The sequence below is a fragment of the Paenibacillus sp. J22R98 genome, from assembly GCF_059383835.1.
Window position 1 is genome coordinate 115,343 of the sequence record NZ_JBXENW010000001.1, and the last position, 57,671, is coordinate 173,013.

46 protein-coding genes (2 of these 46 running past the window's edge) are annotated in these 57,671 nt (G+C 50.2%); 34 read left to right on the forward strand and 12 right to left on the reverse strand.

Going from position 1 to position 57,671, the window contains the following annotated elements; translation table 11 throughout:
- The 11 genes from AC50Y3_RS00560 to AC50Y3_RS00610 all read left to right on the forward strand — a co-directional run.
- Window positions 1-132 carry the 3' end of an NAD-dependent epimerase/dehydratase family protein gene (locus tag AC50Y3_RS00560; RefSeq protein ID WP_494816836.1) on the forward strand. 885 nt of this gene lie to the left of the window's left edge, so only the last 132 of its 1,017 coding nucleotides appear in the window; its start codon lies beyond the left edge, outside the window; the stop codon is at window positions 130-132.
- Between the two features lie 3 nt (window positions 133-135).
- Window positions 136-1,206, forward strand: coding sequence for a dihydrodipicolinate synthase family protein (locus tag AC50Y3_RS00565; RefSeq protein WP_494816837.1), 1,071 nt, complete (start codon window positions 136-138; stop codon window positions 1,204-1,206).
- Window positions 1,207-1,254: 48 nt separating this feature from the next.
- Window positions 1,255-2,433, forward strand: coding sequence for an N-acetylglucosamine-6-phosphate deacetylase (locus tag AC50Y3_RS00570; RefSeq protein ID WP_494816838.1), 1,179 nt, complete (start codon window positions 1,255-1,257; stop codon window positions 2,431-2,433).
- A gap of 287 nt (window positions 2,434-2,720) precedes the next feature.
- Window positions 2,721-3,749 (forward strand): ATP-binding cassette domain-containing protein, encoded by a 1,029-nt coding sequence (locus tag AC50Y3_RS00575; protein WP_494816839.1) that lies wholly within the window; start codon window positions 2,721-2,723, stop codon window positions 3,747-3,749.
- On the forward strand, window positions 3,746-4,561 hold the full coding sequence (locus AC50Y3_RS00580; RefSeq protein ID WP_494816840.1) for an ABC transporter permease: 816 nt from the start codon (window positions 3,746-3,748) through the stop codon (window positions 4,559-4,561). Before AC50Y3_RS00575 ends, AC50Y3_RS00580 begins: the two co-directional genes overlap by 4 nt.
- Before the next feature lie 42 nt (window positions 4,562-4,603).
- Complete coding sequence (locus AC50Y3_RS00585; RefSeq protein ID WP_494816841.1) at window positions 4,604-5,062, forward strand: DinB family protein; 459 nt, start codon at window positions 4,604-4,606, stop codon at window positions 5,060-5,062.
- A 296-nt stretch (window positions 5,063-5,358) separates the two neighbouring features.
- Complete coding sequence (locus AC50Y3_RS00590) at window positions 5,359-7,224, forward strand: bifunctional diguanylate cyclase/phosphodiesterase (protein WP_494816842.1); 1,866 nt, start codon at window positions 5,359-5,361, stop codon at window positions 7,222-7,224.
- A gap of 116 nt (window positions 7,225-7,340) precedes the next feature.
- The gene (locus AC50Y3_RS00595; protein WP_494816843.1) at window positions 7,341-9,188 is read left to right on the forward strand and encodes a UbiD family decarboxylase; all 1,848 of its coding nucleotides are present in this window, start codon (window positions 7,341-7,343) and stop codon (window positions 9,186-9,188) included.
- A gap of 257 nt (window positions 9,189-9,445) precedes the next feature.
- On the forward strand, window positions 9,446-9,829 hold the full coding sequence (locus AC50Y3_RS00600) for a hypothetical protein (RefSeq protein ID WP_494816844.1): 384 nt from the start codon (window positions 9,446-9,448) through the stop codon (window positions 9,827-9,829).
- Between the two features lie 80 nt (window positions 9,830-9,909).
- Window positions 9,910-10,224, forward strand: a complete 315-nt coding sequence (locus AC50Y3_RS00605) for a hypothetical protein (protein ID WP_494816845.1) — start codon at window positions 9,910-9,912, stop codon at window positions 10,222-10,224.
- Window positions 10,225-10,399: 175 nt separating this feature from the next.
- A complete protein-coding gene (locus AC50Y3_RS00610; protein ID WP_494816846.1) occupies window positions 10,400-11,386 on the forward strand; it encodes a cell wall hydrolase in 987 nt (328 codons plus the stop codon).
- Between the two features lie 60 nt (window positions 11,387-11,446).
- Here AC50Y3_RS00610 and AC50Y3_RS00615 read toward each other — a convergent pair whose 3' ends face one another.
- Genes AC50Y3_RS00615 through AC50Y3_RS00625 form a run of 3 tightly spaced genes read right to left on the reverse strand, consistent with a single transcriptional unit; the run spans window position 11,447 to window position 15,236 of the window.
- The gene (locus AC50Y3_RS00615) at window positions 11,447-12,601 is read right to left on the reverse strand and encodes a Ger(x)C family spore germination protein (protein WP_494816847.1); all 1,155 of its coding nucleotides are present in this window, start codon (window positions 12,599-12,601) and stop codon (window positions 11,447-11,449) included.
- Window positions 12,598-13,692 carry a GerAB/ArcD/ProY family transporter gene (locus AC50Y3_RS00620; RefSeq protein ID WP_494816848.1) on the reverse strand — a complete coding sequence of 365 codons (1,095 nt, stop codon included), beginning with the start codon at window positions 13,690-13,692 and terminating at the stop codon, window positions 12,598-12,600. Before AC50Y3_RS00620 ends, AC50Y3_RS00615 begins: the two co-directional genes overlap by 4 nt.
- A complete protein-coding gene (locus AC50Y3_RS00625; protein WP_494816849.1) occupies window positions 13,689-15,236 on the reverse strand; it encodes a spore germination protein in 1,548 nt (515 codons plus the stop codon). Before AC50Y3_RS00625 ends, AC50Y3_RS00620 begins: the two co-directional genes overlap by 4 nt.
- A gap of 215 nt (window positions 15,237-15,451) precedes the next feature.
- Between AC50Y3_RS00625 and AC50Y3_RS00630 the strand changes: the two genes are divergently transcribed.
- On the forward strand, window positions 15,452-15,703 hold the full coding sequence (locus AC50Y3_RS00630; protein WP_494816850.1) for a YolD-like family protein: 252 nt from the start codon (window positions 15,452-15,454) through the stop codon (window positions 15,701-15,703).
- Window positions 15,704-15,770: 67 nt separating this feature from the next.
- On the opposite strand, the gene AC50Y3_RS00635 is transcribed toward AC50Y3_RS00630, so the two are convergent.
- Complete coding sequence (locus AC50Y3_RS00635; protein WP_494816851.1) at window positions 15,771-16,205, reverse strand: hypothetical protein; 435 nt, start codon at window positions 16,203-16,205, stop codon at window positions 15,771-15,773.
- 243 nt (window positions 16,206-16,448) lie between these two features.
- Here AC50Y3_RS00635 and AC50Y3_RS00640 point away from each other — a divergent pair, with 243 nt between their 5' ends.
- The 5 genes from AC50Y3_RS00640 to AC50Y3_RS00660 all read left to right on the forward strand — a co-directional run bounded on the left by AC50Y3_RS00640 (window position 16,449) and on the right by AC50Y3_RS00660 (window position 24,644).
- Window positions 16,449-17,387, forward strand: coding sequence for a phytanoyl-CoA dioxygenase family protein (locus AC50Y3_RS00640; protein ID WP_494816852.1), 939 nt, complete (start codon window positions 16,449-16,451; stop codon window positions 17,385-17,387).
- A 409-nt stretch (window positions 17,388-17,796) separates the two neighbouring features.
- The gene (locus AC50Y3_RS00645) at window positions 17,797-20,430 is read left to right on the forward strand and encodes an SLC13 family permease (RefSeq protein WP_494816853.1); all 2,634 of its coding nucleotides are present in this window, start codon (window positions 17,797-17,799) and stop codon (window positions 20,428-20,430) included.
- A gap of 309 nt (window positions 20,431-20,739) precedes the next feature.
- Window positions 20,740-22,152: an allantoinase AllB gene (allB, locus tag AC50Y3_RS00650; protein ID WP_494816854.1), complete on the forward strand. Its 1,413-nt coding sequence runs from the start codon at window positions 20,740-20,742 to the stop codon at window positions 22,150-22,152.
- A gap of 22 nt (window positions 22,153-22,174) precedes the next feature.
- On the forward strand, window positions 22,175-23,422 hold the full coding sequence (locus AC50Y3_RS00655) for a Zn-dependent hydrolase (RefSeq protein WP_494816855.1): 1,248 nt from the start codon (window positions 22,175-22,177) through the stop codon (window positions 23,420-23,422).
- On the forward strand, window positions 23,409-24,644 hold the full coding sequence (locus AC50Y3_RS00660) for a pyridoxal-phosphate-dependent aminotransferase family protein (protein ID WP_494816856.1): 1,236 nt from the start codon (window positions 23,409-23,411) through the stop codon (window positions 24,642-24,644). The genes AC50Y3_RS00655 and AC50Y3_RS00660 overlap by 14 nt, the downstream gene beginning before the upstream one ends.
- Before the next feature lie 128 nt (window positions 24,645-24,772).
- Here AC50Y3_RS00660 and AC50Y3_RS00665 read toward each other — a convergent pair whose 3' ends face one another.
- Window positions 24,773-25,159 carry a VOC family protein gene (locus AC50Y3_RS00665; RefSeq protein ID WP_494816857.1) on the reverse strand — a complete coding sequence of 129 codons (387 nt, stop codon included), beginning with the start codon at window positions 25,157-25,159 and terminating at the stop codon, window positions 24,773-24,775.
- Window positions 25,160-25,444: 285 nt separating this feature from the next.
- On the opposite strand from AC50Y3_RS00665, the gene AC50Y3_RS00670 reads away from it, so the two are divergent.
- The 7 genes from AC50Y3_RS00670 to AC50Y3_RS00700 all read left to right on the forward strand — a co-directional run bounded on the left by AC50Y3_RS00670 (window position 25,445) and on the right by AC50Y3_RS00700 (window position 33,638).
- On the forward strand, window positions 25,445-26,011 hold the full coding sequence (locus AC50Y3_RS00670) for a DUF1697 domain-containing protein (RefSeq protein WP_494816858.1): 567 nt from the start codon (window positions 25,445-25,447) through the stop codon (window positions 26,009-26,011).
- Window positions 26,012-26,062: 51 nt separating this feature from the next.
- Complete coding sequence (locus AC50Y3_RS00675; protein WP_494816859.1) at window positions 26,063-27,673, forward strand: gamma-glutamyltransferase family protein; 1,611 nt, start codon at window positions 26,063-26,065, stop codon at window positions 27,671-27,673.
- Window positions 27,674-27,726: 53 nt separating this feature from the next.
- The gene (locus AC50Y3_RS00680; protein WP_494816860.1) at window positions 27,727-28,596 is read left to right on the forward strand and encodes a phosphotransferase; all 870 of its coding nucleotides are present in this window, start codon (window positions 27,727-27,729) and stop codon (window positions 28,594-28,596) included.
- Between the two features lie 61 nt (window positions 28,597-28,657).
- Window positions 28,658-29,050, forward strand: coding sequence for a VOC family protein (locus tag AC50Y3_RS00685; RefSeq protein ID WP_494816861.1), 393 nt, complete (start codon window positions 28,658-28,660; stop codon window positions 29,048-29,050).
- Between the two features lie 601 nt (window positions 29,051-29,651).
- Window positions 29,652-32,105 carry a glucosidase family protein gene (locus AC50Y3_RS00690; protein WP_494816862.1) on the forward strand — a complete coding sequence of 818 codons (2,454 nt, stop codon included), beginning with the start codon at window positions 29,652-29,654 and terminating at the stop codon, window positions 32,103-32,105.
- A 466-nt stretch (window positions 32,106-32,571) separates the two neighbouring features.
- Window positions 32,572-33,168 (forward strand): TetR/AcrR family transcriptional regulator, encoded by a 597-nt coding sequence (locus AC50Y3_RS00695; RefSeq protein ID WP_494816863.1) that lies wholly within the window; start codon window positions 32,572-32,574, stop codon window positions 33,166-33,168.
- A gap of 20 nt (window positions 33,169-33,188) precedes the next feature.
- Entirely contained in the window at window positions 33,189-33,638 is a 450-nt protein-coding gene (locus AC50Y3_RS00700; RefSeq protein ID WP_494816864.1) for a DoxX family protein, read from the forward strand.
- Between the two features lies 1 nt (window position 33,639).
- On the opposite strand, the gene AC50Y3_RS00705 is transcribed toward AC50Y3_RS00700, so the two are convergent.
- Complete coding sequence (locus AC50Y3_RS00705; RefSeq protein WP_494816865.1) at window positions 33,640-34,293, reverse strand: cupin domain-containing protein; 654 nt, start codon at window positions 34,291-34,293, stop codon at window positions 33,640-33,642.
- Between the two features lie 199 nt (window positions 34,294-34,492).
- On the opposite strand from AC50Y3_RS00705, the gene AC50Y3_RS00710 reads away from it, so the two are divergent.
- Window positions 34,493-35,578 carry an AbrB family transcriptional regulator gene (locus AC50Y3_RS00710; protein WP_494816866.1) on the forward strand — a complete coding sequence of 362 codons (1,086 nt, stop codon included), beginning with the start codon at window positions 34,493-34,495 and terminating at the stop codon, window positions 35,576-35,578.
- 26 nt (window positions 35,579-35,604) lie between these two features.
- Here AC50Y3_RS00710 and AC50Y3_RS00715 read toward each other — a convergent pair whose 3' ends face one another.
- Together AC50Y3_RS00715 and AC50Y3_RS00720 are read right to left on the reverse strand one after the other, a co-directional pair.
- Window positions 35,605-36,807, reverse strand: a complete 1,203-nt coding sequence (locus AC50Y3_RS00715; protein ID WP_494816867.1) for an oxalate decarboxylase family bicupin — start codon at window positions 36,805-36,807, stop codon at window positions 35,605-35,607.
- Between the two features lie 151 nt (window positions 36,808-36,958).
- Window positions 36,959-37,945, reverse strand: a complete 987-nt coding sequence (locus AC50Y3_RS00720; protein ID WP_494816868.1) for a LacI family DNA-binding transcriptional regulator — start codon at window positions 37,943-37,945, stop codon at window positions 36,959-36,961.
- A 269-nt stretch (window positions 37,946-38,214) separates the two neighbouring features.
- Between AC50Y3_RS00720 and AC50Y3_RS00725 the strand changes: the two genes are divergently transcribed.
- From AC50Y3_RS00725 to AC50Y3_RS00750, 6 genes are all read left to right on the forward strand, one after another.
- Window positions 38,215-40,665 (forward strand): GH116 family glycosyl-hydrolase, encoded by a 2,451-nt coding sequence (locus AC50Y3_RS00725; protein ID WP_494816869.1) that lies wholly within the window; start codon window positions 38,215-38,217, stop codon window positions 40,663-40,665.
- Between the two features lie 153 nt (window positions 40,666-40,818).
- On the forward strand, window positions 40,819-42,078 hold the full coding sequence (locus AC50Y3_RS00730) for a DUF5050 domain-containing protein (protein ID WP_494816870.1): 1,260 nt from the start codon (window positions 40,819-40,821) through the stop codon (window positions 42,076-42,078).
- A gap of 13 nt (window positions 42,079-42,091) precedes the next feature.
- Window positions 42,092-42,976: a nucleotidyltransferase domain-containing protein gene (locus AC50Y3_RS00735; RefSeq protein ID WP_494816871.1), complete on the forward strand. Its 885-nt coding sequence runs from the start codon at window positions 42,092-42,094 to the stop codon at window positions 42,974-42,976.
- A gap of 151 nt (window positions 42,977-43,127) precedes the next feature.
- Entirely contained in the window at window positions 43,128-43,805 is a 678-nt protein-coding gene (locus AC50Y3_RS00740) for an NAD-dependent epimerase/dehydratase family protein (protein ID WP_494816872.1), read from the forward strand.
- A 16-nt stretch (window positions 43,806-43,821) separates the two neighbouring features.
- A complete protein-coding gene (locus tag AC50Y3_RS00745) occupies window positions 43,822-44,583 on the forward strand; it encodes a hypothetical protein (protein ID WP_494816873.1) in 762 nt (253 codons plus the stop codon).
- A gap of 253 nt (window positions 44,584-44,836) precedes the next feature.
- On the forward strand, window positions 44,837-47,401 hold the full coding sequence (locus AC50Y3_RS00750; RefSeq protein WP_494816874.1) for a glycoside hydrolase family 2 protein: 2,565 nt from the start codon (window positions 44,837-44,839) through the stop codon (window positions 47,399-47,401).
- On the opposite strand, the gene AC50Y3_RS00755 is transcribed toward AC50Y3_RS00750, so the two are convergent.
- Genes AC50Y3_RS00755 through AC50Y3_RS00765 form a run of 3 tightly spaced genes read right to left on the reverse strand, consistent with a single transcriptional unit; the run spans window position 47,398 to window position 51,025 of the window.
- The gene (locus AC50Y3_RS00755) at window positions 47,398-48,516 is read right to left on the reverse strand and encodes a Ger(x)C family spore germination protein (RefSeq protein WP_494816875.1); all 1,119 of its coding nucleotides are present in this window, start codon (window positions 48,514-48,516) and stop codon (window positions 47,398-47,400) included. The two genes, AC50Y3_RS00750 and AC50Y3_RS00755, sit on opposite strands and share 4 nt — an antisense overlap.
- On the reverse strand, window positions 48,509-49,603 hold the full coding sequence (locus AC50Y3_RS00760; protein ID WP_494816876.1) for a GerAB/ArcD/ProY family transporter: 1,095 nt from the start codon (window positions 49,601-49,603) through the stop codon (window positions 48,509-48,511). The genes AC50Y3_RS00755 and AC50Y3_RS00760 overlap by 8 nt, the downstream gene beginning before the upstream one ends.
- Before the next feature lie 9 nt (window positions 49,604-49,612).
- On the reverse strand, window positions 49,613-51,025 hold the full coding sequence (locus AC50Y3_RS00765) for a spore germination protein (protein ID WP_494816877.1): 1,413 nt from the start codon (window positions 51,023-51,025) through the stop codon (window positions 49,613-49,615).
- Between the two features lie 176 nt (window positions 51,026-51,201).
- Between AC50Y3_RS00765 and AC50Y3_RS00770 the strand changes: the two genes are divergently transcribed.
- From AC50Y3_RS00770 to AC50Y3_RS00780, 3 genes are all read left to right on the forward strand, one after another.
- Window positions 51,202-51,987, forward strand: a complete 786-nt coding sequence (locus AC50Y3_RS00770) for a phospholipase D-like domain-containing protein (protein ID WP_494816878.1) — start codon at window positions 51,202-51,204, stop codon at window positions 51,985-51,987.
- 164 nt (window positions 51,988-52,151) lie between these two features.
- A complete protein-coding gene (locus AC50Y3_RS00775) occupies window positions 52,152-55,289 on the forward strand; it encodes a diguanylate cyclase domain-containing protein (protein ID WP_494816879.1) in 3,138 nt (1,045 codons plus the stop codon).
- A gap of 563 nt (window positions 55,290-55,852) precedes the next feature.
- Window positions 55,853-56,971: a slipin family protein gene (locus tag AC50Y3_RS00780; protein ID WP_494816880.1), complete on the forward strand. Its 1,119-nt coding sequence runs from the start codon at window positions 55,853-55,855 to the stop codon at window positions 56,969-56,971.
- Window positions 56,972-57,035: 64 nt separating this feature from the next.
- Here AC50Y3_RS00780 and AC50Y3_RS00785 read toward each other — a convergent pair whose 3' ends face one another.
- Window positions 57,036-57,671, reverse strand: the 3' portion of a protein-coding gene (locus AC50Y3_RS00785; RefSeq protein ID WP_494816881.1) for a helix-turn-helix domain-containing protein. Its footprint extends 180 nt past the window's final position; only the last 636 of its 816 coding nucleotides appear in the window; its start codon lies beyond the right edge, outside the window — the gene reads right to left on this strand; its stop codon occupies window positions 57,036-57,038.

A 57,671-nucleotide genomic window follows, 5' to 3' on the forward strand; every position in this document is an offset into this window, starting at 1 on the left:
TGCCATCAGCTGTTCGGTTATCCTCGTGTTTCGCTTCTCCAAATGATCGACTGGGTTACGGAATGGGTGAAGGCAGATGGGATGACATTGAACAAACAGACCCATTTCCAAGAGCGAAAGGGGAAGTTTTGATTGATGAGCAGCCTTCGGCAATTGACCCCTGAGCAATTTCGCGCCTTACACGATGGGCTTGTCATTCCGGCCCATCCGCTCGCATTGGATGAGCACCGCCGGCTGGATGTCACGCATCAACGGGCATTGACCCGCTATTATTTGGCTGCCGGAGCGGGAGGAATCGCAGTAGGGGTCCATTCCACGCAGTTCGAAATTCGCGATCCGAAATTCGGTTTATATGAGCAGGTGCTTCGACTAGCTGCCGAAGAGGTGGACCGAGCAGAGCTAACGCGTCCATTTATCCAAGTTGCAGGCATCTGCGGCCCAGTGGAACAGGCTATGAATGAAGCGGTAATTGCAAGAGGATATGGGTATGATGCCGGGCTGCTCAGCATGGGCGGACTTGCCGGCTTATCGGAAGCGGAGCTGTTGAAGCGTACGGAGAAAGTAGCTGCAATCATCCCGGTCATTGGCTTTTATCTTCAGCCTTCTGTCGGAGGCAAGGTGTTCAGTTACGAATTCTGGCGGGCATTCGCTGACATTCCCGGTGTGATAGCGATTAAACTGGCGCCTTTCAATCGCTATCAAACGATCGATGTGGTGCGCGCCGTTTGCTGCTCCGATCGACGGGATGACATTGCGCTATACACGGGCAACGATGATAATATCGTGAACGACCTGCTGACGACTTATCGCTTTACCGTGGATGGACAGCAGATTGAGAAAAGAATCGTTGGCGGCTTGCTGGGCCATTGGGCGGTATGGACGGCTAAAGCGGTAGAGCTTCTGGAGGAGATCAAGCAGGCCCGAGCGCAAGCAGCTATTCCGATCGATTGGCTGACGCGAAATGTGGAAGTGACGGATACGAATGCTGCTTTCTTCGATCCCGCTCACGGTTTTGCCGGCTGTATTCCGGGCATTCATGAAGTACTCAGACGTCAAGGTCTGTTGAAAGGGATTTGGTGCTTGAACCCGCATGAGGATCTGTCTGCTGGTCAGAACGAAGAAATTGACCGCATGTATAGAGATTATCCCCATCTGAACGATGATGAGTTTGTAAGGCAGCATCTGTCTGAATGGCTTGCAGGATAGAGGCGGGGGATCGTTGATGCTCTACCTGCTTAAAGGAGACGATGGAGGATGACAGAACAAGCTTGTCCCGACCATATCGAAGGCATTCATTATCACAGCCGAAGGCCCATTCGTATTCACACGGTGAACGGGTTCATTTCGAACATCGAGCAGCTTGATGAGCACCAGACGAGCCATTCAAGCTTACCCTATATAGCTCCCGGTCTCGTCGATCTACAAGTAAACGGCTATATGGGACATGATTTAAACCTCAGCCCATATACGGAAGGTCTGGTTAGCCGAATCTCGGGCCATCTTTGGCGGGGGGGAGTTACGACTTATTTCCCTACAATCATTACGAACAGTCCGGAGAAAATCGCCTATTTTGCATCCGAAATTGCCAGCGCTCGTCGAACGCAGCCCCTGCTGGAGAAGTGCATTGCGGGCATTCATTTGGAAGGCCCTTTCATCTCCCCGGAGGATGGCCCGCGTGGCGCTCATAACCGAGACTATGTCATCGCGCCGAATTGGGAGCTTTTCCAGAGTTGGCAGGAAGCCACGGAAGGTCTGATCAAGATTGTCACCCTGTCTCCGGAATGGGAGACGTCGGCGGCTTTTATTCGCAATTGTGTACAAAGTGGTGTCATGGTTTCGATCGGGCATACGAAGGCGAGCGCCGAACAGATTGGCCGAGCCGTGGATGCCGGAGCACGGTTATCGACGCATCTGGGCAATGGCTCGCACGCCATGCTGCCCAGACATCCGAACTATTTGTGGGACCAGCTTGCAGAAGATCGACTTTCAGCCTGTTTAATTGGAGATGGCTTTCATGTACCGGAATCCTTCCTCAAGGTTGTGATGCGGGTGAAAGGTGACAATGCCATGCTGGTAAGTGATGTTGTGTCATTAAGCGGGATGCCTGCCGGTGCGTATGAGCAGCCAATCGGCGGGCAAGTCGTGAAGACACCGGAAGGGAAGCTGCATTTGGCCGCTAATCCGAATGTGCTCGCCGGCTCTGTGCAGTCTTTAATTGAAGGTGTGCAGCACTTAGCGCGTACCGGAATATGCCCATTGGCGCAAGCCTGGGACATGGCGTCCATTCGTCCTGCAGGTTTCCTCGGGTTGGCGGCCGGCGAAGGGATCACAATCGGTGCGCCGGCTAACATAGTCACTTATCGAAACAATGGTGATCGCCTTCAAGTTGTCCAAACCTATATTCATGGCGCTATCGCATATTCAACCTCTTAATGTTGAGAGCTTTACATTGTATCTGTACACGGAATGCTCTAACGAACGATACAGGTCTTATTTGCCCGAAAATAAAGTCGGATAAAGCTAACGAACCGTGGAGGTCTTATACGGTTCGTTAGATTTCGTGGGCCAGCAGCTGAATGTCTGCGAAATTGAACGCTCAGCACTATAGATCCTTCTAGACGAAACGCTTGGGAGTCCCAAGCGTTTTTTGTTATGGTTCATATTCAGTTCATAAATTTGAGATAACATCCTAAGTAATCAGTTATCTAGGAGGAATTGCAATGGCTTATGGAAACAAAAGCGGATCAAACGGCGATTGGGCTGTTGAAGCACAAGGGCTCGTCAAAACTTTTGGCGATAACCGTGCTGTAGATGGGGTGGATTTGAAAGTGCGTACCGGTTCGATCTACGGCGTGCTCGGACCGAATGGGGCAGGTAAAACAACAACAATTCGAATGCTGGCGACGCTGCTTCGTCCGGACGAAGGCTCGGCGAGAATCTTCGGGCATGATGTGGTGAAGGAGTCGCAGATCGTCCGTCAGTTAATCGGAGTAACCGGTCAATATGCATCAGTAGACGAATCCCTTAGCGCTACGGAGAACCTAATCATCTTCTCCCGCCTGCTTGGGCTTGGACGGGCTGAATCCCGCCGTAAGGCAGCGGAGCTGCTTGAGGAATTTGGTTTGACAGAGGCGGCTAAACGTCCGCTCAAGAACTTCTCGGGCGGTATGCGACGCCGGCTGGATTTGGCAGCGAGCCTGATTGCGCAGCCACCGCTTATCTTCTTGGATGAGCCAACAACCGGTTTGGATCCACGTACTCGTGCACAGATGTGGGACACGATTCGCCGCCTCGTGAAGACAGGGTCAACCGTGCTTCTAACTACGCAGTACCTCGATGAAGCCGATCAATTAGCGGACCGGATCGCGGTAATCGACACTGGCAAAGTAGTGGCGGAAGGCACGGTAGATGAACTGAAAGCATCCGTCGGTACGTCATCGCTGCATCTGCGCCTTGTAGATCCGGAGGATAACAACAGTGCGCGTCATATTATTGAACAGGTGCTGGGCGTCCCAACCAAAATATCATCCGAAGCAAGCAAGATTACGGCTCCGATGGCGAATGCAGACCTCGTGACTGATTTGTTGATTGCACTTCGTACGGCTGGCATTCATTTGTCCGAAATGAGTGTGCAGAAACCGACGCTTGATGAAGTATTCCTAACGATTACGGGCGAAGGTGTCAAGGAAGATGCGACAACGACACAGGGCACCGAAGAAATGTACAAAGCGAAGGAGGCAAGAGCATGAGTGGAACAACGATTAAATCAGCCGCGGAGCTCAAACTAAAGAACCATACAAGCCTTGGTCAAACCATACGCAACTCGCTTACAATGGCTTACCGAGGAATACTGAAGATTCGGCGCACACCCGAGCAATTGTTCGATGTCACGTTGCAGCCTATTATTTTCACGCTGATGTTTACCTATATCTTCGGCGGCGCGATCTCCGGAGACGTCGCAAGCTACTTGCCGGTTATCATTCCGGGTATCCTCGTGCAGACGGTTATTACGACTTCAATCGTCACAGGGGTTCAGCTTCGGGAGGACATGGATAAAGGTGTGTTTGACCGATTCAAGTCGCTGCCAATCGCTCGTATCGCACCACTTGCGGGAGCGCTGTTAGCAGATACCATTCGGTATACGATCGCCACGGTGCTTACGTTTAGCATGGGATACATTATGGGGTATCGTCCTGAAGGCGGCTTGGAGCATGTTGCTTTAGCCGGTGTAATTGTTGTTGCCTGCTCCTGGGCTATCAGCTGGATCTTCGCTTTCTTCGGCGTCATCGCGCGCACCGCTTCGAGCGTTCAGGGAATATCTATGCTTGTGTTGTTTCCGCTAACGTTCCTGTCTAACGCATTTGTGCCCGCTGACACGATGCCGAACTGGCTTCAGTTTTTTGTCAAAATCAATCCCATCTCGCACCTCGTTACGGCAGTTCGAGATTTGGCCAACAACGGAACGGTTGGCTGGGACCTTGGCATTTCCCTTATCGGTGCAGCTGTTATCGTAGCGATCTTCGCACCAATTACGGTCAAAGCTTATATGCGCCGGACATAGTGCATATACTATAAGCTGAGAAACTTAAGGAGCACGCCTGAGATGACAATGATCAATGGATTTATTTCGGATTGGCTGAGCCATCGCAGAGTTTTGCATCAAATGCTGACGGATGTAACTACCGAGCAGCTCCAGATGAAGCCGTGGGAACAAGGCATGTCGCTATCGGGTCTTGTCCTGCATATCACCGGTTCGATGGGCATGTTTGCTTCAACGGTGCAGAACGGAGCTTACACGCAGGCTGTTCCACCGAAACCTTTCACGACGATCGATGAGCTACGAGCCAATATAGAAGCCGAAACTGCGCGAACGGAAGCGATTCTGAGAACGATCTCGCCGGAGCAGCTGGATCAACCGATTGATTTCTTCGGAAATGTCATTCGAGGTAGCGTCTTACTTCAGAATGCTAAAGATCATGAGATTCATCACAAAGGTCAGATGTTTATCTATCTGCGAATAGCCGGTATCGAGAAGCTGCCGTTTTTTGTCAGCCGAGGATAGCGGAAGTCAGGGTGCCACTTCGATAAGAAGTGGCTTTTTATTGCATGTTCAGACAAAAAATATTTCTGCTAGGAGAGAGGATGTCGAATAACATATAATAGAATTACTACTATTATTTCGTCCGGAGAGAGGGGATTCCCATAGAGCGTATGCAGGGTCACTTTAATATATGGATTGTCCTCCTATCTTTTGCAATAGCGGTCATGGCATCCTATTCAGCATTAAATTTAGCGGGCAAAATTACGCGATCGAGTGGCAGAACGCGTACGATTTGGTTGGTTGCAGGCTCATTGGTCATGGGAATGGGCGTATGGTCGATGCATTTTGTCGGCATGCTTGCCTATCATATGGATACGAAAGTTACATACGATACAACAACGACGATTCTATCGTCGCTTGGCAGCATTTTGGCGTCGTTTATTGCGTTTCGCATTACAGCCAGAAGTCAGTCCAGTCCGCTGAGGTATGCCTTAGGTGGATTGATTATGGGATGCGGCATTGTGGCGATGCATTATACGGGCATGAGTGCCATGCGTATGCCGGGAGAAGTGACCTATGATGTGACGTTATGGTTATTATCCGCAGGTATTGCGCTGGCAGCCTCCTATGCGGCACTTTATTTGTTTCACAAACTCCGCTACTCTCCCGATTTCACGTTGTGGAAGCTCATTTCAGCGATTGTAATGGGCATAGCAATTTGCGGTATGCATTATACGGGCATGGCGGCTGCGAGGTTCACCTCAAGCAGTGAAATCCATCATGTGATGGATAGCGGAGAGCCGCAATTTTTCCTGCTGTTTGGCGTAACCGTATCTACCTTCTTCATATTGGCTGTTTCTTGGGGCGCCGTATTCTTCGATCGGCATGTGCTGGAGAAGATGGCCTATTACGATCAGTTAACGAATCTTCCGAACCGACACGACTTGCAGCGGTTTTTCAACGAGAAGAATGATCGTCTGGAGCAAGGTGCTTTTCTGTTTATCGACCTGGATCGATTTAAAATGATTAATGACACGCTCGGACATGATGTTGGCGATATGCTGCTTCAGCAAGTTGCGGATCGGCTTCGTCTGTGTGCCACTGCCGGGGAAATGATATTCCGGCTCGGAGGCGACGAGTTTCTGGTCGTAACGAAAACGCCGGACATCGACATATTGGAGCAGCTTGCTCATAACTTGCTGAACCAAATCAAACAGGCTTACTTCATTGAAGCGCATGAGCTGTACGTGACTTGCAGCATCGGAATCAGTCACGCTCCGTTTCATGGGGTTGACCGTTCTTCGCTCCTTAAAGCTGCAGATACGGCGATGTATGCCGCTAAGGTGGATGGCAAGAACCGATTCCGGATCTTCGATGAAGAGATGAGCCGCAATCAGATCCGTAAGCTGGTGCTGGAGAAAGATATGCGCAAAGCGATGGTTCACGGCGAGTTCGCGATCATGTATCAGCCGAAGTGGGATACGGGTTCGGATCAATTGAGCGGCATGGAAGCTTTAATGCGCTGGCAGCATCCAGAGCTCGGCGCAGTTTCGCCAAGTGAATTTATTGCAGTAGCAGAGGAAACCGGCATGATCATCCCGATGACGCGCTGGATGCTGCAGGAGGTTTGCAAGCAAAACAAATACTGGCAGGAGAACGATAATATTCACACCTGTATTTCTGTGAACATGTCGATTCGGATTTTCGAGAGTCAGCTGCTGTTTGAGATGGTCGACGAGGCACTTCGAATCTCGGGTTTGCCCGGCAATTATTTGGAGCTGGAGATTACGGAATCGATCGCGAAGAGCGATGTGAACGATATTATCAGCCAGCTGCAGAGCATCCGCGATTTAGCGGTGAAAGTATCGCTTGATGATTTCGGAACGGGCTACTCCTCACTCGGCACCTTGGACGAGCTGCCGGTGGATACGCTGAAGATCGATCAAATCTTTATTCATAAGAGCGCACAGTCATCCAAGCAAGCCATCATAAGCAACATCATTGCGATTGCCAAAAACTTAAACCTCGAAGTCGTCGCTGAAGGCGTAGAGACGCAAGATCAAATCGATATTCTGCAGTCCAGAGGCTGCCACGTGATGCAAGGCTTCTATTACAGCAAGCCGATGACGGCACAGGATATGACAGCCTGGCTGGAGCAGAAGCAGCAGGCGGTTATCGTGTAAACCCGATTACAGCGTATCTCCGAGCGTTCCGAGACCATTCGGAACGCTCTTTATTTTCCTAACGATAAGGCTATAATGAAAGATAGCAAAGCAAGCTCAGAGATTGGAGTCATACGATGAACTATCGCAGTTTGGAAGAATGTATTATGGATCTGGAACGAAACGGCCATTTGGTCCGTGTGCGGGAAGAAGTGGATCCTCATCTGGAGATGGCGGCCATCCATATGAAAATGTTCGAAATCGGCGGCCCTGCCTTATTATTCGAGAATGTCAAAGGTTCGAAGTTTCGTGCGGTGTCCAACCTCTTCGGGACGGTGGAGCGCAGCAAGTTTATTTTCCGGCATACATGGGAATCGGTTCAGCATGTGATCGCGCTGCGCAATGATCCCATGCAAGCCCTTAAGAATCCATTCAAGCATATCGGAACTGGCCTCGCTGCCAGGAAAGCACTGCCGGTGCGGAAGTCCGGCGGACAACCTGTTGCCTTGCAGGAAATTCAAATCAGCGATCTTCCGCTAATCAAACATTGGCAGGATGATGGCGGTGCATTTGTCACCTTGCCGCAAGTTTATACAGAAGACCCTGCGAAGCCCGGCATTATGAATTCCAACCTGGGCATGTACCGCATTCAGCTTAGCGGGAACGACTATGAAATGAACAAAGAAATCGGCGTTCATTATCAAATCCATCGCGGAATCGGCGTGCATCAGCAGAAAGCAAACAAACTGGGTGTACCGCTTAAGGTGAGCTGTTTTATCGGCGGTCCTCCGGCGCATACGCTATCTGCGGTTATGCCGCTGCCGGAAGGCATGAGTGAGCTTACATTCGCAGGTTTGCTCGCTGGGCGCCGTTTCCACTATAGCTATATCGATGGCTTCTGTATTAGCAATGATGCAGACTTTGTCATCACGGGTGAAATCCATCAAGGCGAGACGAAGCCGGAAGGGCCTTTTGGCGATCACTTGGGCTATTACAGCCTCACGCATGAGTTTCCGGTCATGAAGGTGCATAAAGTCTATGCCAGACCGGGTGCGATCTTCCCATTTACCGTCGTTGGTCGCCCGCCCCAAGAGGATACCGCATTCGGCGCGCTTATTCATGAGCTGACGGGGGATGCCATTCAGCAGGAAATTCCCGGCGTCAAGGAAGTTCACGCTGTAGATGCTGCAGGCGTACATCCGCTTCTATTCGCGATTGGCAGCGAAAGGTACACGCCGTATACGCAAATCAAGCAGCCGGCGGAGATTCTGACGATCGCGAATCGTATTCTGGGAACCGGCCAATTGAGTCTGGCCAAGTATTTGTTTATTACGGCCGAAGAGGATCAACCTGTGAATACGCATGATATAGAAGGGTTCCTCACCTATATCCTGGAGCGAATGAATCTGCAGCGCGATATCCATTTCTATACGAATACGACGATCGATACGCTGGATTATTCCGGAACCGGCTTAAACAGCGGCAGTAAGGTGATCTTCGCCGCCGTTGGGGAGAAGAAACGAGAGCTGTGCCAAGAGGTTCCGGAAGTCTTGAGCAACCTTCCGGGATGCGAGCATGCCTCGCTGGTTATGCCGGGTATTGTGGCCATCCAAGGACCTGAATTTCTCAACTATTCCGAGGCTGCTCAGCAATTACAAGCGTTATCCGAGGCGATTCAAGCAAGAGGCGAGATCCCTACTTGCCCGATGATAGTCCTTTGCGATGACAGCCGATTTGTAAGTGAAACGCTGAATAATTTCTTGTGGGCGACCTTTACCCGCAGCAATCCCTCGCATGATATCTATGGCGTAAACAGCCATTACGAATTCAAGCACTGGGCATGCGATACTGTCATTATCGATGCGCGCACGAAACCGCATCAGGCACCGCCGCTGCTGCCGGATCCAGTGGTGGAAGAGAACATTAAACGTTTCTTCGTCGAAGGCGCAAGCTTAAGCGGAGTCCACCAGCTGAATAAAGCATAAAGAACCAGAACCACTCCATGTCTAATGGGGTGGTTTTTTGTTTGGAAAATTAGGTAATATAGCGCTGGCGCTGGATGCTGTTGGCAATAAACTCTCGCGATTGTCTAACACATTTCATAGTAGTGTTCTAACAAATCTATGATTAGATAGAGTTGTTTTGAAATAATAACCAAACAACCCACTACTTATGAGGTGAATCAAATGTCAACCCGTCGTTTCAAAATGGCCAGTATTGCCAATACCTTGCATTACTGGTAATGGTGATCAGTATTATTACATTCTCAATCCTAGGTACGGTCATTTATACGTATACCAAAGGCATGATCGTAAAGCAGCATGAAGAACTCATTCAATCCAAGACGAATGCGATCGTGGAGCAAATCGATGCTTTGTTTTATGAAAAAGGGATGCTAGTCCAACAAATGTCGACGAATCAAATATTTCGCAAATATTTAGAAACAACGCCTAACACTGCCACTGCAAAGACATCTCCATATGCGGCTGAAACCTTGCGTACAATGGCAGACATAGCGGTTAGCGAAGAGTCTGCGGCAGGTGCCGAACAGACGGCAAGCTCCTCCCAAACGTTAACGATGCTGGCCGAATCATTGAATAGTATGGTTAAGAAATTTCAAGTCTAATGCTTAACGCTAGCCCGACCTTAGCAGGTCGGGTTTCTTTCTGATAAAATAAAACCATGACATGATACTGGAGGCCGATTATGAGTCAGCGTTACCGCATTACGAGATCGTTACAGCAAGCCAATGAGGATGCAGCCGCGCAAACGATATCGCTGGAGGAGTGCAAGCAGTATTTTGCATCCAAACCTGAGTTTACCTATACGAATGTATTTACCGTTAAAGGAGCGACAACCATGTCCATCGAAGGCGATTTCTTCATGTGGAACTATGGTGATATCCAAATCCCGTTCCGTCACTATCAGGGAGATCTCTACGTTTCCGGTACGAATGAAGCAGTCATTCCTAAAATGGTGGAAGTGGCCAGCGACCTTGTGGCAGGCATCGAAGAAGGGTGAATTTCATCCGCGCTAATTGGATTGAACGGGCCCTTGGGTCGTTCAGCGGTCAGTAAAAGTTAAAGTTTTTATTAATTCTGTGAAAATGTTAATCTTTCAGGTGCAATTAGCTGTGTTATAATTTTGCCCAGAGCAACTTTGGCAGATTATACTACTGATGAGCTTGGAGGTATTCATGATCAGACCATTCAAGCCGCTAATCGTAACGATGGCTTTGGCATTACTTCTGATTGGAATTGGGCCAATGTCCATCGTTTCAGCAGCGGAAACTACGAATAAGACCCATATTGCGATTGAACTGAATGGCGAGACGGTGAAGCTGGCCGATCCTGCAATTATGGTAGACAACAAAACCTACATACCTGTGGCTCGTGTTGCACAGCTGCTTGGCGCGAAGACAAGCTGGAACAAAGTGAATGAGGAATTAACGATAAAGACGGCATTGGACGATACGATTGTGCTTGGCAATGAAGTTCCCGTCGTTTATTTCAATGGTGCGCGTTATCGGATGGAGGCACTTCCTTTCTTGGCGGATGACAGACTCTATGTGCCATTACGTCAGCTCTCGGAACTGCTTCACACGGAATTGAAATGGAATGCCGACACCGACGTCATCGAACTGAAGACGGTTGAACCGGCAGAGATCACCGAGGAATTTGGTTTGGACGAAATCAGTCAGCAATTCGGCGTGACCAAGGAAGAACTCCTGAAGCGTAACGGTCTGTCAGGGGAGTCGAAGCTTGCCGATCACAAGAAGCTTAAAGTTGTTATTCCTTCGTTCTTCAATAAAGCCGCTAAACCTTTCACGGAAGCGGATCTCATCCTGCTTGCCAAGATCACGATGGTGGAAGCCGGTTATGAGTCGTATCAAGGTCAGCTCGCGTTAGCGAATGTGATCTTGAATCGAGTGAAGGATGCGAAGTTCCCGGATTCGATCCGCGATGTTATTTATTCCGGCAGACAATTTCCGCCGGCCCATAACGGGATGCTTGATAAGAGCCAGCCGCATGCAGGCGCGCTGCGGGCAGCCAAGGATGCATTAAACGGAAAGAACAACGTGAAGGATGCCGTTTACTTCTTCAATCCAGCCGTTTCCAAAGGACCCTTCTGGTCCAGTCTGGACGTCATTTCAACCATTGGCCATCATCGCTTTGCAAAATAAATGTAGGAAGCCCACGATGCTTATCGTGGGCTTTTCTCATTTATAGGGACACAATCAGTACTACAAGGGACTGTATAAATCGACAACACCTGTACTCTTAATCGACACATTCAACTTAATATTCACAGTCGCATCCGCGAATGCAGCTCCCCAATCCTCCTGAACAGGCTTCCAGGCTTTATACTGATAAGCTCTGGCATACATCCCGAATCCGAAAGGATCAATCTGCTGATCCTGACATCTGCGGATGAGCTGCTTGAACTGCTGCTGAAGTTTACCTGCAATTAAACGCTGTAATTTGGGTGTTGTTTCCTTGGCGAATTCAGCATCATCGGTTTGCAGCGTCGAAACGACTACATTTAGCTGCATGGTTAAGTCAAATACGAACCTTCCATCTCGTACGTTTGTATCTACGTCGTAGCTGCTTTTCAAGATCTCGAACGCTACGGCATTCTTGATGGCATGGTGGTCATCTTCACTCTCTTCTTGAACGCCATCCAATTCAAGAATGTAGGAGGGCGTCCCTTTGAATCGATGCTGCAAGAGGAGAAACAATGTTGTTTCTTGAAGCGAGAAATGTTCCTTAACCTGACCTTGCTTGTTCAGCAGTGCAGTTCCGGTCACAACAACGTTTTTCTTCTCTTTCCTTACCTGCGTTAAGGAGGCAGTCATTCCTTTGTCTTTCATCTCTCGCCGCAGCTCCTGCAAGTTCCTTGAAACCGTAATGTTGCTATTATTCGCTGTTTCGATGAGCTTCCTTACATGAAGTGATAGGCGCGGCTTATCAGCTGGTTTATAGTGAAAGATGCTCTCGACCGGCCCGTCAACAACGACAACGATAGGCGTTTCGGTCTGCCTCGGCACGCGATAGAAAAGATCGAACATATTATACCAATCTTTCTGCTGTAAAAGCCGTTTGCCGACTAGTATGGATTGAAGCTTCCCGCCGGTCGTGATCCCGGTTAGCATGGAGTCGAATTTGGCGCGTGCGAGCCTAATGGAATCTGCACGTACGGATGCAGATTCCGTTTTTTCTTTGGCTTCCCGATAGAAGACAGGGCTCTGTGAGTAAATGACAATTTGATTGTTCTCATCTACATCGATGCCGAGCATGAGAGATATGGAGGCATCCTCCAGATTCATCTGATCGTAGCAGCCGGGAAGCAGCAGCGCAAACATGGCCAGGGTAAGGAGGACCATCAGGATGCGGATCATTGTAGGCCTCCTTTACGCGTAAATACGCTTGTGTATACCAATAAGAATAGAGGTAGAGCAAACGCGATGTACCAGCCTACCTGCCCAAACCACTTAAGAAACGATCCAAACTCAGAGGAGGAAGGTCTGTAGAAGGTCGAAATCAGAAGCGTGCCAATAATGGCAAGTCTAACAAAGAGTTTATGATCTTGTTTCCCCAGCAGCTGACTGATCCCAAACGTGGATGCGTAGAGATAATAGGTCCACACACGAAAGATTAAAAACAAGTAGGAAACTAAGACGATAATTTCAATCCGTTCCATGAAGCGAAATTCAATAATCTTTAACACTTTCAAGGTTGGGTATTTGTAAGAAGTAATATCGTCCGGAGAGAAGAATAGGAAGCAAATCAGGATGACGACCATATAAATCACAAGCGTGATTGTATTTCCTACGATAATTCCCATTGCCGCCTTCTCTTTGTGTTTAAGGAACGGATACAGAATAAAGCTGATTTCAAACCCGAGGAAAGAGAGTCCTGTCGGATTTACTGCATGCAGGACAGGCGTCCAGCCTTCTTTGAGAATCGGCAATAAATACAGCCAGTGGGCTTCTTTCAGAGGATATAGGATGACAAGCTGTATCCACATGAATGCCCAAAACGTGATTTCTGCATATCTGGCCAGAATGCGTACATTGTTGCGGGCAAGCTGGTAAGTAGGCAAGGCGAATAAGAATACTAATAAGAAATTCGGCGTATTTGCTAACATCTCCATTTTGAAGAAGCCAACGGCGGAAAAGAACGAAGCAAAGAAACCGAGCATGAAATAGGCAATGATGCAGCTGTTGAGGATGATACCCAGCACTTTGCCAAAGTAACGAGGTATGAGATCGTAGATCGTATCATCTTGATGTTTCTTCATCAGTTGGACAATAAAGAGGCTGGCAAGAACGGCAAGCGCCCATCCGATCAGGAGGGAAATCCAGCCGTCCGATCCGGCACACATGGCTAAATCCGCTGGCAGCGACAATAAGCCAAATCCTAACTGCGTCGCGTGGATCATTAAGATATATTGCATTACGGTAATCTCGTTCAACGCATACTTTCTCAACCTTTATCACCTCGGTCAGAAGCTTGCTTCTTACTCTGAATGCCTCTGGCACTGAGCGGACGCGTAGTCATTTTCCAAATCGGCAATCGGATGATCGTATCCTTCAAATCTCTGAACCTTACCGGGCTAAACGGACTGAAGTATGGGGTGCCAAGCGATTCAAGTGAAATCAAATGAATAAGCAGCACCAGCATACCCATGGCTACGCCAAGCAGGCCATACACAAACGCGACAAGCATCATCGGGAAGCGAATTAATCGGATAGCGGATGACATGTCGTTATTAGGAATAATAAAAGAAGATAAAGCCGTTAGCGAAACCACGATTACCATGATGTTGCTCACGACACCGGCTTGAACCGTTGCTTGTCCAATGACAATCGCACCGACGATCCCGACGGTCTGACCAATCGGAGCAGGCAGTCGAATCCCGGCTTCCTTCAGCATTTCCAGTGTAATCTCCATGATCAAGGCTTCAAGTACCGGAGGAAACGGAACGCTTGCCCGGGATTGCCCAACCGACAATAGCAGCCGAAGCGGAATGACCTCGAAGTTGTACGAGATGACCGCGATATAGAACGAAGGCAGGAAGATCGTAATGAAGAAAGCCAGAAACCGCAGAATGCGAATAAATGTCGAGACCTGCCAGCGATTACTGTAGTCATCGATCGTTTGGAAGAACATCGTGAAATTAGCCGGACCGATAAGCACTTCCGGGGATTTATCAATCACGATAGCTAAGCGTCCTTGCAGGATTTGCGATGCTACGGAATCCGGCCGTTCCGTCGTTGCAAATTGGGGGAACGGAGAGAACGAGTTATCTTCAATAAACTCCTCCAGCTCACCTGAAGAGAGGATAGCGTCAACATCAATTCGATCAATTCGATTGATAAGCTCTTGAAGCACTTCCGGATTAGCGACGTCCGCCAAATATAAAATGCTGATTGTGGTTAAACCGCGTTCGCCTACTTGTGTTTCTTTTATTTTCAATTCCCGATTCGGGATGTATCTACGAATAAGCGCGATATTTTGACTCCCCGTTTCGACGAAGCCCTGATGGGCTCCCTTCAAAGAGGCTTCCATTTGAGGGTCTTCAATCGCTCTTTGCGGCCAACCATGCGTATCCAGAAGAGAAGCCGTACTGTTATTCTCGACAAACAAGACACTTGTTCCTTGCAGAATGGCTTGCTCGATTTCATATAAATCCGTTGCGGTCTTGATCCCGCCGACGGTAATAATATGTTCGATCCGGGGATCGGCCACCGTTTCGTGCATAAGCGGTCGAAGAATATCGTTATTGATGGCAATCTTGTCCGTCATATTATCAAGATAGACCAGAGCGGCACGCTCTTGCGTCGATTTAATTAGAAAGCGCCTTGTAATTAGCTCGGGGGATTGAGTGAGCAGTGCCTGGATATCGGATATATTGGTGTCCATATCACTGCTGATCGGCTTCATAGCTTTCGGCTTTTTCGCTCGAGGCGCCGAGCTGTGATGTCGGCTGGTTTGCCGTTTACCTCGCAATATGTTGCGGAACAATCCCATCGCAGAACACTCCCAATACGCTCAATATGGTTATTTTGCGACAGTTTGGAATATTTATGCACTTGCATTACAGGGTTGTATTCTAGTGCTGCAAGTTTTTTATTTTTAGTAGAAATTATTTGGTATAATAGGATGTCCAGGGTCTCTTTAGGAGACGCTTGGCAGCATATTATCAATAGACATGATGGTTTTCATATAGATGGGGAGTGACTGTAGTGGCAAAAGCAAAGGTTCCAAAAAGGCCGACACGAGACGAGTTTGTGCTGGAGGAATTGGGGAATCAATTGGTCGAAGCGTATCAAGAGGAATCCGTGATCATGTTGTCGGTGTGGGGAAGAGAAGAGACCGTCCAAGGTCAAATCGTGACGATGGATTCTCGGACAGGTCGGGTGCATGTAGAAACGGCAGAGGGTTTGCAGAAGGTTCCGTTCATGGACATTATGCAAGTCAATTATCCTAGAAACTGATTTAGATGCGCAAAGTAAAAAGCTGTCCGGCAGTACCGGCAGCTTATTTGCGTTCAAATGGACAGCTTCAATAGCAGCTTTGATTCACTTTGATATCTTTATTGGTTACCGTCACTTCTGTATATCCGGTAAGATGTTCCGTGTACGAGCAAACAGAGCGTTCGAAGGTCTCCCCGTTTGAATTGGTGAATTTCAAGTAGATACCGCCTTCTCCTACGAAGCTAAGCGTTGGTTTGATTCGCTTGCTTGTTCCGCTAAGAATGGGCTCTGCATGTAAGTTTGGCTGAACCTTGATGGTTTTCCCTGCTTCGTCACTTGTCAGCAAGCCCGTTTCTACTGTGACGAGATCGTAGATGGACTTGTTATCAATCTGAACGGAGAATGCCCGATTCTGTTTGACGATGTCTAAATTCAGGACATAATTGCCAAGCAGAAGCAGACCAGTGAGCAGAACGGCAAAGCTAATGACAGTTACGATTACAGTCTTGGTGATCCGTTTCATTGTGTTCCTCCTATTATGTAGCATGAACCCACTATTCATATAGACGATCAAGATGGCAAAATGTTATCAGCCTGTCAGGTAGGAATATTGTTGGCAGAACCTCCGATAATTGTTAGCAATCAGGCAGAGTTTCCTACGATATTCCTATCAGCTAATGAAAATCCTCTCTCCCTCTAATCGCATAAAAGCGCTAACATAAGTACAAGCAAGTTCAATCATCTCACATACTAGGGAGTGTTTAGATTGCCCAAAGTACTTACAGAAGAGCAAGTGCGGCATTTTATAGACAAAGGCTGGGTCAAAGTCGAGCAAGCCTATCCACGGGAAGAGGCGCTTAAGGTGCAGGACTTTCTATGGGAGGAGCTGGCGAAACGCGGCGTGCATAGAGAAGATGAAAGCACTTGGACGGAACCGGTTGTTCGGCTTGGGGACTATGTGCATCCGATCCACAACGGCTTGAACTCGGATCGATTGACGGGCGCAATTGAGGATTTGATTGGCGAAGGTCGCTGGCAGCTTGGCCAAGAAAGAGAGAATGTCAGCTGGGGTGGCTATATTGTCAACTTCGGCCCAGAGGTGCCGGGCAACTGGCATTATGATGGCAGCCATTTCCGTCATTATTTGGACAGCTGGGAACAAGGCGTGTTGCTCGTCTGCCTATTCTCTGAAGTCCGCAAAGGCGGCTCAGGAACACTGGTGGCTGAAGGTTCCCACAACATCGTCGCTAAGATGCTGGAGAAGCACCCGGAGGGGATCGGTCTTGGCGAGGCAATCCGCGAATGTAATAAACACCCTTGGCTGGCAGACTTGCTTGGCAAAAACAAACCAGCATCCGACGACATTTATGGGGCAGCACCTTCGGGCGATCGCCAAGCGAAGAAGGAGCGTCTGCAGAAGTTCATGGATACAGCTTATGAAGATCCGGATGGCTACTCGCTTCGTGTAGTGGAAACAACTGGAGGCCCCGGAGACATGGTCATTTGTCATCCGTTCCTGTATCACGCACCATCCGACAATGAGATTGGTGTTCCGCGTTTCATGTGCAACCGCGTAGCGCCGACGCATGAACGTATGAATTTCTATCGCGAGAATCCGGACGATTATTCGGTAGTAGAACGCATGATACGCACAGCACTCGGCCTGAAAGACGGGGAACCGTGTACGTGGGCAAGAGCGGAATAATGGATGTTGCTGGGCCCACGATCGTCATCGTGGGCTTTTCTTTATTTGATTGTAGGATGGAGACGGTACAAGCGATTGACAACATGCTGGCAGGCTCATTCTTCGGCACGTCGCTTTGCAATCTATGTATTACTAAGCCGAGGGGACCAAATGTTATGTCTGTCCGAGTATGACGGCGGAAGAGCGAGAAGGAAGAGCCCAAGAGATGCTGGCCTCGTTACCTTCATAAATTGCAATTATACAAGTGATCCTGCACGCCGCATTCGGCGTGTTTTTTTTGCATGCATCTTGCGACTGCCGCTGAGCTTTGAAAATGACTAGCAGTAAAAAGAAGGGAACTAGGCGGTTTATGTCGTAAATCATAGAAGATTATCTGAAGTAATAGGTCAAAAGTTTGGGAAGAGGTACCATGAAACTAATTGAAATTGAAATGTTCAAGCAGCTGTCCAATATGGAGCTGGCAAAATTGCTTGGGAAGCTCGAGAGGCTTTCGCTGCAAGCCGGAGCCACCTTGTTTGAACAAGGGGATCCCGGAGATACAATGTACATCATAGACAGCGGCACGATTGAGCTGTTTACTCGTTCGGATGGGATGCGGCATTCGCTGGCTTTTTTAAACGAAGGCGACACCTTGGGGGAGATGGCCCTGCTGACCGGAGAAGCTCGTTCGGCTACGGCGGTAACGACAACCAATGTCGTATTGATGCAGCTCGATCGAGAAACCTTCGATGGACTCATCACGGAGCACCCGACGATTTCAGCTTATTTTATCAGACTTATCTCGCAGCGATTAATGAATACGAATGAACGATTGCGCGATTCGAAGGAGCTGCGGACGCAGTGGATTAGGCAAGAGTTGGAGCAGCTGCCGGAGCCGCTCGTTCAATTCCTGTTATGGTCCGCTCATATCGCCGTCATTCATAACGAATTGATAGAGCTTCGTTTCGGTTTCTCTCTGCAAGGGCAGATGATGCAATACCCGGTCATTACCAAATTCTTATCAAGCGATGATACTGAGGGTACTGGGGAGCAGCAGTGGAGCAAGATCAAGCCGGAAGCTAAGTCGGCATTGATGGAAATGGCTACCGCTCAATATAGCTACAAGGAGAAAAAACAATGGACCGAGGATGCACAAGCCTTCTATACAGAGCAGGAGCAGTGGCTTGCTCTTGCGGCTATGTACAAGGAGGAGGGGAGCTGGGACAAGGTTATACATTCCGCAATTAGGCAGCAGTCGTTGTCGGCGCGGCAGGAGCAGGACATCTTCCAATTGTTCATGGAATGTCCGGTGGAGGTCTTAGTGCGCTATTATCCGGCATTTGAGCTGGCTGTTCGATTAAGCATGCGGCACGGTGCAGAAGAGGGCCTTCGGATTGTGGAGCATGCGGTCAGAGTAGGAATGGTGAATGACGATGCGGCGCACCTCATTTCCTTATATGAGTGGGGAGCCGAACTAAGCCGTCTGCTTCATAATCGGCATAAGGCACTGGAGTACTTGCAGCTGGCAGAAGCAGCGGCTCAGACATTAACCGGCCGCAGACCCCACGTCATCCAAGATGAGGAGAGGGAATATCAGCTCGCTCAGCAGCAGCTGACTAATCGCAAAAGCTTGTTCTTTGCGGAGCGAGCAAGCCGTCTTATTAATCCAAGTCAATGGACAAAGTGGCTAGCGCTCGTACTTGCTCTTAGCATGATCGCGATCTTTTCCTTCATACCGCCGGTTGCCGGCCTGACTGACAAAGGCATGCTGTTCATCGGGATTGCCATCGCAGCGGTTATTCTATGGATCGTCAATATCATTCCGGACTATATAGTTGCGTTAGGCATGGCGATGTTATGGGTGCTCGGCGATATTGTCAAGCCGGAAGTAGCCTTATCGGGGTTCGCTTCCCCTACGTGGCTTTATATGATCTTTATCATGTCGATCAGCGTCGTCATTACGAAATCAGGCATCCTTTACAGACTGTCCTTACACGCGTTAAAAAGATTCCCGCCGCATTTTCGCGGTCAGCTCTGGGGAATCGTAGCGGGTGGCATCGTACTGAACCCGCTCATTCCATCGTCTTCCGCTAAAGTATCGCTGGGCGTTCCGATTGCCCATACGTTATCGGAGTCGATGGGCTTTAAGGATCGCAGTCATGGTGCCGCCGGTTTGGGGCTTGCAGCTATGGTGTTCTATGGTTTCACGGCTCCGTTCGTGCTGACCGGCTCTTACACCAACGTCATGGCGTATAGTTTGGCGGGGGCTGCCGTTCCCGTTACGTGGCTGGAATGGGCGCTTTACGCGCTGCCTGCTTTCGTCATCTTCGCTGCGGTTATGCTTGTTGCCTTGTCGTTCATGTTTAAAGGCAATACAATCGCCGTCAAACAAGTTTCCGGCAAGGTGTTGGATGAGCAAATTCGGTTACTTGGGCCGCTCACGAATGAGGAACGAATATCGGTTTGCACCGTGGTCGGATGTATTGTGCTCATGATGCTGCAGCCTCTGCATGGCATAGACAGCACATGGATTATGTTGATCGGTTTTGCGGTACTGGTCATTAGCGGCGTTCTCGACAGACAGTCGCTGCTAAGCGGCATCGACTGGACGTTCCTGATTTTCCTGGGTATTGCCTTTAGTTTTGCAAATGTGGCCAATGAGCTGGGGATCGTGGAGTCGTTGACTGATTTTCTGGGTTCCAATATGTCAGTCTTTATCAGCTCGCCGGCGCTGTTTCTGACGGCTGTTATCGTGCTCTGTTTTGCCGTGACGCTAATTGTTAGAGACGATCCGGCGGTCATTCTGCTTGTAACGGCGCTGCTTCCATTATCCCAGCAGGCGGGCGTCCATCCGTGGATCCTGGTATTTGTCATCTTGCTTTCGACCGATCCATTCTTCTTCAGCTATCAATCTCCTACTTATTTGACCGCTTATTTCAGTTCTGAAGAGCGTTCGTTCAGCCACCGACAGGGGCAAAAGGTTGCTTTCGGGTATGCTATTGCCGTGCTGCTGGCTGTGGTCGTTTCCGTTCCGTATTGGAAGTGGATGGGGCTGCTGCAATAGCTTTTCGTTCGTTTAGAAGAAGAGTCGCGCATGTTGCGACTCTTCTTTTATTTGCGTCAGGTTAAATGACGTTAAATTGTTGATGTAGTCGAGAACATGCTCGTTCTAATGGATGTTTGGCATGCATAGATTAATAGTTGTACGAATTGGGCCGTGACAGATTGCAATTATCAGGATAATATGAATGTACTAGCGGATTTTATGTAAGGTAATATAACATTGAAGTTCAAGTATAGCGGGGCAGTAAACTATTGGCGTGAGTCAAGCGAGGTTTGCTGCCTTTTATGCATAGTTAGGGAGGTAGGCGAGATGCACGATATACAATGGGATCTCCTCATTATAGGCGGCAGTGTCGTACTGCCGGATCGGACCCAGAACGTCGACATCGGAATCAAAGATGGGCGAATAACCGGATTGGCGCCGAATCTTCCATCCTCAGCCGCAAAGCTCGTACACTCAGCGGTAGGCAAGCATATTTTCGCCGGCGTTGTTGATGCCCATGTGCATTTCAATGAGCCGGGACTTGGAGATTGGGAGGGCTTCGCTTCCGGGACTGCTGCGCTGGCTGCCGGCGGCTGTACCTCGTTCATCGATATGCCGCTTAATGGATTACCGCCAACCGTGAATTTACCTGCTCTGGAACTTAAGCTGGATGCGGCAGCCGGAGAGAACGGTTCATGCGTGGACTATGCGCTCTGGGGAGGACTTGTCCCCGGTAACATCGGCGAGCTGGAGGCCCTCTCGGAAGAGGGAGTGGTTGGATATAAAGCCTTCATGTCTTACCCCGGTGATACGGGAGATGGCTGTTTCATGAATGTGGACAACGAGACGTTAATAGAAGGGATGAAAGGGATTGCCTCCCTGAACGGAATATTGGCGCTGCATGCGGAGGATGAAACGATTGTATCGGCGCTTGCTGCCGACAAGCAAGCGGAAGGTAAGGTAAGCATGCGCGATTACTTGGACTCCAGACCGCCGGAAGCTGAATGGAAAGCGGTGAAGCAGGCACTGGGTATGGCGGAGCGCACAGGCTGCAAGCTGCATTTTGTCCATATCAGCACGCCCGAGGCGATTGATCTCATTAGCGAGGCGAAACAATCGGGGCTCGATGTTACGGCGGAAACCTGCCCGCATTATTTGGCTTTCACGGATGAAGATGTGATTCGAATTGGCGCCGGCGCGAAATGTTCGCCTCCGATACGATCCCATCGCGAGCGTGAAGCGCTATGGAGACAGCTTGCCGGTGGCGCGATTGATATCCTCGCTTCCGATCACTCTCCTTGCCCGCCTGCGATGAAGGAAGTGAAGGATGGGAATTATTTTGGGGTATGGGGCGGTATCCTTGGCGCGCAGAGCTTGCTTGAAGTCATTGTGAGCGAAGGCGGATTGAAACGGGGCATTCCGTTTCACGTGTTGTCTAGGGCAATGTCGGCCGCGCCGGCAGAGCGGTTCGGCTTTGGTGACCGGAAAGGGAAGATCGCGCTCGGATATGATGCCGACTTGGCCCTAGTCGATTTGAATTCTCCGTATGTGCTTACTAAGCAGCATTTGAAGTATCGTCATCTGCATAGCGCATATGTCGGCTATCCGTTTGGCTGTCAAGTAGACATGACGTTGCTGCGGGGAAATATTCTATATAACAGGAACGCAAATGCAGGCGACGGGGATAAAGTCGACCGGCCAGGCGGTAAGCGACTATGGCCACGAGTTTCAAGGACTTGAAAGTACGGAAGGGGAGTCCGTATTGAAGACATGCAACGAAACAAACGAGCTGCTGGCGGAGCTGGCGAAGATTGGCGCAGATCCGCGCGGTGGTGTCACTCGGCTGCTCTATGATTCAGCTTGGCGGCAAGCACAGCAAGCTGTCGCGCGTATGATGGCAGGTGCAGGACTCGCCGTCACCATAGATGAAGTCGGTAATGTATATGGGAGACTGGCGGGATCTGATGAAGAAGCGCCGCATGTGCTGACCGGTTCGCATATCGACACGGTGCCATGTGGCGGTCATTATGACGGCGCACTTGGTATCGCGGCTGGCATTGCGGCCATTTCGCAGCTGTTATTCATGTATGGACAGCCCCGGCGAACCCTGGAAGTGGTTTCGTTCTGCGAGGAAGAAGGCAGCCGTTTCCCGCTGGCTTATTGGGGCTCGGGCAATGTTACCGGCAGCAAGAGCTTCGATGAAGCCTTGGAAGCGAAGGATTCCGAGGGCATTACACTTCGCGAGGCGATGGTGGATGCGGGATTCGAGCCGTCTGCATTTCGGAAATGCAGACGGACAGATATTGGCTTATACATCGAGCTGCATATTGAGCAAGGAGAAGTGCTGGAGCGTGCGCAATGCGATATCGGTGTTGTAAATGCCATCTTCGGACAGCGGCGCTACTTCGTAGAGCTTGAGGGTCGCAGCGGACATGCGGGCACGACGCCAATGGCGATCCGCGAAGATGCACTGGCAGCGGGAGCGGAAATGATCGTTTGGCTGCGCAAGGCGGCGCTGGAGAAGGGGGATGGGCTGGTGGCTACGGTGGGAAAGCTTGACGTTTCACCGAATATCGCCAATGTCATACCCGGTAAAGTTCGCTTCTCCGTCGACATCCGGCATCGGAATGAGGCTGTGATTACCTCATTCTGTGAGCGTGCCTTTCAAGCTTTCGACGAGATTGCGGCTCAGCATCATGTCACGATATCGCAGTCGAGCTGGCTGACCGAACGGCCCGCACCGATGCATGCAGCGATACAAGAACGCATTGCTCACATTGCAGAATCGAAAGGATACTCGCATATGACGGTCAGCAGCGGAGCAGGCCATGATGCGGGATTGTTTGTGGAGCAATGTGCGTGCGCGATGATCTTCGTCCCAAGTCAAGGCGGCATCAGTCATTCACCATTAGAATATACAGCGCCGGATGCCATTGCACGAGGCACCGACGTATTAACCGAATTGCTCTATCAACTTGCCTATGCGGAGGAGTCTCATGAAGCGATATAACGATTTGTCTCCCTCACCTCGAATTATTCTGACTCCGGGCCCCGTCGAGGTTGATCCGCGTGTATCCAGAGCGCTTTCTTATCCGATGCTCGGTCAATTCGATCCGGAATTTACGGCGCTTATGAACGAGTCGATGCAAATGTTACGCGAGCTCTTCCGAACGTCCAATCGATGGGCATTCCCGATAGACGGTACCTCGCGCTCAGGGCTGGAGGCAGTCCTAACCGGCCTCATCCAGCCGGGTGATCGGGTGCTCGTTCCGATCTTCGGCCGATTCGGTTATTTGCTCGCCGAAATCTCAGAGCGCTGCGGAGCGGAAGTCGTGACCATCGAGACGGAGTGGGGGACGGTGTTTGAGCCTGGCCAAGTGATCGATGCCATTGATCAACTCAAGCCGGCTCTTGTGGCCATTGTACATGGCGAAACGTCGACGGGTCGCATGCAGCCGCTTGAAGCGATTGGCCTAGCATGCCGAGAACGAGATATTCTGCTCATCGTGGATGCGGTAGCGACAATCGGCGGCGTTCCCGTTGAGACGGATGCATGGATGCTCGATGCCGTGATCGGCGGAACGCAAAAATGCTTATCTGTTCCATCCGGCATGGCGCCAATTACATACAACGATCGGGTTGAAGCGAAGCTCATGCGGCGCAAGCGGATTGAGAAGGGAATCCGACCGGAAGGCTACATCGACGCGGACCCTTCTTCCTTCATCCGCAGCAACTATTTGGATCTGACGCAGCTGCAGGATTATTGGAGTCCGCAGCGGCTGAACCATCATACTGAGGCGACAGCAATGCTGTATGGGCTGCGAGAAGGGCTGCGTTTAGCGCTGGAAGAAGGGCTGGAGCAGCGGTTTGCGCGTCACCGCCTGCATGAGCATGCGTTAGTCGCCGGCCTCGAAGCGATGGGACTAATGCGATACGGCGACGATAGCTGCAAGATGCCTGTCGTAACCTGCATCCAGATTCCCGCAGGTGTAGACGGAGAGGCGGTGCGCAGTCAGCTACTAGCGGATTTCGGCATCGAAATCGCAAGCTCGTTCGGCCCGCTTAAAGGCCAAATTTGGCGGATCGGCACAATGGGATACAGCTGCCGTAAATCGAATATCTTGCTTGGTCTGGCTGCGCTCGAAGCGGTACTGCCCCTGCATGGCGCCGCGATTACGAAAGGTGAAGCAATCCGTGCTGCTCTGGATATTTATGCGGAAGGGGCCAAGTAGAATCGGTCGCAAGAATAGAGAAAGACGTGCCAATTGGCACGTCTTTATTTTGTGGAAATGCTCTAACGAACCATAAAGCGTTTATTTGCCCGAAAATAGCTTTGCGTGTCATGTAGAACATAAGTTGATTATCTTTTATTTCCTGAGCCGAAGCCGATTACATAGCCATCCGGATCTTGCACCGAGAAATCCTTCCAAGCACCCCAATCATGCTCGGTTAATTGAGGCTCCGACGCGATAATAGCTCCCTTTGCTTGAAATTCAGCATATAGAGCATCCAGCTCGGTGTGGGTGTGTACATAGGCGTAAGTATTCCATGTTCCCTTGTTAGGTCTAACGTCTTCGGGATCGGATGCTTGAATCAATTTGAACCCTAAGCCAAAATTGTCGCGAATGGCCCAGTGCTCATTCACTTCACACCCTAAGGCCTCTTCATAATACTTCATAGACTGTTCCAAATTGGATACCAACAGCACCGTAAGTGAGTTCTCAACTCTCGGTTTGATCGCTTCCACGATGAATCACTCCTAAGGATTAGTTAAGTTCAGACTAGCTCCATTAATTTGCTATCGATTTCTTCTATATAGCCGATGTCGGTTGAACCGAACTAGCGCTTATTGTGATGACTATGAAGTTGGCCGGACTGAGGAATTCTCATCAACCATCATCTCCAATGGAAGCTTTGTTATGGAAGATTATACCTATAACGAGCAATCTCGGCAATCGTTTCTTTCGCCCCGGACGCGCTGATATGGTAGACTATTGAAAAATAGATTTTACAGAAAGTGGTGGTTGAGTGGATGGCTATTCACATTGCTTTGCTGCGCGGGATCAATGTCGGCGGGAAGAACAAGATTAAGATGGCAGAACTGCGGGAAGCGCTGATAACACTGGGGTTGTCCCAGGTTCAAACGTATATTCAGAGCGGCAATATTTTGTTTGAGTCGGATGAGGATGAGCTGACATTGCGTGAGCAAATCGAAGCTTTGATTGCGAGCAAATTTGGTTTGTCCATTCGCGTCATTATTCGCACTGCTGAAGAGCTTACAGCCATTGCGGCCAATCTACCTTTCTCGGATAAAGAAGTTGAGGCTGCCGAAGCTTCTTTTGAAGGGGAATGCCTCTATATTGCGATGATGCTCGATGCGCCGCAGGCGGCTAAAATAGAGAAGCTGGAGAGCTATGATTTTAAAGAAGATCGCTATGTTATCGCAGGTCGGGATGTATACTTACTATTTCGTCAAAGCGTGCGAGATTCCAAGCTTTCCATCCAAGTGGACAAGCTGAACGCTCCGGTAACGGTTCGAAATTGGAATACACTTACGAAGCTTATTGCGATGTCGCAGGAAATGGGTAATGCCAACTAAGAGGCGGCATTAAGCGCACTCACCATTTACAAGTCAAGGGGGAAGTCGATCATGTTCAATCTATCTGAGTATCCGTATCCATCCCGAAGGACGGCAGTTGTTGCGAAGAAAGGGATGGTTGCTACTTCGCAGCCGCTCGCTTCGCAAGCGGGACTTCGTGTATTGCAGCAGGGCGGGAATGCCATTGATGCGGCGATTGCAGCCGCTGCATGCCTTACGGTTGTAGAGCCGACAGGCAATGGCATCGGGAGCGATGCGTTCGCGATTGTTTGGTATAAAGGGCAAATGTACGGATTGAACGCGAGCGGAGGAGCGCCAGAGCTATTGACGCCGGAGGCGGTTCGTCAGCGCGGATTTGAAACGGAAATGCCGGCAAGCGGATGGCTGCCGGTGACCGTTCCAGGCGCTCCGGCGGCGTGGGCAGCTTTATCTGCTCGCTTCGGCGAATTGCCCTTTGCACGGCTGCTCGAATCCGCAATTGATTACGCAGATGGCGGTTATCCGGTATCACCGGAGCTCGCGCTCAAATGGCAGCGTGCTCACGAGGTGTATTCGCAGCGAAGCGGGAGTGACCCGGCATTCGCAGAGTGGTTTCGCGTCTTCGCTCCGGATGGACGGGCGCCAATTCCCGGCGAAATGTGGCGTTCACCGGATCTTGCCCGGACTCTGCGGCTGATTGCGGAATCCAGCAGCGAATCGTTCTACCGAGGCGAATTGGCAGAGATCATCGATCGGTATGCCAGAGAGAGCGGGGGACTGCTTCGCAGCACGGATCTTGCGCCGTTCCAGCCGGAATGGATGGATCCGATCTCTGTCCCGTATCGCGGATACGATGTATGGGAGCTGCCGCCGAACGGGCAAGGATTGGTCGCCTTAATGGCCTTGAACATGTTGAATGGGCTGGATCTCTCCGGTTATGAGAGCACGAGCAGATATCATACGCAGATCGAAGCGCTGAAGCTGGCTTTTGCAGATGGGAAGCATTATATTACGGATCCAATCCGGATGAAAGCAAGTGTAGAAGAGCTGCTATCGTCTTCCTATGCTGCTCTTCGCAGAAGCTTGATTGGGGAGTCGGCATTGATGCCTGAACCAGGGCAGCTGCCTAAAGGCGGGACGGTTTATTTGGCTACCGCCGATGGAGAAGGGAATATGGTTTCTTTTATCCAAAGCAACTACATGGGATTTGGTTCAGGTATCGTGGTGCCGGGCACGGGGATCAGCTTGCAGAACAGAGGGGCATCCTTCTCACTTGATCCTGCGCATGCGAATGTGCTGGAGCCGGGTAAACGGCCTTATCATACGATTATTCCGGGTTTTCTTACGCAGAACGGCGAGCCGATTGGACCATTCGGTGTCATGGGTGGTTTTATGCAGCCCCAAGGGCATTTGCAGGTGATCTCTAATTTATTGGATCATCGCCTGAACCCGCAAGCCGCGCTCGATGCGCCAAGGTGGCAATGGATGGAAGGCAAACAGATTGCCGTCGAAGGGGAGTTCCCGACTGAGGTTGTCGAGGAGCTTAAACGCAAAGGACATGAGATTCAGATCGTTCAAGACCGCAAAGCTTTTGGCTGTGGACAGATCATTTGGCGAGATAAGAATGGCGTCCTGATCGGTGGAACCGAACCGAGAACAGACGGTTGCATAGCTTCTTGGTAGCATTAGTCGTCGTGGTGGTTGAAATTCTATAAATGAATGGAGTGCGCAATCAGGTGGAAGCAGAACAGGCTGCTAGTCCGGAAATCCGTGAAATCATTCAAGAGCTTGCAATCCAGCGCATCATCGATCCGGATTCGAAGCTTATGCATCAGATGAATGGCACGACAGAAGGCCGCGTGTATATCTTGATGGTGGACGAGATGGCGCGATATGTGCTGAAGCTGGAAGATGCGGAGTATTTGTCAGTAGTGGCGCAATTTCTGATAGATTATGCGGATAGTCCGCTGATGCCTAAGGTGCATTTCGTAGCTCCGGATTACTCTTATATCGTATATGCATATGTTCCCGGTACAACAGGTGATGAGCGTGGTTCGAAGCAGAATTGGATGCCTCAGTTGACGGTTGAGCTTTTGAATCATTACCGCACAATGGAGCAATCGGATCCATCGTTAGGGTGGGAGGATCATACGCTTGATGGTTTAGATTTTGCAAAAAATGAGATCGGCAGCTTGCTTCCGGATGCCGATTACGAACTCGTCAGCTCGATTGCGAGGAAGCTGCTCGTGTGCAGGGAAGGACGTCCGCGTTATTGGCTTCACGGTGACTGCGGCGTACACAACTTCGTGTTCCATGATCGGCAGCTAGCAGGTGTCATCGATCCGACGCCGATGGCTGGGCCGCTGCTCTATGATTTCATCTTCGCATTCGTTTCGTCGCCGGATGACTTGACGATGGAAACGCTGCTGCCCGCATTTGAACGGCTTGCCCATGAGCCGATCAGGAACGAGGAGCTGATTTGGGAAGTAGTAGTTGGACTTTATTATCGGATTGGCGTCTGTTTGCTGCACCATCCTCAGGATCTGCCTTCGTATTTGGAGGCATGGAGCTATTGGAGAGCACGTGTACGACATGGGATTGATTGAGCATAGGTTCGATAAAAGATTCATTGTGGGAGCATTTGGATGTCAAAAGGGAGGCTAACCAATGTCGCATGTCCAGTCACAAACTACAGCAGCATCAATCGCTCCATGGATATCAGTTCGCAGCGCAGCGGAAGCTTTAGCTTTCTATAAAGCAGCTTTCGGCGCGGTTGAGCTTTACAGGTTGGAAGAAGAAGAGGGGAAGCCGCTTCTTGCGGAACTGTCGGTTCAAGGAGCGGGCTTCTGGATTCAAGAGGACCCGGAATCGAGTCCGAAGCCGGATGTGCCCGGTTCCGTCCGAATGATTCTGACGGTGACCGATCCGGACTCGTTGTTTGAGCAAGCGATCACGGCCGGTGCGGAGGTTGTCGTGCCTGTCAATGAAGGCCACGGCTGGCGAATCGGTCGGATGATCGATCCGTTCGGCCATCATTGGGAGATTGGAAAGCGGCTATAGTTTAGCAGCGGTCGTTTAGATTCGATAAGAACGCCTGGGGAATGTCCCGGGCGTTTTCGCATTCTGATGCAGGTACTTTAGTGTGATTGCAAGTACAACATAGAGTTGCTGAGGGGCTGTTTCTGTCATCGATTAGATGATAGGGGCAGCCTTGTTTAATGAATAACGTCGGAAGAGAGGTACTGAGTACCTCTCTTGATCGAATAATGGTGGATTGGACTCGAAGAGAGGTACTGGGTACCTCTCTTGATGGAGCAAGGGGTAGTTTGAGGTCAAAGAGAGGTATTGGGTACCTCTTTTGAGCGGTAAAGTAGCTCACTTAGGAATCTACATCGGCGGTTTCGGCGTAATTATTCATAATAAAACAGTCAGCCGCGATGTTGCGGTTTGCTGTTCTTTTGTTTATTCACATTTCCAGATTGCAGCATAAGTCAGCCGTATATTCACTATTTCCTTGATAGCGCTTGCACTAGAATAAAGTGGACGACAAGGTGTTATCAATATCACGGCTATGGCAGCGGAATGATGTGGAGAACATTCACGCCTGATCAAGAGGATTGGATTCTCAGCCTAAAACGAGTAAAAGAGGAGAACTGACGAGATGAAGACGACTTATATCGTAAACAGAGGCGTGATAGAAAGTGAGAAAGGCATTCCGGAATCGCCGAGATGGTTCTCGGACAGCCGGTTGAATTTTCAAATCGACGAGAATGCCATCACACAAGTAAATTATCATAATCCGCTTGCCATCCGCGGATGTAACACGATATTTCTGCAGCGGCTATGGGATGGGTTTAGACATTTTGTCGAGCTGGATGGGGTCACGCATAAGCTCCCCTATACGAATTCGAAGCTGTGGCCTTTTGGCGTCGAATCCGAGTGTGAGGTTAATGGAGTGAAGCTTGAGCACCGGGTTATGGCTGTGGATGAGGCTATCGTATTTCAGCTGACGACGCCTCAGGAGCTTCCGGCTTCTTTTCGCTACAAAATGGAGTTCTACAAGGACTTCACGTTAATCCCGGCAGATTCGCAGGACTTCCGTTTCAGCGCAGGCAGTACAAGTCGCGTGTGGCAGGAATGGTCCTATGATGAAGCGGCAAGTCTGCTGCAGGGCTCTTATGTGGAGATACAGAAGGAGCGGGAAGCGGGCCATCCCGATGATATCAATATTAATAATCCGGATGTAAGTAAATATGATCGAGAGGAGCCGGTTCCGCTCTATATTAGCATTGGTGCGGATTTTCCGATCGGTTATTCGAAGCGGCCGCTCAATTCGAAGTATATGCTCACTGGAAGCGAGCCTTTGGAACCGAATCGGACCTATAGCTTTATCATCACCTTTGAATGTGAGAGGGAAGCGCTGCTGAATAAAGCCTATCAGCTGTCAGCCGGTATCGAGGAGGCCGTATCGAAGCAGTTTGCCCGTTATGAACGCGTCCGCGAGCGTTCGCCGATTCTTCACAGCCCGTATGAATCGTTAAATAACTTCATGAGTCTGATTCCCCTGTATCACGAATCCTGCAAAGTGACCGACGTTCCGGGTGCTATTAAAGCAAAAAACAAGCAGTTCTGGGTATGGGGCTGGGATGGAATTACGAGCAATTACGCCACGCTATATTGGGGCGATCAATCCTTTATCGGTGATATGCTTCGCTTCTACGAGGAAACGGCAGATGCGGAGTGGGGCGTTGCGCACAGCTACCGCCATGATATGACTTTGAACAGCGTCAGCGCGCTTCCGGCGCAGAGCATGTATATCTCGCTGCTTCAGCAGTATTATGCAACAACCGGTAATAAGCAAGAAGTGCTGGAACGGTATGATTTTGTAAAGCGGATCTTCAACCTCATTCTGACGCGGGAAGTGCAAGGAACCGGCTTCTGCGAAGGAGCTTCACTGTTCCCGGATTTTCCGGCGTTCATGCACGAAACAGGGGTCAGCGATATTAGCAGCCTGAACAATACGATCTTCTATTGTGCGGCGCGTTCGATGGAATATTTAGCAGAGCTTGTAGGTGATCAGGAGACCAAAGAGCGAGCGAAAGCCGTATTTAGCGGCATCGAGAAGAACTTTCTACCGTTGTTCTATGACGAGGAGAAGCAGTTCGTTGTCAGCTCCATCGATTCGAAAACGCTGCAGAAACGCAATTCCTTCAACTCCAATGCGGTCAAATGGGAGAGCCACTATTTGAGTGATTTGATGGACGAGGTGAATGCGGGAGCCCTTGCATTCTTCGCGAACCATATCGTCTGCAAAGCGGGATTGCGTGAAATTCCGGTTTGGTCCGATGCCTTTGATATGGATGCCAACCAGCTGCACTGTTGGTGGCCGGTTACCGGTGAATATTTCATGCAGCTGATTAACGAAGGTAATCGCCCTGATCTCATCGAGCAATGGATTGGCTGGGTGAGCTATTGGACCGGAAAGCTGACTTGCCCGGAAGGGATTTCTTGTTATATCGATACGGCTGAGCCGGACGTGGACCGTTGGAATACGGAAAATGGCACTTGGCATGCCTATTCCATGAGAGGCTGGTATCAAGCGGCTATTCATGGCGTCGTCGGCGTATCCATGGAAACGGGAGGTTTAACCTTCCATCCCTATGCCGGGGAAGAGCTGACATTGGAAGGGCTTTATTTCGGCGAACAACGTCTCGATATCGAAATGGCCGGTTCAGGACCGTACATTCAATCGATCGAAGTGGGTGGCCAGGTGCTGGAAGCGACTAACAAGCTGCCTGTAGATATTACGGGAGGGAACGCAGGGGCGGAGACGGCTGCGAAGGTTAAGGTACGCCGCATTCAAACGAACCCATACCCCGTGGTCATTCAAAAAGCATTCGGAATCGAGCTGTCGGAGTATGCCTATGAGGACGGCATCATTCGTGCGCAGATCCAAGGTGCGGGAACGAGCCGATTGAAGCTGATCGCGCAGCGGGAACCCGTCGTCACCATCGGCGGCAAGAGCGTTGGCGTGCTGTATGATGCTGCAGCGGGCAAAGCGACTGTGGAAGTGGAGTTGAAACTTGGTCAACGCGAGGAGCTAGTTGTTCAATAGTTCGAGTGTGATGGCGAAGCGGCAAATGAGTAGCTCCAGGAGCAACACATCCGCCGAAAAGTGGTGGATTGAGGTGAAGAGTAGCTCCAGGAGCAACACATCCGCCGGAAAAGTGGCAGATTGAGGTGAAGAGTAGCCCCAGGAGCAACACAAGAAGCGCACCCAGAGGTCTACAGGCAATACGATTGCGATTACGGATGGCTTGCTGGTGGGCATTCGTTTAGAAAGGGAATCGTGTTGTCGAGATCATCAGCGATGCGGATTGTACGATTGAAGTGGATGGCAGGAAGCGAGAATATGTGACGATCGGGTAGATGTTGTACCTAAGAGAGGCCGAGCATTTGAAAAAAAAGGCTTGGCCTTTTCTTCTATCCTATTTACAAACCGATGGTCGGTTTATATAATAAAGATAACAGTCAACAAATGGAAACGCAGAAACCAATAAACCAACATGGAGGTATCGAACGTGAAGCAAGAGGAACGCAGGGAGCAGACCATTCGCTTATTGCTGGAGGCAACGAAGTCCCTAGTGCAAGAGAAGGGCTGTTCATCGTTAACGCTGAAGGACATCATGGAGCGGTCGGAGCTTTCGAAGGGGGCCATCTTTCATTATGTGAAGAGCAAAGATGAACTGTTTGCCTGGGTGCTGCTGGAGCGGCTTGAGGAAACGAACAACCGGTTTATGAGCGAGGTGGGGAGAAAAGGCGGCGAGTTTGAAGGACCGATGGGGAGTATTGCAGGCAGATTAAATAGCTTAGAAGAAACGGATGACGTCACAAACAAGGTGTTTGTTTATTTGCTGGGCAAGGAGGAGGAGCCTGCAGTTGCGGATGCTCTGAATCAATTCTATGAACGATCAATTCAGCTGTCTCGAAGCTGGATCACCGCAGGTCAGGAGCATGGTGTAATCCCGCTTGCCATCGATGCGGACCGTACGGCGGAGTTGTTCGTCTTGCTCTCGTTTGGGCTGCGAGTCCGTTCTTCATTTTCTATCGTGAGCGGTCATTTCACAGCCGCACAATTCGCTCAGTTTATTGCCGGCATGCTTAAACCTACTACCTAATACTAGGAGGAATGTATCGTATGGCACCTTTTATCGTATTGGCAGGTTCATGGTTATTGTTTCGTTGCTTGGGATTGGCGGGCTTGTCTTACTTTGACGGCTGGCAGACGCCGCTGCAAGCAGCGGTTGCCCTTATGCTGCTGCTGACCGCATCTGCTCACTGGGGGAGCCGACGGCCGGATCTGATCCGGATAGTTCCGTCCTCGTTCCCGAAACGAGAATGGATTGTGACCGCGACCGGATGGCTGGAACTTGCAGGAGCGGCCGCTATTCTCATTCCGCTGACGGCTCCTATCGCATCGATCTGCCTGGCGCTGCTCTTCGTGGCTATGTTCCCGGCGAATGTGCGCGCGGCACGGGAGAAGCTCACCATCGGCGGCAGACCCGTGCCGGGACTTCCGTTAAGGACGCTTCTCCAGCTTATTTTTATCGCTGCCGTTCTGCTCGCTTCGCCAATTGTTCAGCTCTAACCTAGTACTGATACCATCCGTTTCCGATGACGGAGCGTTTCGGGTAGGAATAGCCGGTCACAGGTACAGGTATACTAGGTGCCGCAGCTGCCACGCCTTGCACCATTTGTTCAGCTTTATTGCACGTATTTGGCGGGCCAATGAGCACGGTTTGCGTAATGGGCGCCAGGGTTTCCTTCACCATTGCTTCATTGAGACAATAGGTATGAGCCAGAACATTCGCAGGAGTCAGTCTTAGCAAGTCGGATCCCCCAATGAACTGAGGAACCGGTGCGTCGAATATGGCTAATACATGGGTATTATCCATCGTTGCGACTTCATAATGCCACCATCCCTGAGGAATATTGACCACCTGTCCCGGTTGGCTGATAGGGAAGTTAAGCAGCTCATTCGTAAAAGGGTTGATTAAAGAGACGACCATCGCGCCGGAGATCAGGTAAACGAGTTCAGCCGCATTCTGATGGTAGTGGGGCTCGACAACATTTCCTTTGCTCATGAAGATGTCCAGCAGCGAAACATCAACGAGTGTATTTAACTGTTGGTTGGATAAGGTGTTAATGTAGTTGCGGGCATCTTTTCTGAACGTGGTATTGTTATTGAGATTATACGTGAATTGGACCGACGGAGACGTGTAGTCCATGTATGAAACCGTCATAGCTCTCCCTGCTTTCTTAAATTAATAGGCATTTGGCATGGGATATGTTATGTCGGTTGCGGCAAGAACGTGTTTCCGTTTGGAAAGATTGCATCGTCTTGCAAGTGTTCGCACACGCCTAAATAGGCGTGTTTTTTGCGTAAAAGGTGAACTCGTTGTATTGTAAAAAGATGTTATAGGAGCAGGAAGGTGTAAGAGGATGTGGAGTACGCTGCTGACAGCACTGATCGGAGGATTTGCATTTAAGCTGATGCATGCCCCGATCCCGTGGCTGCTCGGACCGATGATTGCGGTGTTGATTGGAGCTAATCTGCTAGGCAGAACCTACAAGTGGCCGATGCAAGCAAGAAATGCCGGCATGATCATCGTTGGTTATACGATTGGTCTGTCGATGACAGCAGCTGCACTGAGGGAGATGTCCTATCAGCTGCCGTCCATGATGCTCATGATCGTGTTATTATTGCTATTTTGTACGGGAATGGCTTATCTCTTCTCGAAGCTATCGCATACGGATTTCAAAACGGCGCTGCTCGGCAGCGTGCCCGGCGGGTTAACGCAGGTCCTTGCGCTTGCGGAAGAGACCGAAGGGGTTAATCTGACGATCGTAACCGTGACACAGGTTATCCGGTTGATGATGATCATTATTTGTGTACCGCTGCTCATATTTAATCCGTTCTTCGGGGAGGCGCATCTTGAAGGAGCATCAGCAGTGTCGCAGTCTATCGCAAGCGCTGCTGCTGCTGATTGGGGCGGCTTGTTTCCGAATATTCTCCTGTTCGCTCCGGTAAGCGTTGCTTGCGCTGTGCTTGGCAACAGAGTGAATTTCCCTACTGCTTATTTGCTCGGACCGGCTCTTGGAACGGCGATCCTTCAGCTAAGCGGGCTGCATGGTCCGTCGCTGCCATCGCTTCTTATTGATGCTGCTCAATTCATGATCGGTACCTATGTAGGGCTGCTCTTGAAACCGCAGCAGCTGCCGAATAAGCTGAGGACGATAGCTCTGGCACTCGGAAGCGGCCTGCTGCTCATACTAGGCGCCTCAGGATTCGGCTTCGGGCTGACGAAGCTGCATCCGATCTCTTTGCCTACGGCACTTCTAAGTTTGGCGCCGGGAGGCATGGATCAGATGGGCATCATCGCGCATGAAATCCAGGCGGATCTGTCGATGGTAGCGGGCTATCAGTTGTTCCGCACCTTCTTTATTTTCTTCGCAGTTCCGCCTCTGCTTCGGATGATGTTCAATTACAGCATAAAGAAACGAAAGAAGCAGGAAGCGGAATCATAGCAGCTAATTGTGCCTTACCCGCGACCTTATTTTGGATAATATGTAAAACCCGGGAATTTGACGACCGCCTGCTCTTCTTTACGCAGCGCATCGAGCACCGTAGGTCCGACATTCAGATTGCGCGCTACGAGGTTCCGAGGCGTCAGCGCCATCCATTGATTTAATGAAATGTCTTCAAATCGGTCGCTCTTGAAAATTTCCAGGAACCACAGGGATTGGCTGCCTGTGTTCTGAATATAGTGTCCGTTGGCGAAAGGGACATAGCCAACATCGCCCGCTCTATAGTCGAACGTCCGCGCTGCTCCGTTACCGGCAAATACCGTCATTCTCCCTTGACCGGTCAAATAATACTGCCACTCATCATTGTTGGGATGCCAGTGAAGTTCCCGCATGCCGCCGGGTTCAATTTCGACAAGGGCCGCAGCTACCGTTCGTGATATCGGGAAGTTGGTGGAGTCCACGATTCTGACGTTTCCTCCGGAAGACTTTACCGGGGTTTGGGCGAGTAGGCTGTGCTTGAAGGTAAGAGGCACGGTGCCGTAAGGGGATTGGATGGCTTGATCCGCAATGGATCCGGGAATACTGTCCTGGAAGATATAAACCTGATCGTGCGGAATGGCATCAAAAGCGCTTTGCGGAACGCCGAAGTTGGCGGACAACACGTCTTTGGGCGTATGAGCGAACCAATCGGAGATGGAGAGGGTGTTCAAATCAGAGAAGGCCCCGTCATCGAAGACGAGCAGAAATTCGCAGCCTTCCTCCAGCCCTTGAATGGAATGCGGCAACCCCGCCGGAAAATACCACAGGTCTCCCGGACCGACATCAGCAATAAAATTGCGCCCCTGCCAGTCCATAGACGTAATGCGCGCGCAGCCCCGTATCATGTAGGACCATTCCGCTTGTTGATGCCAATGCAGCTCGCGAACCCCTCCCGGTGTCAGACTCATATTCACGCCGGCGAGCGTTGTTGCAATAGGCAGATCCCGCACTGTAATTTCACGCGACCAGCCGCCCTGTTTGAGCACCATGTGGGTATCGGAGAACGACATTTTCAAATTCGGCAGCAAGCCTGCATCCGTTGCAGGAGGCACAAGCATATCCGGATTCTCCATATCTCTCATAATATCGCGCGGCCCTAAATCAAGACCGCCTGCGCCATCGCTTCGGATCGGCTGCGGAATATGCAGCGTCTTCCTATCGTCTGGGGTAGGATTTGTAGGATTTGTCATGAACATGATTCCTCCAATACGTCTCTAGTACATCCCCAATATGTATGAGCGACAGCCTGGCAAGAAGACCATTTTCACCCCCATCCGTGACAGGATTCTCTGTTATCCGTCCAACTGCGGGGGTATCATTTAGACATGTATTTCCATTGGTCTATAGCGAATCCCTTTCTATGATCGTGTAAGCAACATTCGTACGCTGCGGGATGTCTCGGCCTTGAATGCTGGCGACTAAGTATTCAGCGGCTTTGCGCCCGATCTCGTCAACGTGAAAATCAATCGTAGTCAGCGCAGGATCAACGTAGTGAAGAATATCGATATTATCAAAGCCCATGATTCCTGCCTGCTCCGGTATCCGGATATGGTTCGCCTTCAGAAACCGCATCACGTCGAGGGCGTAGATATCGCTGCTGCAGAGAATCGCGGGCTTCTCGTCCGATTCCGTTATCAGCTGCAGCAAGTTTTCCATGTAATCGTAATCCGTAATGACGGTATAACGGATATCAGGCAGCTCGGCGCAGGCTTCGAGAAACCCTTTATAACGCTGCTCCGGCACGTAGATATTGCTCTTGCCCTTATACCGCAGCGGTGGACTGACATACAGAATCCGGCGGTAGCCTTTGGCGGCGATATGATGGACGGCTGTTTTCATGGCTTGTTTGTCATCGATCCAGACGAATGGCATCTTAGCAGATACCCGATTGGCGAAGGTGACGATCGGAACGCCGGATTGCTTCAAGAAAGTATCGAAGGCTGTGCCCATGTTAACCGGTGACAGCGCAATGCCATCGACCTTACGGTCCAGCAGATTGTTGATATATTCCATTTCCAACTCTTTGTCCTTGTTGGTCAGCACGAGGTAGACGAAATAACCGTGTCTTCTTGCCTCCGCTTCGAAAGAGTGGAACAGCTGCGAGAAGATGCGGTTATACACGTCGAAGAGCACGATGCCGAGCGTCTTCGTTTCGCCTTTCACCAAGCTTTGGGCCAGAAAATGCGGTCGGTACCCGAGTTCACCGGCAACCTTCATAATCTTCTCGCGCGTAGCTTCATTGATGCCGGGACGGTTATTAAGCGCACGGTCGACCGTACCCCGAGTTACTCCGCACAGCTCCGCAATTTGTTTACTTGTCACTTTCATCAGCTTCCGGCAGCCCCCGACTTTAGATTCATGGTTTTGCGATAATCGTAGTATAGAATGAGGGCTCAGGTCAATCCGTTCATGTGCACGATAAGGGAAAAACGAAATTGGATTGCGAAAATAATAGCGTTTACAAAAATATACATGACTGCTACAATAAAATCGTTCACGTGCACGGTGACCCCGTGCAGCTCAAACTATCAAGCAGTCTTAAACAGCACATTATTTATAGCAGAACCATAAACGAGCCTATAAGGAGCGATCGACAAATGGTTTATTCGAAAGAGCAATTATTCGAATCATCAGGGCAGCGTACATATTCGGAGGAAGCGAAGGAAGCGGCTTTTCTGCTAGGCGGAATCGGGACGGGGAATATCTCGATCGGCAGCCGCGGGGAGTTTAGAGATTGGGAAATCTTTAACCGCCCGGGCAAAGGCGATCTGCTGCCGAACACTTATTTCTCCATCTGGGCGAAGCAAGAAGGCGAAGCGCCGGTAGCGAAGGTGCTGGAGTCGAGATTACCGCTGCCTCACAGTCGCTCCCATGGCTACCATCCGATTACAGGCGCCGGACTGCCTCGTCTTGAGAAGTCGACAATGCGCGGCGAGTATCCGCTCGTTTGGGTGGATTTTGAAGATAAGGAGCTGCCTGTACAGGTTTCGCTTGAAGCGTTCACGCCGTTTATTCCGCTGAATACGAACGATTCCAGCATTCCCGGCGCATATATGACTTACACAGTCACCAATACTTCGAATAAAACGGTCGACGTAACGATCGCAGGCTCGCTCATGAATCCGATCGGCGGATTGAATTATGACTCGTTCGGTAACTTGGATTTACGGAATACCGGCGGAAACTTTAACGAGTTTCGTGAGGATGGCGGGATCTCCGGCTTGAACTTCACCTCGAACGCTTTTGGCGAAGGGGAACTGAATTTCGGCAGCCTTTCTCTGGTGACGACGAATCCGATGGTAACTCATAAACGCGCGTGGTTTCGCGGCGGCTGGTACGATTTTCTGCAAGAGTTCTGGGATGATTTTGTCCAAGATGGCCAGCTGAATGACCTTGGCTACGATACGCCTTCCGAGAAGAACCGGACGGATACGGGCTCCCTCGGCGTATGCGAGAGGTTGGCTCCCGGCGAGACGAAGACGTTTGCGTTCGTGCTGGCATGGCATTTTCCAAACCGCGTCAACGGCTGGAATGATCATATATGCGTGAAGGATGAGGACCGCCATATCACGCAGAACTATTATGCAGGTTTGTTCGACAGCGCATGGTCTGCGGCCTCTTACCTGGTGAGTAATCAAGCGCGGTTGACGCAAGAAACGAAGCTGTTTCACGGCGCGCTGTTCTCGTCCACGCTCCCCTCGCATGTGCTTGATGCCATTTCGAGCAACATCACGGTGCTGCGCAGCCCGACCTGCTTCCGGTTTATTGACGGGCGGTTCTTCGGCTATGAGGGCTGCTTCGATCATCAAGGGTGCTGCGACGGAAGCTGTACGCATGTATGGAACTACGCTCAAACGCTTGCTTTCCTCTTCCCTGAGCTGGAGCAGAGCATGCGCAGAACGGAGTTTCTGACGGAAGTCGAAGAAGATGGCAAAATGAATTTCCGCGCGTTTAAGATGTTCCAGTCGGAGTGGACATGGCAAGGCACTTCTGCTCCTGCCGCTGCCGACGGCCAGATGGGCACCATCATGCGCGCCTACCGCGAGTGGAAGCTGTCAGGCGATGATGATTTTCTGCGCGAGCTGTGGCCTTCGATTCAGAAAACGTTGAATTACGCGCCGCTGCACTGGGATACCGATGGCGACCTGGTGTTTGATGGCGTGCAGCATAATACGTATGATATTGAATTCTATGGACCGAACCCGCTTACGGGCGTATTCTTCCTAGGAGCGCTTCGCGCGGGAGCCGAGATGGCTGCATATCTGGGTGAAGAAGAAACGGCGAAGAAGTATGCGGCTGCATTCGAAACGAGCTCCAAGCAACTCGATGAGCTGACTTGGAACGGCGAGTACTATGTGCAGCGTCTCGAAGACGTGGATGCGCATAAGTATCAGCATGGGATTGGCTGTTTGTCGGATCAACTGCTTGGCCAGCAGCTTGCGCATTTGTACGGACTTGGTTATTTGCTGCCGAAGGAACGTGTGCAAAGCGCGATTCATGCGGTGTTCAAGCATAACTTTAAAGAAGATTTCTACAACCATGTCAATTGCCAGCGGACATATACCCTTAATGATGAGAAGGGCTTAGTGCTGTGCTCGTGGCCGGAAGGCGGCCGTCCGAAGCTGCCATTCGTGTATTCCGACGAGGTGTGGACCGGTATTGAGTACCATGTGGCGACGCATCTGATCTACGAAGGGTTCATTGAAGAGGGGCTTACGATTGTAAAAGCTGTGCGCGACCGCCAAGACGGATTCCGCCGCAGCCCTTGGAATGAAGTGGAGTGCGGCCATCACTATGCAAGGTCGATGTCCAGCTGGGGGCTCTTGATTGCACTGAGCGGCTTCGAATTCGATATGGCTCGCGGCCAGATGAAGTTCGCGCCCGTTATTAATGAAGCGGATTATACCGGCTTCTGGAGCACGGGCCGCGCATGGGGAACGTACAGTCAGAAGCAGGTTGATGGCGAGCATGAGATCGACGTAAAAGTACTGTATGGCGATGCTTCCGGCGTGAAGGTCAATGCAGGCGGCAAAGAGTTTACGCTATAAGAAGTAAGTGAGAGGCTGTCCCAGAAGTGCTGTTTATGGCTTTTGGGACAGCTTTTGTTTTGCCCTTAATGTGCAACTATCTCCTCTGAGCTTCGTCTAGATAGGAAAGCGAGTCCGTTTCCAGCTATTTATTCCAATAGACGAGGTGTCCATATGATGAAGAAATGGTTGATTGGCATGCTGGTATGCACATGCCTCCTAAGCTCGGAAAGCAGCTTCGCACAAGCAGCCGAGGTGCAAGCGGAAGCTATCACAGTTTCGGTAAATGATCGCATGATTGAATTCGATACCAAGCCGATGAATGATCATGGAACCGTATTTGTCCCGCTTCGTTTTGTCGTGGATGAGCTGGGCGGCCGACTAACAGGATGGAGCAACAATGAAGTAATCGTCACCAAAGGAAGCGCAACGATTCGCATGAAGATTGGCTCAAAGACGATCTCGATTAATGAGGAGCCGCTTATGCTTCAGGCAGCACCTAAGCTGATTAAAGGACGAACGCTCGTGCCGCTTCGAGTTCTCTCGGAGGTGTTTGGAGCAACAGTGCAATACGAGGACCATCACGTTCAGATCCACACTGCTATTTCGGAACCGATTCATGGCAACTCCATTGGCAATCTCAATAACGGCGGCTGGTATGTAAGCGATAAAGAATGGATCTATTACAACAATCAAGATGATAGCGGCAGGTTATATAAAGAGAAGTACGATAGCTCGGAGAGTCAACTGGTTAGTGAGGACAAGTATGTTGGGGCTCTGAATCTGGTTGGGAAGCAATTGTACTATACAAGCGACAACAAGCTTTTCAAGTGTGATATCGATGGGTCGAACCGGACGCTTGTGCATGATTTTGGACTGGGGGCAAACCTGGTATCCGTAGTTGGGGATTGGATTTACTATACGCAGGGCACTTATATGTATAAGCCGCTGTATCGCATGAAGCTGGACGGCACATCCAGAGAGCTGCTTGAGAAATACCAGGTATCCAGTATCGCGGTGACGAATGGAAAGATTTATTACACCATTGAAGCTCAGAAGTTATTCGTGATGGACATCGATGGACGCAATAAGAAAAAGCTGCTCACGGGGGATTACATCACCTGGGTCGAAGTGAAGGGTCAAACTCTGTATTTCAATTTCAAAGGGAAGCTGTACACCATGCATGCAGATGGATCGGCTTTAACGAAAATCTCGGATTTGGATGCGCGCAATATTAATATTCAAGGCGATCGGCTCTATTTCAGTAACAACAGTGAATATAGCAAGAAGCTATATCGGCTGAATCTACTGGATCACACCACACAGAAGCTGAGCGATGATAAGGTTTATTATGTGCATATTTTGGATAAGAGGCTGTTCTTCTATAACCCTGATATCCGGGTCGTTGAAGAGATTGAGATCGAAGGGGAATAATAAGCAGGCGGACATGCAGGAAACGGAGGTGATGATGGTGGAAATGGAACAACGACTGGCGCTTATCGTAGAGCGATTGCAGCAAGTTCCCGGCATTGCAGGCATTGCGCTCGGCGGATCACGCGCAACAGGCACGCATACCGCTGAATCCGATGCGGATATCGGCATCTATTATGATGCAGCCGAGCCGGTCGATATCGCAGCTCTGTCTGCGGCTGCGGCAGAGCTGGACGACTCGGGAAGGGAAGAGCTCGTCACGCCAATGGGGGGCTGGGGGCCATGGATCAATGGAGGAGGCTGGCTCCGTATCGGAGGAATGGCAGTCGATTTGCTATACCGGGAGCTGGATAAAGTAACCGCTGTAGCGATGGACTGCCAGCGTGGCAGCATCTCCGTCGATTACCAGCCGGGTCATCCGCACGCCTTCTGCAGCCCCATCTATATGGGAGAAGCGGCCGCTTGCCGAATCTTATGGGATCCGAATGGACGAATGGAGCAGCTTAAGCGCTTATGTAAGCCATATCCGGATGCGCTGCGGAAGGCGGTTGCGGATAACTTCATGTGGGAGGCGGGGTTCTCGATTGCCAACGCGCATAAAGGTGTGAAGCGCGGTGACGTATCCTATGTTGCAGGTCACCTGTTTCGCGCGGTGAGCTGCATGACGCAGGTGTTATTTGCGCTCAATCGGACGTATATGCTGAATGAGAAAGGTGCGGTTGCAGCCTGTGCGAGCTTCCCGATTAGTCCGTCAGACTTTGCTGAGCGAATTGAACGGAGCTACGCGCAGCTATCGCCGGAGCGGGCTGTGTTGACATCCGCCGTGCTGGATATGGATGCGCTGGTCCAGGAAACGGAGCGATTAAAGGCGGAACTTTTGCATGAACTTGTGGCGGATTAGCTGGCTGGGCAGGGGGAACCTGCTCAGCCTTATTTATTTACATAAGTAAATCTGCGAGTTGGACACGATCGGCCTTGAAATCTACTGTTCAGCGCTCGTTTAATTTGCTATCGTTGGTAGATACTAGATGAAGAAACGAGAGGGGGATTTCATGATGAACGTACTATTATTCGGCGCAACGGGCATGGTTGGGCAAAGCGCACTTCGCGAATGTCTCGTAGATCCGCAAGTGACTGCGGTTACCTCAGTCGGAAGGAATGTGACGGGACAGAAACATGCTAAATTGACTGAAATCAAACAGGCTAATTTGCTGGATCTATCTGCGATCGAGAATCGATTAACAGGCTTTGACGCGTGTTTCTTCTGTCTTGGCATATCGTCTGCAGGGATGAGCGAGGAGCGTTATACCGCGATTACTTATGATTTGACGCTCAGTGTGGCGAAGACATTGGCACGGTTGAACCCGCAGATGACGTTCATCTACGTGACGGGCAGAGGTACGGACAGCACGGAGAAAGGTCGCAGCATGTGGGCGCGAGTAAAAGGGAAAACGGAGAACGATTTGCTGAAGCTGCCGTTTAAAGCCGCTTACATGTTCAGGCCCGGCGGGATTATTCCTCGGCATGGTGTGAGGTCTAAGACCAAGCTTTATCAAGCCATTTACATCCTAATGAGACCGTTCTATCCGCTGCTGGAGAGAGGTTTCAAGAGCGCCATGACATCATCGGATAAAGTCGGGCGAGCCATGATATTAATCACCAAACACGGTTATTCGACGCCGCTCATTGAAAGCGATGATATCAACCGAATAGCTTCACAACACACATGAACTGCGAGGAATTTCAATGTCGATGAAGCCAGCACCGCTGCCGCAATCCATTCTATTTGAACTCATTCTGGCTGTAATCATCGGTGGAACGGTCATTACCGCATTCTCTCCGCTTTATGGGAATGGCATCATAAATGTCGTCGTTCCGATCGTTATTTTATTGATTTTGAAGGCAGATTTCTTTGAAAAGCTGAAGCTCTCTACGCTGCTGATCGGGCGAATATTGGTTGTCGTCACCTTCCTCGGTTTCTTCCCGGACAACTGGCTCGTTCCTACCATTGTGTGGCTGCTTCGCATCAATATCTTGGAAGCGATGCTAACCGATTACAAGAATCGAAGCTATTACAACGTCATCTCGGGCATAGCTTTGATAGCATCGTCCTTCGTTCTGCAAGGGGAGTGGCTCGGAACGTATTACGTCACGACAAACGAAGCGATGATCTATTGGGCGATCGCCTACACGTTATGGAATTGGAACTTCGTCATTTACACGTTCAAGCAGCAGATCGGGTTCTACCATATTGCTGTACTCATTTCCCCAATGCTGATCGTGCTAGGGGCGTGGAATCCGGGGTTATGGCTGATCATGCGGGCGAACAGCTTGACGGTTGCGGGAATTTTTCAAATTTCGTGCAAAAGCTACCTAGAGCAAAACCTCCGGAACGAATCGCTCACTGCTTTCATCGCAGCGGTTAAGCGAAAACCTGCGCAGCTTGCCGTAATGGTCGTCAACGTGCTGCTTTGCGCGCTGACGCTGGTTCTTGCAGGGTTAGGCTAAAGATTGGTTTGATTATTCTTGAAGCTATATCTATTAAAGTGTGTCGAGAGAGTCCGATGGACGCTTCTCGACTTTTTTTATGCCGCAAGTGTTATAAACCGTGATTCGCATTCTCAGAGCAGGAGGAGAAGTCATCGTTGACGAATTGGAATAAGCAATATGCAGCTTTTTCCATTTTAGTATTTAGTAGTCAAGCAGCAGAAGGCGGGCATCCGTTTCACCTTGAACACGAACTCTTGAGAGGGGCTTGTTTATGAGTAATCTCATCTTGCTTAGCGGCAAGGAATGGACAGTGACCGGCTATAATCGCAACCAGTGGAAGCTCGGTATGAGCATGGAGCTGGGATTTAGCATCAACCCGATGCTGCCGGCAATGAAGGCTGTAGTGCCGGGTGCAGTGCAAAGGGATTTGATCGCGGCGGGCTGGCTGCCTGATCCCAACGAAGGCTTGCGGAGCATGGAGCTGGAGTGGGTGAACCATCGGGATTGGGTTTATGAACGAAGGTTCGAAGTGCCGGAGGATTGGGTGCAGGACCGCTGTGAATTGGTGTTCGATGGATTGGATTACAGCGGATTCATCTATCTTAACGGCGAGGAAATTGCAGCCTTCGAAGGGATGTTCCTTCCGGTAACCGTTGAGGTTGCGGCTAAGCTGCGAGTGGGTGCTGGGAAAGAGAATCGGCTTCAGCTCGTTTTTCTGCCGAGTCCTGAGGTGGATGGGCAGATTGGCTACTCGAATGAGATCAGCAAGGTGAAGTCGCGCTTCAATTACGGCTGGGACTGGTGCCCGCGCATCGTGCCTGTTGGCATATGGAAGGATGTAAGCCTGCGCAGTTATACAGCGCTGAAGATGATTGATTTCTATCCGAAGGCTGTTCCTGCCGAGGATGGTGTGGGCGGCGTGGTGAAGTATGGTTTGGAAGCTGAAGTTTGGCGGCCTGGCAGCTACACGCTGGCTTGTGAATTACTCGATGAGTATGGCGAACAGGTACATCGAGAAGCGAGTACCTATGAAGTTCGGGGCGGTGGCGTACGTCGATTAGAACATGAGATGTCGATTGAAACCGTTCGCCGCTGGTGGCCTAACGGCTATGGGGAGCAGCCGATCTATCAGGCGAGGGTTATAATTTATGATGCGGATGGACGAGAATGTGCAGCAGATGCAAAGACAGTTGCTTTTCGCACGCTTCAGTTTGTTCAGAACGAGGATTCCCGTGCCGGTGCGCTGCCTTATACGCTGCTGGCGAACGGCGTGCGGGTATTCTTGAATGGCGTGAATTGGGTACCGATTTCACCGTACTTCGGTGGGGTCACGAGCGAAGATTATGCGCATTACCTTGGTCGATTTAAGGCGATGAACGTGAATTTGCTTCGCGTATGGGGCGGCGCGATTACGGAGAAGGAAGACTTCTACGCATACTGTGACCGTAATGGGCTGCTTGTCTGGCAGGAGTTTCTGCAATCATCCAGCGGGCTGAACAATTGTCCGCCGGATAATGCCGCATTTCTGAAGGAGCTGTCGCGGGTGTCGCGGGCTGCCGTGATCGAGAAGCGCTCGCATCCGAGTTTGATGGCATGGTGCGGCGGGAATGAGCTGATGTGGGAGAATTTCTCGCCGGTAGATGAGCGACATGGGAATATTGCGATGTTGAAGAAGCTGGTAGAAGAGCTTGACCCCGGCCGTCAGTTCTTCCCGTCAAGCGCGTCCGGCCCGAGATTCGGCGCAACCGAGGAGGAGTTCGGCAAAGGGCTTCATCACGATGTTCATGGACCGTGGCTGTACCTGGGAGAGGAGAACCACTATCGATTCTTCAATCACAATGACAGTTTGATCCAGACGGAGACAGGAACGCCCGGAACCTCAAGGGTGGAGCGGATTCGCGGGCTAGCTGATCGCATGTCCCCATGGCCGCCTACAAGGGATAATGCTTATTGGCTGCATCGCGGCGCATGGTGGATTCAATGGGAGCAGCTCTCCGATATGTTTGGTCCTTGGGACAAGGAGCGGGATGAGCTGGAGCAATATTGTCAGGCTAGCCGGTATTTGCAGCTGGAATCGCTGCGGTACATGGCGGAGGCGACACGTCGAAGAGAGCCGCGATCATCGGGTTTTATGATCTGGATGGGCAACGAACCGTTCGCCAACAATGCCAACACCTCCATGCTTGAATATGATGGGATGCCAAAGCCGGTTTACTATGCAATGAAGAAAGTATTTGGCGGTTTGCATGTATCTGCGCAGTATAAGCGTCTTTCTTACCGAGTAGGCGAGTCGTTTGGCAGCGAGATTTTCCTGCATGCGGATCGGGCCGATCAGCAGATCGTACCGTTTGCAGTGGAAGCACAACTGGTGCAGGCAGACGGATCGGTGATCCAAAGCCAGCGTTTCTTGGCTGAGGTAGGTCGCTTGAACGGCTATATTGGCAAGCTGGAATGGCAAGTAGAGGATGTGCCGGGCTCTGTGCTGATCTTACGTTTGGCTGTATGCGACGAGCATAATCAGCAGCTTGCAACGAATGAGTACCTTTTTACCGTGAACGCAGCTTGTCCGCTTGAACCGCTCAGGAGACTGCCTGCGGCAGAGGTTCGAGTTCGGCAAGGCGACCTTCCGGAACAGCTCACTTTGGCCAATTTGTCTGAAATGGCTGCTGTTGGCGTTTATGTGATACAGCGGGATGCCAGTCAGCGTATCCATTTGGATCGCAATTATGTGACGCTGCTTCCCGGGGAGCAGCTCACAGTTAGTTCGATCAATGGTCCGGTGACGCCGGAGCAGTTCTATGTTGAAGGAATGAATTTGAGTGATCTGCAAATTTAGGATTCAATCATCCCCGTATCTCTGACCTTGATTTGGACGGTAACTTTGACAGGCAGTTTAGGATAGATGGATTTCCAATCGAGACGTTTCCAAGCTTCGTAGGACACGCTGTTTCGTACGGCGATGCCGAAACCTAAACTGTCTGTGCCGAGCGATTGCAGCCGGTTAACGATCGACTGTAATTCTTCACGCAGTGCTTTGGACATTTCCTGCTCCAGCTGCGTGAAGGGAGTATCTTTCTCCAGATGCTGTTTGCCGTCATATTCAAGAATAATGCCGCTGACCCGGACATTTAACGTGACCTCATGCGAGGAGCCGACCTTATGAACGGAGATCGATCGTTTCGTAATCAATTGAGAGAGCATAGCCCTTTCTTGTAAGCCCGTAACGTTATTGGTGAATTTAAGAAGCAGCTCACCGTTCTTCATGTTCTTAAGCATCATTAAGAACTGGACAGCCTCGTCGGATCCCAGCATACCCTTGTAACTGTCGTCCCTAAATAGTGCGATTCCGTCAATTTGCACGTAATCCTTCTCCTGCGCGATCAGCGGTAGAATCGGATCGATGCCGTCATCGTAATAATCGCGAACAAATGCGTACAGGTCGCCGGAAGGCACTTCGTTTATTTTCCCTTCCTGCTCGATGAGAGCGCTGATATGATCACTGATGGAGGGGATACTCGGGTATGGATGGGTTAGTAAGTTAACCGCGCTCCCATTTGCAATGACGATACGGATCTTCTCGCCAACCGAATAGTCGCGGCGATAGGAATCTAAGTATTTCCATATTCCGGTTGCTGCGAGTTCATTGCCGAATATCAAATTCTGAAGCTGGCCGGAGACGAGTATTTGGCTCGTTTTGAGCGAAAGCTTACGGCGTGCTTCCTTCGTAGACTCCGATTCCGTCTGCAAATTAGTCACTTGTGTCTGCCCTCCGGGCCCAATGCGGGGGATCGCAACGGCAACCGTGATTTTGGTTCCTTTCGAGGTGCCATCCTCTTGTTTCACTGCGTCGACAGCCGCGCTGTTTACCATTCCTAAGTCCTCGAGCTTCTGTTCTTTGATGCATCCTGAAAGCAAGAGGAGCAGAAGAAGCATAAATGCTCGTTTATACATGTTTTCGCCGCCCCTTACAATGATGAATATATATGAGAATAAGCAGCAATGCCGGCAATAGGAACGCGACTCCGATTTCTGATATGCCCGCGTAGTGAAGCCATAGTTCGGTTTTCTGCAAATCGCCGCGCTCCCACGTCACGATGAACACCGCGAGAAGTGCCAGTGCCATATAAGGAATAAGTCGCTTCCTCGCCGTTGTCACCATATTTTTGATCAATTCAAGTGCCGCCCAGACATACATGGTTGTAATAATAAGGGCTCGCAGCAGAAAGAGATTGAAGATGAAATCATCTACGCGCTGTATGAACGGGAAGCGGATAAATGATAAGGTACTTAAGGAAGGATAGGCGAGCTGCTTTAACTGTTCGAAGCTATAGAAACTGAAAGTTAGGAACGCAATAAAACAATAAACCAACGTCACTACGAGATTTGCGATTTGAAAACCTTGCATTAAGCGAGTCTTTTTGCCTGAATAGGGAAATAGCAATAGGCACAATTCGTAGCCTAGAAATGCAAAATAGATGTTGAGGATACCCCTTAAGGTAAACGCCGCATCTTTGAACATATAAGGCGTGAAGCGAGCCAAGTTGAATTGATTGAGTAACGTTTGCGGTACCAAGATAAGCAGCCAGAACACACAAACAAAGAAAATCACGGTAGCCGTGGCGATACCGAAAATGCCTTTGCTCAACATCAATAGAACGAGAGCTCCGAGCAGGATGTATAAATAGAGAGGGTTAATTGTCGGAAACGACGTGGAGCGCAAGATTAGTAAGTATTGCTTGCTGATCAAGACGCCTAAAACAATCCATTGCAAAGCAAGCAGGCTGAAGAGGGGATTCACGATACCAATGGGCAGTATTCGTCTTGCGATCTTGTAAATACTGATACCATTGCCGTATCGGTAGACCAAGGCAATCAGCCATATATTTAGGGTTGCGATCGCACCGAATCCGAACAGGACCAGCCACCCATTGTAGCCAAACTCTTCAGCGAGAAAACGCGGCATTTCGAACGAAATAATGCCGTACTGTAACGTAATGGCCAGGATAATAATTTGTGAAAAAGTTAGTTTCGCATTCATAGGGAACTCCTAGCGTGTGGACGATTTGGCGTGCTTTCTGGCTTTATCAATCCATTGCACCGGCGCGCGTATGATCATATCGAGCCAATTGCCAGGTGACATGTACGCACCGGCACCACCGAACGCATTTTTTCCGGACAGCTGGATGACGAATAATGCAAGCCCGATAACGAATCCGAAGTTGCCAAGCAAACCAGCCAGTACAATGATGCCAAACCGAAATAGCCGTATCGCAGAGCTCATGGAGTAGCTCGGAATGACAAAGGATGCTATTGCGGAAATCGATACGGAAATAATAAGAATATTGCTTGTTATCCCGGCTTGTACGGCAGCTTGGCCAATGACTATTCCTCCAACGGTACCGATGGTTGTCCCAACCTTGGTTGGCAGACGGGCTCCTGCTTCACGGAGCAGCTCGATGGTAAACTCCATAATGATGGCTTCCATTAAAGGCGTAAACGGTACCTTGTTACGGGACTCCATCAAGTTATTTAGCAGCGAAGGCGGGATCATCTCATAGTGATAGGTGACAACAGTAACATAGAACGCGGTAAAGCCCAGCGTAATAAACAAAGCGATATATCGCAGAAGTCGTATAGCGGATGAGACAAGCCAAGACATATAGTAATCGTCCGATGAGGAGAAAAATTCATAGAAAGTAGCAGGTGCGCTGAATGCGACCTGGCTTCCGTCCAGCAGACCGACTAAATTGCCTTTTGCAAGCTTACTCACAGCTACGTCCGGACGCACAGTAGTTAGAAACTGAGGGAAAACCGTGAAACTTCTAGGGTCCAAATACTGCGTGAGCGTGTTCGTATCGAGTACGGTATCGGTTTGAATGCCGCGCAGTTTCTCGCACATCAGCTGCACATCATCGGGGTCGGCTGCGCCTTCGAGATATAGGAGAGACATCGTCGAAGCAGACGTATTGCCGAGCTTGAAGGATAGCGATTTTAACCGCGCGTCTTGAAGTCGTCTGCGGATGAGGGATAAATTTGTGCTTATTGATTCCGTGAACGAATCCTGCGGTCCGCTGATGACGGTTTCGGTATCCGATGACGTGATGGAGCGGGCATCCGGTGAATACGAGTCGTACAGAAAAGCTTGACCGCCGTAGTAAATGGCAACTTGTCCGCCAAGTATGCCTTGTGTTACCTGCTCCGAAGTAGTGGCTTGCACATATTGGCTTTGCGTAAGCTTCTCTTTGATTACAGCCTCGTGGTTGTCAACTGCGCCGAACGGCTCGAGCACATCCTTGCGCAGTTGTTCTTTTCCCGTCAGGTGGGCGAAATAAACCAGATCTATGGCGTGAAGGGGGAACTTCTGGTGTACGAGGTCCGCACAATGATTAAGCGCTTGAAGCGTCCGGCTAAGCAATTCAGGTTCGGTTTTCTTCCCAGCATCCTTCACAAGAAATTCCACTCTTTCTTCGTATCCTATAATGGCCTCGCTTTAGTATGAAGATCGGCTGGGATTTTTATGCAAATAGAAGGGTCAGCACTGGATTAAGTATGATTAGCTGCAACGGTTCGTTGGCTGATTTTTACCTCTTCGTGGTAGACTAGGATAAAACGGGTAAGTGAAGGAGCCTCTTCAGCATGAAAATCATGAAATACATCCTTTCCGTTATTATTCTGGCAGCTTGTGCTGCAGTGGGCGTTATCTATGCTTCTTCCTCGTCCTCCCAGCCCGCTACCGTGAAAGATATTGAAGCGGAATGGGCATTTACGCAGGCCGGCGGTCAGCCGGATCAACTGCTAATAGGCGTGATCAATGACGCGGAAACCTCGCTTGATATTGCGATCTACAGCCTAACGAAACCGGATATCGTCGATGCGATCAAGAAGGCGAAGAAGCGCGGGGTTGCCGTTCGCATCATAACCGACCGAACCCAGTCGGGCGGCAAAGCACAGAAAGAAGCGCTCAAGCTGCTCGGAAGCGCAGGCATTCCGATGAAGATCAACAAGCACAGCGGGCTGATGCATTTGAAAATGACGATCGCCGATGGGGCAATTGCAACGACGGGTTCGTTCAATTATTCGAAATCCGCCAGCACCGATAACGATGAAGTGCTGATGGTGCTTCGCAACAGCGAGGTTGCCGAGTCCTTCGCAGCGCAATTTCAAGAGATGTGGGAGGACACGGGTGGCTTTGAAGCGATAACGCCTATCATAGCGGAGGATGCGCTTGAAGTTACGTCGCCGCTCGATGAAGCGGAGGACTCAGCCGGTGCTCAGGATGCCGAGTCTGCACCGGGTAAAACCGTTGTTTACCGAAGCTGCGCTGCCGTGAAGGAAGCCGGCAAAGCGCCGCTCCACAAAGGCGATCCCGGCTACAGTACGAAGCTTGATGGAGATAAGGACGGCATTGCATGCGAGAAATAGATGGAGCGAGCCCGCGCATTGTGCGGGCTTTTTTAGTATCATTTTAAACGACAAAACTCGACAGAAATTAAGATCGAAATTAAAGGATTGCTCGAACGAATGTCGAATAAATGCTAAAAGAAGGATGATTATGTCGATGACTGACAGCAGGGGAGTGACTGCCTATGAGAACCTTTCTCCACAACAGATTCAAGATCAATATGCTAAACAGCAGGCTCCGCATGTTAGGCGTCGTATTCGTACTCATCGTCGGTGTTTTCTGCACCGCGATCTTCTCCTACTTTGAGCTGGATCATCAAGAACGAGATATTCATAATCAGCTGGAACAAACGATCAGACTGCAGCAGCAGTATATTGATAAATGGATGTCCGACCGGATGTCGGAAATGGGTATGATCGCGAGTCTGCCTTCCGTGAAGAAGTGGGAGCGGAGTGAAATTGGATCCATACTGAACCTATCCCAAAGCAAACATAACGAATTTAAAGCCATGGGCTTGATCAATAAGGAAGGCTACAGCGTTTTATCCGAAAGTGATTTGAATGTGAAGGACCGTCCTTATTTTATCGCAGCACAGCAAGGCAAGGAGTCTATTTCGGATGTCATCGTATCGCGAAGAGATGGGAAACGGATCATCGTGTTTGCAGCTCCAGTACTGGATGCGAATCAACAATTCTTAGGCGTTGTTGCGGGAACGGTTGATTTGACGACCATCGAGCATTTGATGAAGCAATTCGCCTACGGAAAGAGTGGACAAACCTATCTCGTCGATGCGGAAGATAAGTTAATTACGGGAGCTGGCGCTGGTACAGCCGAATTCGATTCGAAGCCTATTCAGACTGCCATCATTGAAAGAGCAAAGTTGAGCAGCAAGTCCAAGTCTGCTTATACGAATTATCGTGGCATAACCGTCTACGGCGCCTATACGTATGCGAATAACGGCAGTTGGCTTGTTATCGGTGAAGCGGCCAAGGCAGACGTATTAGCCTCGCTTTACACGGAGCTCAAATATACGAGCCTATTTATTTTGCTTGCGATGGCGGCGGCGGTTTTCATTATGTTCCGAACAGCAAGGAAGATCACAGACCCGCTGAACCATTTGTTAACGGGCGTCAAACAGATCAAAGAAGGCGGCTATAATTACCGCATCGAACCGGAAGTGTTTAATAACGCTACCTTGGAATTTCAGCAGCTGTGCAGATTTTACAACTCCATGTCGGAGACGATTTTGGAACAGATTGGGGCTCTAAGTGCGGAACGAAACTTTGTTTCTTCGATCATCGAGACGGCGGCATCTCTCGTTGTTGTTACCGATCCGGATGGTCGTATCATTCGGTTTAACCAATACTGTGAGCAAGTGACCGGTTATGTGTTCGAAGAGGTTCAGCGGCGTTCAATCTTTGATTTTCTCGTACCGGTAGAAGAACAACCTGCCGTGCGCGTGCATTTCGATAACCTCATGAGTGCTAATGGGAAAACCCGTCATGAGAACCATTGGCGGACAGGGACGGGGGAGCTTCGGCTGATCGCTTGGTCGAATACGATTCTGAACGGGCAGCAAGGCGAACTTGATTCGATTATTAGCATCGGCATTGATGTGACGGAGCAGCGTTTGGTTGAACGGGCCATGATCGAGAATGAAGAGCGGATCAGATTGTTGGTCGGATCGATGGACGAAGTGGTATCTACCTTTGATACGGAACTGAAGCTGACCGGTGTGTATGGCAGATCTATGGATTCGCTTATCCATGATCCGCATGCGTTCTATTCCGGCAAAACCATTCACGAGCTGCTCAATGCGGACAACGGGAAGCTTCACGAAGAAGCCCAGCAGAAGGCGCTGCTTGAAAGAAACACCGTGTTGGATTGGTCGATTAGCTCGCCAACCGGCTTTACCTACCATCAAACCTCTTATTCACCGCTACGCGATAACGCGGGTCATGTGAAGGGAGTTGTTTCCGTCAGCCGAGACATTACGCAGCTGAAGCAAGCAGAGGAAGCATTCAAGGTCACACAGGCCCGTTTGAATAACATATTGGAAAGTATTACGGATGCGTTTATGGCGCTGAACAATGACTGGACCTTCTCTTATGTAAACAGTGAAGCTGAGCGGATACTCGGCAACAATCGTGAGAGCATTATGGGCAGACTGTTATGGGATTGTTATCCGAATATCGTCGGTACTGCTATTTTCAGCTCTTATCAAGAAGCGATGAAACAGCAAGTGCCGGTCTTTGCGGAGGAATATCTGCCGTTCTTGCAAGCCTGGTATGGCGTGCACATTTATCCTTCGAAGGACGGACTGTCCATCTACTTCCAGAATGTGACGCAGCGCAAGGAACTGGAGCAAGCGGCGAAAGAGAGCGAATCACGACTGAGCACCATTATCGAAACGGTCCCGAACGCGATTGTCGTCGTGGATGCAACCGGACAAATTACGATGGCTAACCAGATGGCGGAGGATGTCTTCGGCTTAGGTAAGGAAGAGATTCTCAGTCGAACCTATTCGGATGACGCTTGGGTCTTGTACGATTTTAGCGGTGATCTAATGCCGAAGGAGGATTATCCGGTCGCACATGTGTTTCGAACGGGGCAAGTGGTGTCCAATTCCGAATTCGTGTATAAACGGGCGGATCAGTCCACCGTTATGGTTTCCTGTAATGCAGCGCCGGTTCTGGACAGTCGCGGGCAGATTACAAGTGTGCTCGTTTCACTCTCGGATATTACTAGCCGGATTGCAGTAGAGTCCAAGCTGCAGCTGGCTAACGACGAGCTGAAGAAGCTCTCTTCCTTGGATGGCTTGACCGGGGTGTACAACCGGAGATATTTCAATGAGCAGCTGCGCGTGGAGTGGGAGAAACATAGGGTCGATTGTGCGCCGTTGTCGCTAATTATGCTGGATATTGATTTCTTCAAAAGCTACAATGACACCTACGGACATCAAGGCGGCGACATGTGCCTCAAGACGGTCGCTTCCGAAATTCGGGATTCGCTTCAGATGCCGGATTCCTTCATCGCTCGTTATGGCGGCGAAGAGTTTGGCATCGTACTTCCGAATACTACTAGACAACAAGCAGCTGAGCTGGCCGAGTTCGTGAGGGTACGGGTAGAGAATAACCGCATCCCTCACAGTAAGTCGACGGTGAGCAGTTATCTGACCATCAGTTTGGGAGCAGCAACTCTAATCCCTACGGTTGAACAAGACCAAGAGATGCTGGTTACCTACGCAGACAAATGCCTCTATGAAGCGAAGAAGACTCGAAACTGCATTGCCGTTTATGAACAAATGAAAGCAATCCTATAAAGAATGAAGCCGACTGATGGATCAGTCGGTTTTTTTATGTTTTTGCGATCGTTGTAATACTTCTGCCATGTTCGCCGTTAGACGCATGCGTGATAATAAAGGAGCTTGAGGTGCACTGATCTAACCGGGCGTGGATGTCCAACCATCCCGCAGTACTTGGCACGATGTGCCGGAGTTTGCTGTAGGTCAGGAATGTCTCAATCATACAAAAGGGGTTCGATTCCCCGCTCGCCTGAGAAGCGACTATGGCGTAGATCTTATTCGACTTGACGTCGAACGAAAATGATTCTGATGACGTGAGCTCTCAGTCCGAAGAGGACACTGAAGCAGGAGCTTGCAGTTCGTGGATACCGCATGAATTCGCCATGCAGCTCGTCTTTGCGTGTGAATAGGGATGGCAGAGCAGCCGAAAGTTTGACGCGGCTGATCCCTCCGCCGGAAAACCTCAAAGACAGTGCACAGCCTTCTCATGCTTAAGCGCAACTCCGCTGCCTGCAATCAGGAGAGCTCTCGATCAGATTCAACGCTTACTTCTACAACAACCCTAAGGAGGTTCGATAGATATGTTCACGAGAATCAACATTCAAAACGACCAGCGCGGATTGCTTTTCCAAAAAGGCAGCTATGTCCGGTACTTGGAGCCGGGTGTTTACCGTTTCTCCCCATTCAGTGATGCACGGGTAGAAGTGCTTGACATTACGAAGCCCTTTCAAGTACCCGGTAAAGATTTGGAGCTGTTCCTTCATGACGCACGGTTGCTTGCAGATCTCGTCGTTCTGGATGTAACAGATGCTGAATTTGCGCTCAGGTACGAGGACGGTAAGTTTGCCGGCGTATATCGCACAGGAAAGTATGCCTTCTGGCATGTACTCAAGAAACAATCGTTTGTGCGTGTGGATCTGACCAGACCAGAGCTGACATCCCAGATTGACCTAGCGATTCTGCCTCATCTGGGAAACATGGTACAGACGTTTGATGTTGGCGTACAGGAAACCGGAATGCTCTACTATAACAATGTATTAGAGCGGCAGCTCGGACCGGGGAAATATTACTTCTGGAGGAGCAATGTTCAGGTTATCGTGAGAACGATCGATCTGCGGAGGCAGCAGATCGATTTGACCGGTCAAGAAATGCTGACACAGGACAAAGTGCCGCTCCGGCTCAACTTTGTCTGTCAGTATCAAGTTGCGGATCCGCTGCAAACCATTCAAATCCGTTCTGTTGAGGAGCAGCTGTATATTGCCTTACAGCTCGTTTTGCGAGAGTACGTGGGCACATTAAAGCTCGATGAGTTGCTGCAGATGAAGCAAGAGGTAGGCGAATTTGTCCTTCAACGGCTTCGTCAGAAGCAAGGGGAATACGGGGTAGCGTTTCTATCAGCAGGAGTGAAGGATATTGTACTCCCCGGGGATGTGAAGGAGATTCTAAACACCGTTATTCTGGCAGAAAAACGGGCGCAGGCTAATCTCATCACAAGAAGAGAGGAAACGGCGGCAACCCGCAGCTTGCTGAATACGGCGAAGCTCATGGATGAGAATCAGACACTGCTTCGATTGAAGGAGCTGGAATATCTCGAGAAGATTTGCGAGAAGATCGGTACGATCTCTCTCATGGGAAGCGGCGGCGGAGGCCTGCTGGAGCAGCTTAACATGCTGCTGAAACCAGGCAATCCCGGTGCGTAAGCATGACAACCAACAAGACTGACCACATCCTTGCTTTAATAGGGGGAGGGGTCAGTCTTGTTCTTTAGTCTTTGTTCTCGCGATGCTTATACGCACGTGGATTCATGCCATACCGTTTGCGGAATTGACCTGCAAAGTGATTATAGTTCTGAAAGCCGACATCGAGTGCGACTTCGGAGGCCTGCCGGTCGGTATGCTCCAGCAGGAGGGCAGCTTGGCGGATTCGCATGTCGTTGAGTGAATCAACAATGGATGACCCGGTGGATTCTTTATATAAGTGCGACAGTCTTGATGGCGATAGTCCGACTGCTTGGGCCAACTCATCGATTCGAATCGGATCTTGCATTCGTGTAGAGAGCAAGTGCCGGATCTCTTCGATGCGGGGATCCACTTGCTTGGACAAACGCTGGGCGAGCAGCAGCAGGATTTCGCGCATCGCACTCTCGCATAATTCGTTCCAGTATAAGCTCCGCTCGATGGAATCGGAGATTAGCCGATGAAAGGCTTGATGAATGCGATTCCTTGCTACATTACTGTCGATCGCATGAATAAGCAGCCTCTCGTTCGGGAGCAGGCTAGTCTCCATAAATCGCGGTGTGAAATGCGCCCATACGAAATTCCAGGTGCTCCCTATACGCGTGCCATATTGGTGAGGCACACCGGGCTGCATCAGCGTTACATCCCCTGTCTGGCAGAATCG

Bases quoted from the DNA above. Each gene is read 5' to 3' on its own strand.
- AC50Y3_RS00720 (WP_494816868.1), bottom strand. From the start codon at position 37,945: ATGAAAGTGACAAGTAAACAAATTGCGGAGCTGTGCGGAGTAACTCGG.
- AC50Y3_RS00750 (WP_494816874.1), top strand. From the start codon at position 44,837: ATGAGTAATCTCATCTTGCTTAGCGGCAAGGAATGGACAGTGACCGGC.
- AC50Y3_RS00595 (WP_494816843.1), top strand. From the start codon at position 7,341: ATGAACTATCGCAGTTTGGAAGAATGTATTATGGATCTGGAACGAAAC.
- AC50Y3_RS00600 (WP_494816844.1), top strand. From the start codon at position 9,446: ATGGTGATCAGTATTATTACATTCTCAATCCTAGGTACGGTCATTTAT.
- AC50Y3_RS00735 (WP_494816871.1), top strand. From the start codon at position 42,092: ATGCAGGAAACGGAGGTGATGATGGTGGAAATGGAACAACGACTGGCG.
- AC50Y3_RS00740 (WP_494816872.1), top strand. From the start codon at position 43,128: ATGATGAACGTACTATTATTCGGCGCAACGGGCATGGTTGGGCAAAGC.
- AC50Y3_RS00685 (WP_494816861.1), top strand. From the start codon at position 28,658: ATGTCGCATGTCCAGTCACAAACTACAGCAGCATCAATCGCTCCATGG.
- AC50Y3_RS00610 (WP_494816846.1), top strand. From the start codon at position 10,400: ATGATCAGACCATTCAAGCCGCTAATCGTAACGATGGCTTTGGCATTA.
- AC50Y3_RS00770 (WP_494816878.1), top strand. From the start codon at position 51,202: ATGAAAATCATGAAATACATCCTTTCCGTTATTATTCTGGCAGCTTGT.
- AC50Y3_RS00745 (WP_494816873.1), top strand. From the start codon at position 43,822: ATGTCGATGAAGCCAGCACCGCTGCCGCAATCCATTCTATTTGAACTC.
- AC50Y3_RS00705 (WP_494816865.1), bottom strand. From the start codon at position 34,293: ATGACGGTTTCATACATGGACTACACGTCTCCGTCGGTCCAATTCACG.
- AC50Y3_RS00645 (WP_494816853.1), top strand. From the start codon at position 17,797: ATGAAACTAATTGAAATTGAAATGTTCAAGCAGCTGTCCAATATGGAG.
- AC50Y3_RS00730 (WP_494816870.1), top strand. From the start codon at position 40,819: ATGATGAAGAAATGGTTGATTGGCATGCTGGTATGCACATGCCTCCTA.
- AC50Y3_RS00690 (WP_494816862.1), top strand. From the start codon at position 29,652: ATGAAGACGACTTATATCGTAAACAGAGGCGTGATAGAAAGTGAGAAA.
- AC50Y3_RS00615 (WP_494816847.1), bottom strand. From the start codon at position 12,601: ATGATCCGCATCCTGATGGTCCTCCTTACCCTGGCCATGTTTGCGCTG.
- AC50Y3_RS00780 (WP_494816880.1), top strand. From the start codon at position 55,853: ATGTTCACGAGAATCAACATTCAAAACGACCAGCGCGGATTGCTTTTC.
- AC50Y3_RS00675 (WP_494816859.1), top strand. From the start codon at position 26,063: ATGTTCAATCTATCTGAGTATCCGTATCCATCCCGAAGGACGGCAGTT.
- AC50Y3_RS00590 (WP_494816842.1), top strand. From the start codon at position 5,359: ATGGGAATGGGCGTATGGTCGATGCATTTTGTCGGCATGCTTGCCTAT.
- AC50Y3_RS00585 (WP_494816841.1), top strand. From the start codon at position 4,604: ATGACAATGATCAATGGATTTATTTCGGATTGGCTGAGCCATCGCAGA.
- AC50Y3_RS00710 (WP_494816866.1), top strand. From the start codon at position 34,493: ATGTGGAGTACGCTGCTGACAGCACTGATCGGAGGATTTGCATTTAAG.
- AC50Y3_RS00575 (WP_494816839.1), top strand. From the start codon at position 2,721: ATGGCTTATGGAAACAAAAGCGGATCAAACGGCGATTGGGCTGTTGAA.
- allB (WP_494816854.1), top strand. From the start codon at position 20,740: ATGCACGATATACAATGGGATCTCCTCATTATAGGCGGCAGTGTCGTA.
- AC50Y3_RS00625 (WP_494816849.1), bottom strand. From the start codon at position 15,236: ATGGGATTGTTCCGCAACATATTGCGAGGTAAACGGCAAACCAGCCGA.
- AC50Y3_RS00725 (WP_494816869.1), top strand. From the start codon at position 38,215: ATGGTTTATTCGAAAGAGCAATTATTCGAATCATCAGGGCAGCGTACA.
- AC50Y3_RS00700 (WP_494816864.1), top strand. From the start codon at position 33,189: ATGGCACCTTTTATCGTATTGGCAGGTTCATGGTTATTGTTTCGTTGC.
- AC50Y3_RS00715 (WP_494816867.1), bottom strand. From the start codon at position 36,807: ATGACAAATCCTACAAATCCTACCCCAGACGATAGGAAGACGCTGCAT.
- AC50Y3_RS00775 (WP_494816879.1), top strand. From the start codon at position 52,152: ATGAGAACCTTTCTCCACAACAGATTCAAGATCAATATGCTAAACAGC.
- AC50Y3_RS00660 (WP_494816856.1), top strand. From the start codon at position 23,409: ATGAAGCGATATAACGATTTGTCTCCCTCACCTCGAATTATTCTGACT.
- AC50Y3_RS00580 (WP_494816840.1), top strand. From the start codon at position 3,746: ATGAGTGGAACAACGATTAAATCAGCCGCGGAGCTCAAACTAAAGAAC.
- AC50Y3_RS00605 (WP_494816845.1), top strand. From the start codon at position 9,910: ATGAGTCAGCGTTACCGCATTACGAGATCGTTACAGCAAGCCAATGAG.
- AC50Y3_RS00670 (WP_494816858.1), top strand. From the start codon at position 25,445: ATGGCTATTCACATTGCTTTGCTGCGCGGGATCAATGTCGGCGGGAAG.
- AC50Y3_RS00760 (WP_494816876.1), bottom strand. From the start codon at position 49,603: ATGAATGCGAAACTAACTTTTTCACAAATTATTATCCTGGCCATTACG.
- AC50Y3_RS00635 (WP_494816851.1), bottom strand. From the start codon at position 16,205: ATGAAACGGATCACCAAGACTGTAATCGTAACTGTCATTAGCTTTGCC.
- AC50Y3_RS00570 (WP_494816838.1), top strand. From the start codon at position 1,255: ATGACAGAACAAGCTTGTCCCGACCATATCGAAGGCATTCATTATCAC.
- AC50Y3_RS00755 (WP_494816875.1), bottom strand. From the start codon at position 48,516: ATGTATAAACGAGCATTTATGCTTCTTCTGCTCCTCTTGCTTTCAGGA.
- AC50Y3_RS00565 (WP_494816837.1), top strand. From the start codon at position 136: ATGAGCAGCCTTCGGCAATTGACCCCTGAGCAATTTCGCGCCTTACAC.